Annotated in this window: 52 protein-coding genes, 1 tRNA gene, 1 rRNA gene and 1 other annotated feature; of the genes, 14 read left to right on the forward strand and 40 right to left on the reverse strand. The window is 44.0% G+C overall.

Features of this window, described 5'->3' with window-relative positions; genetic code table 11:
• The 3 genes from G541_RS0104770 to G541_RS0104780 form a co-directional block, all read right to left on the reverse strand.
• A 16S ribosomal RNA gene (locus tag G541_RS0104770) occupies nucleotides 1–190 on the reverse strand; the annotation flags it as partial.
• Between the two features lie 287 nt (nucleotides 191–477).
• A complete protein-coding gene (locus G541_RS0104775) occupies nucleotides 478–876 on the reverse strand; it encodes a CvfD/Ygs/GSP13 family RNA-binding post-transcriptional regulator (RefSeq protein ID WP_027826667.1) in 399 nt (132 codons plus the stop codon).
• Between the two features lies 1 nt (nucleotide 877).
• Complete coding sequence (locus tag G541_RS0104780) at nucleotides 878–1,471, reverse strand: peptidylprolyl isomerase (RefSeq protein ID WP_035162965.1); 594 nt, start codon at nucleotides 1,469–1,471, stop codon at nucleotides 878–880.
• A gap of 153 nt (nucleotides 1,472–1,624) precedes the next feature.
• Here G541_RS0104780 and G541_RS0104785 point away from each other — a divergent pair, with 153 nt between their 5' ends.
• Nucleotides 1,625–2,617 (forward strand): NAD(P)/FAD-dependent oxidoreductase, encoded by a 993-nt coding sequence (locus G541_RS0104785; RefSeq protein WP_035162967.1) that lies wholly within the window; start codon nucleotides 1,625–1,627, stop codon nucleotides 2,615–2,617.
• Between the two features lie 6 nt (nucleotides 2,618–2,623).
• Nucleotides 2,624–3,262, forward strand: coding sequence for a VTT domain-containing protein (locus tag G541_RS0104790; RefSeq protein ID WP_009552990.1), 639 nt, complete (start codon nucleotides 2,624–2,626; stop codon nucleotides 3,260–3,262).
• A gap of 48 nt (nucleotides 3,263–3,310) precedes the next feature.
• Here G541_RS0104790 and G541_RS0104795 read toward each other — a convergent pair whose 3' ends face one another.
• From G541_RS0104795 to ccpA, 16 genes are all read right to left on the reverse strand, one after another.
• The gene (locus G541_RS0104795; RefSeq protein WP_155824496.1) at nucleotides 3,311–3,940 is read right to left on the reverse strand and encodes a TIGR01906 family membrane protein; all 630 of its coding nucleotides are present in this window, start codon (nucleotides 3,938–3,940) and stop codon (nucleotides 3,311–3,313) included.
• A gap of 13 nt (nucleotides 3,941–3,953) precedes the next feature.
• Nucleotides 3,954–4,727 (reverse strand): TIGR01457 family HAD-type hydrolase, encoded by a 774-nt coding sequence (locus G541_RS0104800; RefSeq protein WP_027826671.1) that lies wholly within the window; start codon nucleotides 4,725–4,727, stop codon nucleotides 3,954–3,956.
• Nucleotides 4,728–4,738: 11 nt separating this feature from the next.
• The gene (locus G541_RS0104805) at nucleotides 4,739–5,293 is read right to left on the reverse strand and encodes a YutD family protein (RefSeq protein ID WP_027826672.1); all 555 of its coding nucleotides are present in this window, start codon (nucleotides 5,291–5,293) and stop codon (nucleotides 4,739–4,741) included.
• A 67-nt stretch (nucleotides 5,294–5,360) separates the two neighbouring features.
• Nucleotides 5,361–5,963, reverse strand: coding sequence for a metallophosphoesterase family protein (locus tag G541_RS0104810; RefSeq protein ID WP_027826673.1), 603 nt, complete (start codon nucleotides 5,961–5,963; stop codon nucleotides 5,361–5,363).
• Nucleotides 5,964–6,081: 118 nt separating this feature from the next.
• The gene (locus tag G541_RS0104815) at nucleotides 6,082–7,446 is read right to left on the reverse strand and encodes an amino acid permease (RefSeq protein ID WP_027826674.1); all 1,365 of its coding nucleotides are present in this window, start codon (nucleotides 7,444–7,446) and stop codon (nucleotides 6,082–6,084) included.
• 355 nt (nucleotides 7,447–7,801) lie between these two features.
• Nucleotides 7,802–8,809, reverse strand: a complete 1,008-nt coding sequence (locus G541_RS0104820) for a class I SAM-dependent methyltransferase (protein WP_027826675.1) — start codon at nucleotides 8,807–8,809, stop codon at nucleotides 7,802–7,804.
• A gap of 218 nt (nucleotides 8,810–9,027) precedes the next feature.
• A complete protein-coding gene (locus tag G541_RS0104825) occupies nucleotides 9,028–9,312 on the reverse strand; it encodes a hypothetical protein (RefSeq protein ID WP_009553004.1) in 285 nt (94 codons plus the stop codon).
• Nucleotides 9,299–9,778: a prepilin-type N-terminal cleavage/methylation domain-containing protein gene (locus tag G541_RS09405; protein ID WP_009553006.1), complete on the reverse strand. Its 480-nt coding sequence runs from the start codon at nucleotides 9,776–9,778 to the stop codon at nucleotides 9,299–9,301. The genes G541_RS0104825 and G541_RS09405 overlap by 14 nt, the downstream gene beginning before the upstream one ends.
• Entirely contained in the window at nucleotides 9,747–9,980 is a 234-nt protein-coding gene (locus G541_RS0104835; RefSeq protein ID WP_027826676.1) for a hypothetical protein, read from the reverse strand. Before G541_RS0104835 ends, G541_RS09405 begins: the two co-directional genes overlap by 32 nt.
• Complete coding sequence (locus tag G541_RS0104840) at nucleotides 9,961–10,389, reverse strand: prepilin-type N-terminal cleavage/methylation domain-containing protein (RefSeq protein ID WP_027826677.1); 429 nt, start codon at nucleotides 10,387–10,389, stop codon at nucleotides 9,961–9,963. Before G541_RS0104840 ends, G541_RS0104835 begins: the two co-directional genes overlap by 20 nt.
• A complete protein-coding gene (locus G541_RS0104845) occupies nucleotides 10,379–10,681 on the reverse strand; it encodes a prepilin-type N-terminal cleavage/methylation domain-containing protein (RefSeq protein WP_027826678.1) in 303 nt (100 codons plus the stop codon). The genes G541_RS0104840 and G541_RS0104845 overlap by 11 nt, the downstream gene beginning before the upstream one ends.
• A complete protein-coding gene (gene comGB, locus G541_RS0104850; RefSeq protein ID WP_051174563.1) occupies nucleotides 10,678–11,796 on the reverse strand; it encodes a competence type IV pilus assembly protein ComGB in 1,119 nt (372 codons plus the stop codon). Before comGB ends, G541_RS0104845 begins: the two co-directional genes overlap by 4 nt.
• Nucleotides 11,732–12,703 carry a competence type IV pilus ATPase ComGA gene (comGA, locus tag G541_RS0104855; RefSeq protein ID WP_027826680.1) on the reverse strand — a complete coding sequence of 324 codons (972 nt, stop codon included), beginning with the start codon at nucleotides 12,701–12,703 and terminating at the stop codon, nucleotides 11,732–11,734. Before comGA ends, comGB begins: the two co-directional genes overlap by 65 nt.
• A 125-nt stretch (nucleotides 12,704–12,828) precedes the next feature.
• Nucleotides 12,829–13,557: a YebC/PmpR family DNA-binding transcriptional regulator gene (locus G541_RS0104860; protein ID WP_009553016.1), complete on the reverse strand. Its 729-nt coding sequence runs from the start codon at nucleotides 13,555–13,557 to the stop codon at nucleotides 12,829–12,831.
• Nucleotides 13,558–13,651: 94 nt separating this feature from the next.
• The gene (locus G541_RS0104865; RefSeq protein WP_027826681.1) at nucleotides 13,652–14,158 is read right to left on the reverse strand and encodes a VanZ family protein; all 507 of its coding nucleotides are present in this window, start codon (nucleotides 14,156–14,158) and stop codon (nucleotides 13,652–13,654) included.
• A gap of 87 nt (nucleotides 14,159–14,245) precedes the next feature.
• The gene (gene ccpA / locus G541_RS0104870) at nucleotides 14,246–15,253 is read right to left on the reverse strand and encodes a catabolite control protein A (protein ID WP_027826682.1); all 1,008 of its coding nucleotides are present in this window, start codon (nucleotides 15,251–15,253) and stop codon (nucleotides 14,246–14,248) included.
• A gap of 182 nt (nucleotides 15,254–15,435) precedes the next feature.
• Here ccpA and G541_RS0104875 point away from each other — a divergent pair, with 182 nt between their 5' ends.
• On the forward strand, nucleotides 15,436–16,539 hold the full coding sequence (locus tag G541_RS0104875; protein ID WP_009553022.1) for a M24 family metallopeptidase: 1,104 nt from the start codon (nucleotides 15,436–15,438) through the stop codon (nucleotides 16,537–16,539).
• 176 nt (nucleotides 16,540–16,715) lie between these two features.
• Here the strand turns inward: G541_RS0104875 and G541_RS0104880 are convergent, their stop codons facing one another.
• Nucleotides 16,716–17,168 carry a hypothetical protein gene (locus tag G541_RS0104880; RefSeq protein WP_027826683.1) on the reverse strand — a complete coding sequence of 151 codons (453 nt, stop codon included), beginning with the start codon at nucleotides 17,166–17,168 and terminating at the stop codon, nucleotides 16,716–16,718.
• A gap of 5 nt (nucleotides 17,169–17,173) precedes the next feature.
• On the reverse strand, nucleotides 17,174–17,608 hold the full coding sequence (locus tag G541_RS0104885; protein ID WP_009553026.1) for a DUF948 domain-containing protein: 435 nt from the start codon (nucleotides 17,606–17,608) through the stop codon (nucleotides 17,174–17,176).
• A gap of 132 nt (nucleotides 17,609–17,740) precedes the next feature.
• Here G541_RS0104885 and G541_RS0104890 point away from each other — a divergent pair, with 132 nt between their 5' ends.
• Entirely contained in the window at nucleotides 17,741–18,622 is an 882-nt protein-coding gene (locus G541_RS0104890; protein WP_027826684.1) for a mechanosensitive ion channel family protein, read from the forward strand.
• A 187-nt stretch (nucleotides 18,623–18,809) separates the two neighbouring features.
• On the opposite strand, the gene G541_RS0104895 is transcribed toward G541_RS0104890, so the two are convergent.
• Nucleotides 18,810–19,967 (reverse strand): N-acetyldiaminopimelate deacetylase, encoded by a 1,158-nt coding sequence (locus G541_RS0104895; RefSeq protein ID WP_027826685.1) that lies wholly within the window; start codon nucleotides 19,965–19,967, stop codon nucleotides 18,810–18,812.
• Nucleotides 19,968–20,121: 154 nt separating this feature from the next.
• Nucleotides 20,122–20,354, forward strand: a binding site (T-box leader).
• Between the two features lie 49 nt (nucleotides 20,355–20,403).
• Here G541_RS0104895 and G541_RS0104900 point away from each other — a divergent pair.
• Genes G541_RS0104900 through G541_RS0104910 form a run of 3 tightly spaced genes read left to right on the forward strand, consistent with a single transcriptional unit; the run spans nucleotide 20,404 to nucleotide 22,560 of the window.
• A complete protein-coding gene (locus G541_RS0104900; RefSeq protein WP_009553033.1) occupies nucleotides 20,404–21,051 on the forward strand; it encodes an amino acid ABC transporter permease in 648 nt (215 codons plus the stop codon).
• A gap of 12 nt (nucleotides 21,052–21,063) precedes the next feature.
• The gene (locus G541_RS0104905) at nucleotides 21,064–21,699 is read left to right on the forward strand and encodes an amino acid ABC transporter ATP-binding protein (RefSeq protein WP_027826686.1); all 636 of its coding nucleotides are present in this window, start codon (nucleotides 21,064–21,066) and stop codon (nucleotides 21,697–21,699) included.
• A 12-nt stretch (nucleotides 21,700–21,711) separates the two neighbouring features.
• Nucleotides 21,712–22,560, forward strand: a complete 849-nt coding sequence (locus G541_RS0104910; protein ID WP_027826687.1) for an amino acid ABC transporter substrate-binding protein — start codon at nucleotides 21,712–21,714, stop codon at nucleotides 22,558–22,560.
• 311 nt (nucleotides 22,561–22,871) lie between these two features.
• On the opposite strand, the gene dapD is transcribed toward G541_RS0104910, so the two are convergent.
• The 3 genes from dapD to G541_RS0104925 all read right to left on the reverse strand — a co-directional run bounded on the left by dapD (nucleotide 22,872) and on the right by G541_RS0104925 (nucleotide 25,566).
• On the reverse strand, nucleotides 22,872–23,585 hold the full coding sequence (gene dapD / locus G541_RS0104915) for a 2,3,4,5-tetrahydropyridine-2,6-dicarboxylate N-acetyltransferase (RefSeq protein ID WP_009553038.1): 714 nt from the start codon (nucleotides 23,583–23,585) through the stop codon (nucleotides 22,872–22,874).
• A 13-nt stretch (nucleotides 23,586–23,598) separates the two neighbouring features.
• On the reverse strand, nucleotides 23,599–24,087 hold the full coding sequence (gene cbpB / locus G541_RS0104920; RefSeq protein ID WP_009553043.1) for a cyclic-di-AMP-binding protein CbpB: 489 nt from the start codon (nucleotides 24,085–24,087) through the stop codon (nucleotides 23,599–23,601).
• Between the two features lie 126 nt (nucleotides 24,088–24,213).
• On the reverse strand, nucleotides 24,214–25,566 hold the full coding sequence (locus tag G541_RS0104925) for a glucose-6-phosphate isomerase (RefSeq protein ID WP_009553045.1): 1,353 nt from the start codon (nucleotides 25,564–25,566) through the stop codon (nucleotides 24,214–24,216).
• A 258-nt stretch (nucleotides 25,567–25,824) separates the two neighbouring features.
• Here G541_RS0104925 and G541_RS0104930 point away from each other — a divergent pair, with 258 nt between their 5' ends.
• Nucleotides 25,825–27,993: an LTA synthase family protein gene (locus tag G541_RS0104930; protein WP_191976462.1), complete on the forward strand. Its 2,169-nt coding sequence runs from the start codon at nucleotides 25,825–25,827 to the stop codon at nucleotides 27,991–27,993.
• A 42-nt stretch (nucleotides 27,994–28,035) separates the two neighbouring features.
• On the opposite strand, the gene G541_RS0104935 is transcribed toward G541_RS0104930, so the two are convergent.
• The 3 genes from G541_RS0104935 to map form a co-directional block, all read right to left on the reverse strand.
• Nucleotides 28,036–29,547: a sensor histidine kinase gene (locus G541_RS0104935; RefSeq protein ID WP_009553050.1), complete on the reverse strand. Its 1,512-nt coding sequence runs from the start codon at nucleotides 29,545–29,547 to the stop codon at nucleotides 28,036–28,038.
• Nucleotides 29,548–29,550: 3 nt separating this feature from the next.
• A complete protein-coding gene (locus tag G541_RS0104940; protein ID WP_027826689.1) occupies nucleotides 29,551–30,273 on the reverse strand; it encodes a response regulator transcription factor in 723 nt (240 codons plus the stop codon).
• Between the two features lie 166 nt (nucleotides 30,274–30,439).
• A complete protein-coding gene (gene map, locus G541_RS0104945) occupies nucleotides 30,440–31,243 on the reverse strand; it encodes a type I methionyl aminopeptidase (RefSeq protein WP_027826690.1) in 804 nt (267 codons plus the stop codon).
• A gap of 161 nt (nucleotides 31,244–31,404) precedes the next feature.
• Here map and G541_RS0104950 point away from each other — a divergent pair, with 161 nt between their 5' ends.
• The 4 genes from G541_RS0104950 (at nucleotide 31,405) to G541_RS0104965 (ending at nucleotide 36,797) form a co-directional block, all read left to right on the forward strand.
• Complete coding sequence (locus G541_RS0104950) at nucleotides 31,405–31,854, forward strand: flavodoxin (RefSeq protein ID WP_027826691.1); 450 nt, start codon at nucleotides 31,405–31,407, stop codon at nucleotides 31,852–31,854.
• A 7-nt stretch (nucleotides 31,855–31,861) separates the two neighbouring features.
• Nucleotides 31,862–32,284, forward strand: a complete 423-nt coding sequence (locus tag G541_RS0104955) for a GtrA family protein (RefSeq protein ID WP_027826692.1) — start codon at nucleotides 31,862–31,864, stop codon at nucleotides 32,282–32,284.
• A gap of 70 nt (nucleotides 32,285–32,354) precedes the next feature.
• A complete protein-coding gene (locus tag G541_RS0104960; RefSeq protein ID WP_027826693.1) occupies nucleotides 32,355–35,273 on the forward strand; it encodes a YfhO family protein in 2,919 nt (972 codons plus the stop codon).
• Between the two features lie 291 nt (nucleotides 35,274–35,564).
• Nucleotides 35,565–36,797 (forward strand): aminopeptidase, encoded by a 1,233-nt coding sequence (locus G541_RS0104965; RefSeq protein WP_027826694.1) that lies wholly within the window; start codon nucleotides 35,565–35,567, stop codon nucleotides 36,795–36,797.
• 58 nt (nucleotides 36,798–36,855) lie between these two features.
• Here G541_RS0104965 and G541_RS0104970 read toward each other — a convergent pair whose 3' ends face one another.
• The 7 genes from G541_RS0104970 to ppsA form a co-directional block, all read right to left on the reverse strand.
• The gene (locus G541_RS0104970) at nucleotides 36,856–37,494 is read right to left on the reverse strand and encodes a class I SAM-dependent methyltransferase (protein WP_235806348.1); all 639 of its coding nucleotides are present in this window, start codon (nucleotides 37,492–37,494) and stop codon (nucleotides 36,856–36,858) included.
• 73 nt (nucleotides 37,495–37,567) lie between these two features.
• Nucleotides 37,568–37,641, reverse strand: a tRNA-Arg gene (locus G541_RS0104975).
• 72 nt (nucleotides 37,642–37,713) lie between these two features.
• Nucleotides 37,714–38,112 (reverse strand): DUF3284 domain-containing protein, encoded by a 399-nt coding sequence (locus G541_RS09410; protein WP_051174564.1) that lies wholly within the window; start codon nucleotides 38,110–38,112, stop codon nucleotides 37,714–37,716.
• A 76-nt stretch (nucleotides 38,113–38,188) separates the two neighbouring features.
• Nucleotides 38,189–39,424, reverse strand: coding sequence for a DEAD/DEAH box helicase (locus G541_RS0104985; RefSeq protein WP_027826696.1), 1,236 nt, complete (start codon nucleotides 39,422–39,424; stop codon nucleotides 38,189–38,191).
• Between the two features lie 11 nt (nucleotides 39,425–39,435).
• Nucleotides 39,436–40,443 (reverse strand): Gfo/Idh/MocA family protein, encoded by a 1,008-nt coding sequence (locus G541_RS0104990; protein ID WP_027826697.1) that lies wholly within the window; start codon nucleotides 40,441–40,443, stop codon nucleotides 39,436–39,438.
• 89 nt (nucleotides 40,444–40,532) lie between these two features.
• A complete protein-coding gene (locus G541_RS0104995) occupies nucleotides 40,533–41,066 on the reverse strand; it encodes a methylated-DNA--[protein]-cysteine S-methyltransferase (protein WP_027826698.1) in 534 nt (177 codons plus the stop codon).
• A gap of 128 nt (nucleotides 41,067–41,194) precedes the next feature.
• The gene (ppsA, locus tag G541_RS0105000; RefSeq protein WP_027826699.1) at nucleotides 41,195–43,585 is read right to left on the reverse strand and encodes a phosphoenolpyruvate synthase; all 2,391 of its coding nucleotides are present in this window, start codon (nucleotides 43,583–43,585) and stop codon (nucleotides 41,195–41,197) included.
• 350 nt (nucleotides 43,586–43,935) lie between these two features.
• Here ppsA and G541_RS0105005 point away from each other — a divergent pair, with 350 nt between their 5' ends.
• Both G541_RS0105005 and G541_RS0105010 read left to right on the forward strand, forming a co-directional pair.
• Complete coding sequence (locus G541_RS0105005) at nucleotides 43,936–45,888, forward strand: fructose-bisphosphatase class III (protein WP_051174565.1); 1,953 nt, start codon at nucleotides 43,936–43,938, stop codon at nucleotides 45,886–45,888.
• Nucleotides 45,889–45,949: 61 nt separating this feature from the next.
• Nucleotides 45,950–46,543 carry an ECF transporter S component gene (locus tag G541_RS0105010; protein WP_027826701.1) on the forward strand — a complete coding sequence of 198 codons (594 nt, stop codon included), beginning with the start codon at nucleotides 45,950–45,952 and terminating at the stop codon, nucleotides 46,541–46,543.
• Nucleotides 46,544–46,633: 90 nt separating this feature from the next.
• Here the strand turns inward: G541_RS0105010 and G541_RS0105015 are convergent, their stop codons facing one another.
• The 5 genes from G541_RS0105015 to G541_RS0105035 all read right to left on the reverse strand — a co-directional run.
• A complete protein-coding gene (locus G541_RS0105015; RefSeq protein WP_027826702.1) occupies nucleotides 46,634–47,125 on the reverse strand; it encodes a GNAT family N-acetyltransferase in 492 nt (163 codons plus the stop codon).
• A gap of 320 nt (nucleotides 47,126–47,445) precedes the next feature.
• On the reverse strand, nucleotides 47,446–47,802 hold the full coding sequence (locus G541_RS0105020) for a DUF1304 domain-containing protein (protein ID WP_027826703.1): 357 nt from the start codon (nucleotides 47,800–47,802) through the stop codon (nucleotides 47,446–47,448).
• A 125-nt stretch (nucleotides 47,803–47,927) separates the two neighbouring features.
• Nucleotides 47,928–48,212 carry a hypothetical protein gene (locus tag G541_RS0105025; protein ID WP_027826704.1) on the reverse strand — a complete coding sequence of 95 codons (285 nt, stop codon included), beginning with the start codon at nucleotides 48,210–48,212 and terminating at the stop codon, nucleotides 47,928–47,930.
• Entirely contained in the window at nucleotides 48,209–48,700 is a 492-nt protein-coding gene (locus tag G541_RS0105030; RefSeq protein WP_027826705.1) for a hypothetical protein, read from the reverse strand. Before G541_RS0105030 ends, G541_RS0105025 begins: the two co-directional genes overlap by 4 nt.
• An 83-nt stretch (nucleotides 48,701–48,783) precedes the next feature.
• A partial coding sequence (locus G541_RS0105035) for an IS30 family transposase (protein ID WP_027826706.1) occupies nucleotides 48,784–49,086 on the reverse strand: 303 nt, incomplete at its 5' end.

Genomic DNA, 49,086 nt, shown 5'->3' on the forward strand with positions numbered 1-49,086 from the left:
TCTGTTTCCAGGTGTTATCCCCCGCTTCTGGGCAGGTTACCTACGTGTTACTCACCCGTCCGCCGCTCATCGGTAAACCATCGTCAATCGGATGCAAGCATCTTCAATCAGTTGGGCCGATGCGCTCGACTTGCATGTATTAGGCACGCCGCCAGCGTTCATCCTGAGCCAGGATCAAACTCTCGATTTAAAATCTTAAGTCGATTAGACTCGTAAAAATTACTAGCGAATTGACATTCGCAAATGTTTCGCTCTTGCATCTAGCAAGAAGCCCCACACATTTGATTTGTCGAAACTTTGTTCAGTTTTCAAAGATCTACTTTATAAAAAGTTGTTTGCTTGAAACAACTCATTCATAATAGCATTTCAAGTTTCATGCGTCAAGCATAAAATTTAAAAAATCTCACTGCCGTAAGAAGTGATTTGATAACTCCTTATCAGCAACGAGATTTATAATATCAATTCCTACCCATAGGGTCAAGAACTTTTTTCACTTTTTTTATCGATATCCGCCAAAGCTTGCTCAACCCACTCATCAAGGCGGTCTGCAATCGGGGCAAACCCTTCCTCAACATGGCGGTTAGTCCAGTAATGTTTATACTGGTTGGGCGCAACGTTTGTGTGGTAAAAGTCAAACTTTTTCTCTAAGCACCGCAACGATAAACTGATCTTTTGCGTATACTCATCAATATCAATGATCATCACCCGAACCCGTTGTCCTACTTGGAGTAAGTCGTAGATATCACTAATATAACCATTGCGACACTCGGAGATGTGAATCAACCCCTGGGTATCATTATCAAGGGAAACAAATGCTCCATAGGGTTGAATCCCCGTCACTTTGCCCTCAATAACCATCCCAATTCTATATCGCATATTAATCCCGATCCTTCACCGCAATCTTTTCGATCACAATATCCCGACCAGGTTTGTCTCCTGGCATCGTTGGTTCTTTAGCGATCTTGTCTACAACTTCCATTCCAGCTACCACTTGACCGAAAACGGTATGACGGTGATCAAGCCACGGTGTGCCCCCCTTTTGATAAGCAGCTACGATTTCTTCAGGATAATGCGCCCGCTTCATTTCAGCTGCCATTGAATCAGGGAGGTTCTTGTTTTGGACGATAAAGAACTGACTTCCATTAGTGTTTGGACCAGCATTGGCCATTGACAATGCTCCGCGGAGGTTAAACAACTGGTCAGAAAATTCATCTTCAAATTCTTTTTCCCAGATACTGCTACCCCCCATACCGGTTCCGGTTGGGTCTCCCCCTTGAATCATGAAATCATAGATCACCCGGTGGAAAATTGTCCCATCATAGTAACCATTACGCGCTAAAGTCATGAAGTTTTCAACTGCTTTGGGCGCTAGTTCTGGAAAAAGGACACATGTAATATCCCCCAGGTTGGTCGTAATTGTTACCTGTGGCGTCGTATCTGTATTTACTGCTAATTGTGGATACATCAACATCACTTCCTAATATTTAGTTTTGGCAATCAAAAATATTTTAACACGAAACCTACTATGCTACTATTGTTTTCACTTTAGAGCGATACTTTGCTTTTAATTCATGTTCAGTGTATCGTTAGTAATGCTATTACTTCATTGTGGAGAAAACGAGAATTGAAAAACTACTATGATATAACTATTATCGGTGGCGGACCGGTGGGCTTGTTCGCTGCGACATACGCTCGGATGCACCTTGCCCAAACCCAAGTGATTGAAAGTCTCGATCAGAGTGGTGGGCAAGTCAGTGCCCTTTTCCCTGCTAAAGAAATCTACGATATCCCCGGCTTTACCCGTTTGACGGGGCAAGAATTGATTGACAATTTAACCCGCCAGGCCCAACACTATGGACCTGAAATCAAGCTCAATCAAACTGTCCAAGAAATCATCGCGACCGACCAGGGGTATGAAGTGGTTACGAACCAAGGTTCCAGCTTTACCAAGACAATCATCGTTGCTACCGGAGCAGGAGCTTTCCAACCCCGTAAACTCCGTTTACCAGAAGCAGGTCCCCTAGAAGGAACCAAAGTCTTTTATTTTGTTAAGGACCAGACACCTTTTATTGATCAAGACATTGCCATCGCTGGCGGCGGTGATTCCGCGGTTGATTGGGCCTTGCACTTGGCCGAAGTTGCGCACTCAGTAACCCTGATTCACCGGCGAGATCAGTTTCGGGCACTTGAAAGTTCAGTCGCAAAATTGGAACCTGCAGGCGTTAAGCTGGCCACTCCTTATACCATCCGTGCTTTGGCTGACCACAATGAAAAATTAAAATTAACTTTAAAAAAGGCTCGGAGCACTACAAGTGAGGAACTGGTTGTTGATAAACTACTAGTGAACTATGGATTTGTTTCCAACAACAATATGGTCCGCAGCTGGGGGCTTGATACTGACAAACGCGGTATCACCGTTGATCGGACGATGATGACTTCACGCCCTAATATCTTTGCCATTGGCGACGCAGCCTCTTATCCTGGCAAGACACCTTTGATTGCTACTGGCTGGGGCGAAGCACCTATTGCAATCAACGCCGCCCTCAATGCGATCTATCCAGACCGAAACCAAGCTCTCCATAGTACACAACTCATCAAAAATTTTGTAAAGGACTAGTGGATCATGAGTTACTTAATTGATTTTATCCTCCACATTGACGAACACTTAATCACGATTGTTAATATGTTTGGCGATTGGACATATTTAATCTTATTCGCCATCATCTTTGTTGAAACTGGGGTAGTCATCATGCCGTTCTTGCCGGGGGATTCCTTGCTCTTTGCGGCAGCTGCGATGGCGGCCAACCCTAAGTATCACCTTGATATTTGGATCTTTGTGGCTTGCTTCTTCATCGCATCCATGTTGGGAGATTCTTCTAACTATGCGATTGGCCATAAAGTCGGTCACTCCCTAACTAAGAATTCATTTTTGAGTCGCTTTATCCGCAAAGATGATTTAGTTAAAACTGAACTTTTCTTTGAAAAGCACGGAGGAAAGGCCATCATCATTGCCCGCTTCATGCCAATCATTCGGACGTTAGTTCCGTTTGTAGCTGCTAGCAGCGGTTTCCCCTACAAAACCTTCCTTCATTACAATCTTTTAGGGAACGTCCTGTGGGTAATCATCTGTTGTAGCGGGGGTTACTTCTTTGGTAACTTCACGATCGTTAAGGAACACTTCTCCCTAATTATTTTGGGCATCATTGTTGTTTCCTTAATTCCAGCAGTGGTTGGTGCGCTCAAGGCGCGCTTGAGTAAATAATTGATATAAAACAAAAGGATCGCGGTTTGAAGCCACGATCCTTTTTTCTTATTCACGTTGTCGTTGAGTAAATAACACCCAGATTCCCAGCAAGATTCCCCCAATAAAGAGCGCAAAGAATAATCCAAAGCATATAGCAAAATAATAGCTCGGCAATAAATTAATGATCTGATCTCGTCGTGGATCAAACAGCCAATCCTGATTACGGAACAATAGTTGATGAAAAATGACAAAGAAATCATTAAAATCAACTATTGCTAAACTTGCTAAACAAATGCTAATACCAGCAACACCACGCAATACCAGCCGGGCAAGCCACAGCGAGTATGCATCATGACTCCACCGCCATACTGGTTTAATGAGCGCTGTTATCCCGATAAAACCAATATACACTCCCCAAACCAGATATTTAACCTCCTTAAAATGAGCCTGCGCTGGTGCAGATAAAGCCAGGTGACCGCCGATTGTTGTCCGGGTAGGAAAGTTAAGAAATTGCCACACCCGCAAGTACTCTCGGAAAGCTGCTTGGTCATTAAGCCCCAAGCTTTGGCCCCAGTGATAGTGATGAACCAAACCCCAATATATGGGCAGGCAGTTTACCGTAATAATAATTGCCCCTAGTAATATCCAGCCACTAATAACTAGACCACAGATTATTCCCCGCTTTTTACTTGGCATGATTTGGTCATCCTTATTCAATCACCCAATCATCCAGCGTATCCAACTCAATCGTTGGTTGCTGTGGCTTTTGGGCTACCTGCTCTTTAGTAGAAACCCCGGTATAAACCAACATCGTGTCAATCCCAAAATTGATCCCTGCCGAAATATCCGTCATGTAGTTATCACCAACCATTACTACTTCGTCTTTGGTTAACCCTAACCGCTTCAATGCTTTTTCCATAATAATGGTCTCAGGTTTGCCAATATAAGTTGCTTTTTGTTGGGTAGCTCGTTCTACCAAGGCGATGATTGAACCTGCTCCTGGAACTAAGCCCCGTTCATTGGGCAAGTTAGTATCTGCATTGGTTCCGATAAACTTAGCCCCACGCTTGATTGCTAAAGTAGCTAGTTCAAACTTGTGGTAAGTCACATCATAATCCAAACCTACCACTGCATAATCTGGGGTAGTTTCTTCAAACTGAAAACCCTGGTCCAACAAAGCCTGTTTTAGGCCTAATTCACCAATTGCGTATACAGATCGTTTTTTAGGATCCAAGTCAGCCAGATAATCCGCTGTTGCTAATGCACTAGTATATACCTGGTCAGGGGTAACATGGATATCGAAGTTGTCCCCTAAGTTAGCAACCACCTTTTCTGGTGTCTTGGTACTATTATTAGTCACAAATAGGATCTGCTTACCTTTCTCTTGAAGTCGTTTAATAAACCGTTGGGCCGCCGGGATCTTTTCTTTTCCCCGATACATCGTCCCATCTAAGTCAATCATATATCCTTGATAACTCTTCACTATCTCTTACCTCACTTCTGCCTAATTGTAAAACCACGATTTGTCTTATTATCGCGTGAACGCTTTTTCTTATAATTTTTATGCTTAGGGTTCCGCTGCCGTGACCGGTACGTTTTTTCGCCAGTATTATTCCGCTTATCTGTAGAATGATACCCTCTTTTGTTATTACGCCGGGGGTTGCGCCCTGGTTTGGATTCTCCAAGGTTTTGGAGGATAAAGTACGCACAGCCAAAATTACAGTATTCGTCCAGGTAATCTTGAATATGGTCAATGTTTTGTCCTGAACTTCCCTGTTTGCTATTGCTGGCATAAAATCCCCGCAACCGTAATTGGTCGTAACCCCAATCACCTAAAATGTAGTCATATTTGGTTAAAATACTGCTGAATCGTTCTTCCAGTTTTTCAATATTAAACCCTTCACGGTAGTTACTGATTAACCGATACGGATGACCATCAATCGTTAGTTCCGTCGCATTTTTCATCTTAATATGACTAGCAAAAGCCTTGATCGTTTCGGCCTTTTTAGCCAATTGTTCCTGACGTCGCTCTTTTTTCTCGCTATTCACTAGCTCCCCTCCATCAAACAATATACTTCAATTATAAACAGAAATCTTATTTCAATGCTATTTTTCTTTATCGGCGCTTTTGATAATCAATTTTCTTTTCTGTCACCATCATCACAATATCATCCCGGCTAAAAGGTGTGCCAAAAGGGATGGAACGCTGCAGATAATCTTTCTCAGGGCTATCCACACCAACGTTGATATTTTCTGCCATGTTGACAGCACGGTTATGAATATGCCCGTGTAAATTGATCCGATTTTTGGCCGGGCCCACGATCATTGGGTAATGGGTCAAAAAGAACTGATACTTGGCAAATTTAAGACGAATCCCTACTTCATGAAAGGTAAACTTGGGCTTACCATTGACAGTTATATTATGCTTGGCAAGATACTTAAACAGTGTTTGGTTGTCATGGTTTCCCTTAATAAAGCAGATGTTACCATTGAGGCGCAATAACAAACTTAATAACCGGGCTAATTCCGCTGCCTTAGTACTAATGAGAGCAATATCGCCCAAATGATACACCTGATCAGTTGGTGCTACCGTAGCATTCCAGCTATTAACAATTTGCTCATTCATCTCGCCAATAGTCAAGAAATGGCGGTCAGCAAACCGGGCATTATGCACGATCCCTGGATGAAAGAAATGAGTATCCGCAGTAAAAAAGTCCATTTTTTCACTTCCTTGTTTATTTGACAAATAATAAAGAGGTGGGCCACACCAACTAGATTAGTTAGCACTTCCCACCTCAGATTAAACGACCAGGTTCTCCTATTCCCGGTCAATGATATTAATTATTTTCACGATGACGCATCCGGATGGCTACATAAAGGGCAATAAACCAAATGATCGCAGCAATCAGTGCGTATAAGGTGGTCTTTTCCAAGCATAATACTACCGCAATAAAGACCAAAAATGCCAATACCAAGTAGTTGGAAAGAGGATACAACGGCATTTTGAACGTTAATTTTTGTTCTGCTTGCGCTGAGAGTGACTTCCGGTACTTGATATGGGCAACAACAATTGCTCCCCAAATGAACAAGAAGCACGTCGTTGCGACACTCGAAACAAAGTTAAATAAGGATGTATTAGGAATGATGAAGTTAGCAATAACTGAAATTGCGATTACCATTGCAGAGAAGATCAAGCCGTTAGCTGGGACCTGGGTCCGTGAGAGCGTGCTCATCTTCCGGGCAAATTTTGATTTGCCATGGTAATTCAAAGAAAATAACATCCGTCCGGTTGTAAACAAGGAACTGTTAGTTGCTGAAGCAGCAGCCGTCAGGACAACAAAGTTGATGATTCCTGCAGCCATAGTCACCCCAATATTTTCAAACACCTGAACAAAGGGACTGGAAGAAGCAGTAATGTAATTCCATGGATAAATACACATTAATGCCAGCAACGATCCAACGTAAAACAAGATTACCCGCGTAGGAATCTCGTTGATTGCCTTAGGAATAACTGTTTCTGGGTCTTCAGCTTCAGAAGCAGTTACCCCAACCATTTCAATCCCAATGAAACCAAACGTTACCATCTGGAATGAAAGAACGAAGCCTTTCCATCCCTGGGGTAAAAAGCCCCCTTCGCTAAAGAGGTTACTCAAGCTGGCATGTCCCACTGGTGTTTGGTAGTTGACTGCAACTAAAACGATTCCCGCGATGATGAGCGCAACAATCGCAACAATCTTGATCAAAGCAAACCAAAACTCCATCTCCCCGAATAACCCGACCGTGATCAGGTTAATTAACAACAACAACCCGATCAATATCAGCCCGGGTAACCACTGGGGAATATGGGGGAACCAGTATTTGATATACATCCCACTCGCCGTAACATCAGCCATAGCGATGGTAATCCAGCACACCCAATAGGTCCAACCGGCAATAATACCGACATCTTTCCCGAGGTACTTGGCGATAAAATCAATAAACGAATGCGTATCCAGGTCAGAGAGTAGCAACTCCCCCATGGCCCGCATCAGTAAAAAGCAAATCGCACCAGTGATCAAATACGCTAGGACAATTGCCGGCCCCGCTGAGTGAATCGACTTACCAGACCCTAGGAATAACCCAGTTCCGATCGTGCCCCCCAGCGCAATCAACTGAACGTGACGACTTTTCAGACTTCGGGCATATTCTTTTTTCTCGGACATATCGTAACTCCTTCAATAATGTTTGACACTGTTTCTAATTATTACATAAATGTGTTTCAAATGTTACATTATTTTTAATTTATAGTAAATTCATCGTTCGCCCTTTAAAAAAACTTTAATAAGTGCACTTCTTTTTCATGAAAAAAGCAACTAAGCACTCCCCAGGACAAAGTTCGTTTTTATGAGCATAAAATGTGAATAATATGAATACGGACGGAAAAGAATGTTCAACTCATGCGGTCATTCTTTTCCGTCCGTATTCCTGCTAGCATCTTGGGAAGAAGAAATCCTTCCCAGGCACTATCAATCCTGCGGCAAGTTACCCCCCAGTAACTATACCGCCTAAAAAACCACACTATTTCACTACAACATTGGCTACCAGAAATACTTCCAATTCATGCACAAACTTAGCAAATTCGTCTTGATTCTTAATCTCAGGGAAGTCTCCCAACAAAACTTGGCTAGCTTGCTGGGCATCGCCCCCCTGCTTTTGTACTAGCAAAATAGCTTTGCGTGCTTGCGTATTTCCAAATAAGCCTTGAGGTAAATTTAGCAATGCTTGCAAATATCCGACCTGTTGGATGTACTTCACTAATGGGAGTCCTGCCGGTGTCTGGAATAAACCAGCTGGAACAATAAACACCCCCACACCACCGGGCTTGAGCGTATTCAAACTTTGTTCAATCAGTAAGTGGTGCGCAAACGAATGTCCCTCTTGGTTATGAGTTGCAAATTTTTCTGCTTTTTCATCAATTGGATAGTACCCAACCGGTAAATCACTGACGACTGCATCGACCGCTGGAACCAATAGTGGATCCAGCCCATCCTGGTGGAACAACTCCACTTTGACTTGCTGTAACTGGCTACTCAAGCTTGCCAACGTCAACAGCGTGTCATCGTTGTCAACCCCCATTCCCGTTACATCTTGGTCGGGCAGGTGGTTCAACAAGGTAAACAATAAATTGCCTGTTCCTACCCCCATATCCAGCAAGCTGAGCTGGTGATGATTACGGAAAATCACTGTTAGGATATTAGCCAGTAACAACCCGATTGTATCTGGCGTCATCTGGTGGTTAGGTTGAATTGCTTCTTGCTTATAACCTTTAAGAATCAATAATTGCACTAACAAACGAACATCATCCGCTGCTAAGGTAGTTAGATCGACTTGGTCATATAGATCCTGTAATTTAGCAACAGTCGCTGGCTTGGGATGCCCATCTTCAACCTGGATCTCCCCTGTCAGGAGGTTGTCCCCTGTTTCAATCAAGGCATCAAAATAATCGAGGTCCATATCTTCTTGCAGTAAAGCAATTGTTTGCCCTAGGACCTGCAAATTAGGTTCAACTTTGGGATTAAGTGCCATTTTCCTTCCTACTATAATAGTTGCTTGGCCCAGATGTGGCTTTAAATGAGCAACTATTTAGCTTTTCCTTTCTATATCTTCTTACCGCGGATACTACTTAGTCCAATAAACATCCTGCTTCAAGGCTGCTATTCCGGTAAGCTCAACTAAAACTAGTTCTTTTATGGATCACTTTTTCAATTCTATATAGATTTAAGCATGATTTCAAGCTACCCGCCTTATTTTTCAAAGCAATACTGCTGGTTATTGGACAAAGTTACAACATAATGTCCCCCTTGCCAGACAACCTTTCCTTCCGGATAAGTCCCTGCATGGCGCTGGTCGTAACGCAAGCGGTTCATTACCGTTTGTGCTTGGTTGGTATTGATCATTTCCTGATAACTCATGATTCGGGCGTAATAACACAAACTCTGTCCGACTGCCACCATTCCCAAAATTCCCAACAACAATAAGCATGTAACCATCGTATAAGCCTTAGTCCGCCGGCATCTAACTTTCAGCATATGGAGCCATCACCACCCTTCGTTGGTATTGCTTGCCACTGATGGTGGCTTTTATAGTCAAAATGTCCGCCTGGTATGTATAGTGAATTTGATCGACATGATATAACAACGGAATCCGTCCCTTAAAGTCACTTGGTCGGGCAGGCGTGAGGGCTTTTTTCATAATTAGTTCTTTTTTATCAGGTTTATGAAGTAAACAGTAATATGCTTTTTCTGGCGGCGAATAAAATACCATCAACGTATCTGATTCAGAACAAGGTTGTAGCTGCAGGCGGTCCATTGTCAGAACTGTAATCAGGTGTTCCCACATCACTCTGTCTTGTTGCTGCGTAGTCCGTTGCGGTGAATAGAGTATCTGGGCTAATCCATTAATCAAAAGAATAGTCACAGCTGTAATCCCTAGGGCAATGATCGTTTCAAGTAAAGTGAATGCTTTACTCTTGGGGGACTTTTGGCGGTAGTTCATCTTCTTTCACCTCATACAAGCGCTGACGACTCCAATTGAGCTGCTGGTAAGACTGGTTTAATTGAGCATATACTTGCCGTTCACGGCGGACTAAAACCTGTTGATTGCATGCAACAAGCATGATCCCTAAACTGATGAGAGTTAGGCCTAACAAAGCTTCAGCTAGCACAAAAGCTTTATGTTTAGGTTTGATAAATTGCATAACGTCCTCCTACTCCCAGCTGAAAAGCCACACGATAACCGGGTCCTGGTTGCCTAGCGTCCAAGTATACTGACTGAGGCATCACATTGCCGGTCGCGGTCAGCTTGATTTCATAGTAAGTCCGCGGGCGGAGACGGTGGGGGTAGGGCAAATGTCCCCAACTATTACGCTCCCCCCGCATAAAAACAACTTCATCGCGATAAAAACATAAGCGCGCACTTTTATTAGCAGTCATGTATTGGACAGTTCGATCCCACTCCGTATCGAAGCGGTGCCAAAATATTCGTTCCTGCGTACTTTGCCACGTCTGGCGTGCCGGCGGAAACCCCAAAAGTATTAATGCTGCTGTTATCGCCAACACGACGAGCATTTCGACCAAAGAAAAGGCCCTATAGCGTTTATTTTTCATGGCTAATCTCTAAATGTTCCCGCTTGATTGCTTCTACCTGACTAGCAGTAAGATACTTAGCTTGTTCTAAGTCAGCAACCGTCACACTATTCACGTTATGGTCATTCATATACAACTGCGCCTGCGTATTAAGCTCAGTTTGTAATGCATTACGGTTAATTTTACTGGCATTTTTTCGTTGGGCAGCCACATTGGGGAGAATGATCAACACCAGTAGCGAAATAATAAATAACACCACTGCCATCTCTAACAAGGTAAAAGCCGGTACCTTTTTAGCCAAATATTTCTTCATTTATATACATATACTCCTTCCAAACTATGATATAGGGGTAATAGAATCGCCAAGTAAGTGCCAATAATCAGGCAAGCAATAATAACAAAGAGGAGAGGTTGAATGTAGTTCATCATCCGTTCACTCTTTTGCAATAACTTCTTGTAGGCTAGCTTGGAATAAACTAAAAGTTCTGTCCCCAGTTGAGACAAAGTCTGCCCCTTACCGATGAAATAAGTCAACTCTGGCGGTAAAAAAGGATAATGCCGAATAAATGTTGATAAGCTCTGACCAGAATTGATATGCCGTTCTAACCGTTCCCCTAACTGATAAAACAATGATGCAGGGTCAAAAACCAAGAGATATTCCCTAATCTGCTTGAGGTCCATCCCACTTTTCAGCAGCATTCCGATATTAAAGGAAAGATAATAGTAACTATATTGTGAATACAGTTTACCGATAATTGGTAAACTCACATACCAGCTGCTCCGTACTACCGCTCCTTGTTTCCGCCACCACCAACCGACCCGCAATAAATACACCACTAAAACGCTTAGTAACACTACTCCTATATACTTGAGTACTAACCACCAACTGATAAAGTTGGTTTGGTCAAAATTGCTAAAATGAGTTAACTGCGGAAATAACCATATTTTGACCGCCACAATAATCCCACCAATCACAACAAACAAAGCCACTGGGTATGCTAATAGTGCTCGCAAACGGGCCTTTTGGCGTGTTCGGGTAGTCAGCAATTGTCCCAGCTGTTGTAAACTCTGGTCCAAAAAACCATGCTTTTCTGCAATCATGATCTGACTATAAGAATTAGTAGCAATCCTCCCTGCCAATGCCTGCCCTAAACTTTGTCCTGCTTGCAATTGTGTATTAATTTGCGTCAAAAATGATTTTAGTTCCGGTGCTAATCCCTGCATCATAGTAAGTGCTGTTTGCAATTGAAAACCTGCCTGTAATAAGTCGGCCAACAATGAGAAAAATAACACTTGCTGGCGCAACGGTAAGCGTGTTTTGGGTGGGCGTAAATACTTGGCAGCCTGGCGGTTAGTTTTAGGATTAGCCTTCTTGGAAAGCGGCCACTGTTTGTGGGGTGATCCACCCCGCTTGTTGACATCGCGCAAGGTTCTCCCTCCATTCCGTCGTCATTCCTGCCTGGGGCCTTCCCAGTGCTTCTTGGTCCCAACCAACCACTTGATCGAAAAGGACTCGCTGGTCACCTTGAATAGTTGGCAGTAACCGCTGGTATGAAATTAAATTCAATATCTGGCTTAACTCCTGCTCGTCGACCCCCAAATTTACTAAGCGCTGGTATACCCCATACACGTTACGGGCATGGACCGTGCTCAAGACTAAATGCCCACTCAGAGCTGCCCGGACAGCAATCTGAGCTGTGCCTGTATCCCGAATCTCACCAATTATGAAAACATCTGGATGGTGACGTAATGCTACCCGCAATAGCTGTTCATAGGTCATATCCGCCCGGTCATTAACCTGGATTTGGAGAAAACGCTCTTCTTGAATCTCGATTGGGTCCTCAATACACAGCACCATCTTACCCGTCAATTGGCGGGCAAAATGATACATCGCTGTCGTCTTACCACTCCCCATCGGCCCGGCAAATAAAACTAAGCCTCGTTGTTGGCACGCTTGGCTAATCCGCTGCCACTGGTCAGCAAAGAAATACCCCTGCTTGAGCTGGGTATGGGGATACAGCAGGCGGATTACCAGGGACTCCCGGTCACGGTAGTCCCCAACCGCCGACAAACGACAGTGAATAGTCTGGTCCGCATGTTTAAACTGCCACGCTCCCAACTGGGGGCGGCGCTTTTCCGTCAAGGACATATCACTATTAAACTTCAGGTAGTTGATCATCTTTTGCCCCTCTGTATGGGGAACACGTCGGTATTCATAGTGTAGCCCCTGACAGTCAAAGCAAATCAAATATTCCCCGTGGCGAGGAAGAAAATAGATATCCCCCGCTACCATCTCCGCAGCTGCTGTGAGTACCTTGTGCGCTGCTCTTTGCATAAAAAATCCCTCCTTTACAATCTAAATACGAAAGGAGGAGGAATTCTAACAAAAAAGACCCGGAAGAAAGTCCGGGTCTAATCTCGATTCTATGTTACTGGGTTGTCCCACTAACTGGTATTGAATTAGTCTTCAGGGTATTCAGCAGAAGTGAACACTTCGGAAACGTCGTCTTCATCTTCAAGCTTTTCAATCAGGCGGTTAAGCTGTTCAACCTTGTCTTCCGGTACAGGAACAGTGGTTGTTGGAATCATTGTTAATTCAGCAGTAGCTAAATCATACTTCTTTTCCAATTCAGCCTTAACATCAGTGAATGCCTTTGGATCAGTATAGATTTCAAAGACTTCATCTGCTGATTGTAAATCTTCTGCCCCAGCTTCGATAACGTCTTCAAACATTTGATCTTCATCAACGTCCAAACCTTCACGAGCAATTGCAATGTAGCCCTTACGGTTGAACATGAAACTAACGGAACCAGTTTCACCAAGACTACCACCATTACGGTTGAAGTCACCACGCACAGCAGATGCTGTCCGGTTACGGTTGTCAGTCAAAGCGTGAACTAAGATAGCAACACCTGCTGGGCCATAACCTTCGTAAGTGATTTCTTCGTAGTCTTCACCACCAGCACCAGAAGCCTTATCAAGGGCACGCTTGATGTTGTCCTTTGGCATGTTAGCGCTACGAGCTTTGTCGATCATTAACCGTAATTGCGGGTTAGAATCTGGGTCAGGACCGCCACTCTTTGCAGCCACATAGATCTCTCGTGATATTTTTTGGAAAATTTTTCCACGTTTAGCATCTTGAGCAGACTTTCTGCCTTGGATGTTATGCCATTTTGAATGTCCTGACATTTTTACTACCTCTTTCCAATCTTGATAACTGGCAATATATAGCCAAATTAAATATTACCAAAGAAATTTGAATTTTACAATCCTAACCGCCTAATCAATGCGACCGTTTTCTTTGCCGAATACCAAAGTAAATCACCAAGATCAAAATGGCAGTCAAGGCTCCGGTACCATCTAGCATAACGTCTTGAAAAAGCGGCGTCCGCCCACCCGTCAGCATCTGGTGAAACTCATCGCTGGCAGCATAACCTAGACAGGCCAGGTAGCAAACTACTCCGGTCAACCCGAGATTTCGGAGGCGGTCCTTGAGGCCAAGGACCATAAACCATCCCATTAAAAAATATGTCCCATAGTGGGCACACTTTCGGATGAAAAACTCTACCATTTTAGCATAGCCTAAAGCAGATAATGATACATGTTCTCCGGCATACGTAAAATCAATTCCTTGGAGGAGCTTCAATCCCGGCCGGCCTGACAAAAAGTGATGGAGCTGGGGCACAATCGTCTGCTGGTGGTAAGTCTGGGCCGAACTATAAAACAGCACTGCCATGATTACAGCCACGATTCCAAGGTAGATATTAGGATTAAGCTGACGTTTTTTCATTCTTTCCCCTCTTTACTAGTACTATAAGTCGAAGCTAGTTAATAAAAATAAGAAGAGCTGGTTATATGGCTCTCCTTATTCAATAACTTATTTAGTTGATGCACGTTTAACGTACCCGTAAGGTAAGAGAATTGTCTTGTCTTCTTCGACGTCTTCTTCTTTATTCATCATCTTCGTCAAGTACCGCATGGATACTGCCCCAATATCATATAGGGGTTGGGTAATTGAAGATAACTTTGGCCGTACCATCTGAGTAATCTCGGAGTTGTTGCTAGTAACTAATTCAAATTCTTCTGGGACTTTGACCCCAGCATCCAGGGCACTATTCAAAACTCCAGCCGCTAACCGATCATCACCCACATAAGCAGCAGTAACCCCCGCTGCAGCCAATGCTGGCCAGATTGTTTCCCCAGCATGGTAACTGTAATCTGTTTCAAAAATCAAATTCTCGTCAAATTCGATGTTGTTTTCAGCCAGAATTTCTTTATAACCCTTCAACCGGTATTCACCGTTAATTGGGTCAGATAGTGGACCAGAAATGAAAGCAATGCGGTCGTTACCATGAGAAATCAAATCACGCACAGCTTCCTTAACAGCAGCTACGTAGTCGATGTGGACACTTTCAACTTCGTTTTCAGGATCCACTGACCCTGCCAAAACGATTGGGGTCCGCGTCCGTTTGAATTCTTCCCGCAACTGGTCGTCCATGTGGTTTCCCATGAAAATGATACCATCAACTTGCTTAGCTAATAAGGTGTTTAAAACTTGAATTTCTTTATCTTTATTATCGTCAGAGTTGGCCAAGATGATGTTGTACTTGTACATCGTTGCCACATCATCAATACCCCGGGCTAATGTTGAAAAGTAAACATTAGTTACGTCAGGAATGATTACCCCAACAGTAGTTGTCTTTTTGCTAGCCAGGCCCCGAGCAACCGCGTTAGGACGGTAGTCTAAGCGGTCAATAACTTCCAGCACTTTTTTCCGGGTTGCTGGTTTAACGTTAGGATTACCATTAACCACCCGTGACACAGTCGCCATCGACACTGCAGCTTCACGCGCAACATCGTAGATTGTTACAGTTTGTTTTTCCATAATGTAGCCTCCCATTTTTTAGTTTTCATAACGATTTTCATCCGTAATGCTTAATCACTCTAGCAGATTTCATCTTTCATTGCAAGCGTTTCAATCTGTTTTTTCATTTGGTTTTCATAAAGGCTTGGAACCGTGTGCTATAATTAATATTGGTTTTAATTTTTATAAAGGAGTACATCATTATGTCACATATCACTACTGTTCAAAATTGGCTAGCAACCAATAATCTTGATATTGCATATGTCAGTGATTGGAAGAATATCGAATACTTCACTGGCTTTAGCAGTGACCCAGTTGAACGGGTCTTAGCCTTGTTTATCTTTCCCGATCAAGATCCATTTATCTTTGCGCCAGCCCTAGAAGTCGGCTCAGTCAAGCAAGCTGGCTGGCAATATCCTGTTTATGGTTATCTTGACCATGAAGATCCTTTTGCATTGATCAAGCAACACATCAATGACCGGAAAAACAACCCCACCCAGTGGGCAATCGAAAAGGGATCATTAACAGTGGAACGCTATGAAGCAGTGCGGCACCAATTCCCGCAAGCTGAATTTGCTGGCGACCTGACTCCTGTGATCCAACAAGAAAAGTTACTGAAAACACCAGATGAAATTCAAAAATTGATTGTGGCTGGTCAATACGCAGACAAGGCCTTTACTGTTGGTTTCAATGCACTAGCTCAAAATATGTCCGAACAAGATGTCGCAGCTGAAATTGATTACGCAATGCGGAAGCAAGGCATCATGCACATGAGTTTCGATACTATTGTCCAATCAGGTGCTAACGCTGCTGACCCACATGGCGCACCAAAGACGGACCTAATCCAACCAAACGCCCTTACCCTCTTTGACCTCGGGGTAGTTTACCAAGGTTATATCTCTGATGCTTCACGGACTGTGGCCTTTGGCGAAATCGACGATAAGCAAAAAGATATCTACAATGTTTGCTTGGAAGCCCAACTTACTGCACAAGCTAAGGCAAAGCCAGGGATGACCGCAGCTGAACTGGACCAAATCGCACGGGATGTGATCTCCAAGGCTGGTTATGGCGAATACTTCATCCACCGCTTGGGTCATGGGATGGGACAAAGTGAACACGAATTTCCATCTATCATGGAAGGAAACAATATGGAACTTCAACCAGGTATGTGCTTCTCCATTGAACCTGGAATCTACATTCCAGGCTTTGCTGGGGTCCGCATCGAAGATTGTGTTCACGTTACTGAAACTGGGGTGGAACCATTTACTCATACTTCCAAGGAATTGCGGGTTATCCCCCTGCGGTAATTAAGCTTGCGCATTTAGGTTAGTTGCTAACATTCGAATAAGATACTAAAGAAGAGCTCCACTTAATTGTGGGGCTCTTTTTTATGGCGGTATTTGGCAATAAAAAATACCTATTGCCTGTAAGGAGCACTCGTTCTCCCTAGTAGGTAATAGGCATCAGTCTTGTTTAACCCATCCTAGTCTTCAGTGTGGGGATAGAAGACTTGCACCCGTGGTTCATCTTCTTCGGTAAAGATCCCACTGTCAACAACGATGTCATCTTGGTAAGCTTCTTCTTCAGCAGGAGTTTGCATATCTTCTTTGACCTGGTTTAACCGGTCCTTGAGGTCAGCTGTACTCTGCTTCAGTGAGGCTAAAGTTGCTTGCATGTTGTCTTGTTGGTCTGCAAACTTCCCCTTCACTGTTCCCACTTGGTCCTTCATCCATTCAGAAAAAGTTTGTTCAGTAGTGGTTTCATCCATATATTCTGCAAAATACTTGTAGTATTTGAGCGCTGTTTGTTTGCCCTGGTCAACTGACTCGTCGAGTTGACGCTTGAGTTGCGCCCGTTTTTCAGTGCTCATCTTAGCAACATAAAAAGCTGTCCCAGCAGCTGCTGCACCCAATCCTAGTAACCACTTGTTTTTCATAATCACTACTTCCTTTCTGAATCTGTTGTTTGCTTGCGTGCTTTAAAGGCACGATAAACTTTAAAAGCTTTACGTCCAGTATTGTACGCCAACGACATCTTGGTCGTCTTTTGAACGGAATCTTTGAGATGCCCAGCTAGATCTTGCCCCGCAGTGTTAAGGTCTGAAACGCTCTTGGCCAAATCAGCGGCAGCGTCAAATACTGGGTCAATCTTGGCTGACTTCTGGTTGATGTCAGCCATTAACGTATTAGTCTTTTGTACCAAATCTTCTACTTCGTGGGCGATCCCATCAGCATCATCGGTAAGCGTCTTAATACTTTTATTCATTTCATTAATCGTCTGCGTTAGTTTACTCAAAGAAACACAGATGAAAACAACTAAAAGTAAAAAAGCAAAAGCTGCGATCAGCCCGGCAAGTTGACCAAAAGTTAAGTTCATCCTAGAGACCCTCCTTGTTAATCTAAGAATATCATCAATATTTATAAACTTCAAATGTAAATGGAAACTGTTCCAAGCCTGATTGTTTGGTATCATTGAGATAGTCAATCACTATGTAACGAGGAGTCAATTATGCTTTTAAGTCCAATCATTAACCACCAACTCAATAAAGATTCACACTTTATTACCAAGTACATCACTAATCTCAACTGGGATGAAATCTTTGCTAAGATTGTTAACACGATTATCATTATTCTTGCTTTAAGCTTACTCTTTTTCATCATCAATTCGGTCGGCAAAAAACTGATTAAAAATGCTTTTCATCGGGCTCGCAAGGGCAATGACTACACCAAAGGGCGAGCTGGTTCAATCTACACCTTGAGCTTAAATATCTTTCACTATACCGTCTTGTTCTTTTACTTCTATGCCGTCCTCTCGGTGATGGGAATCCCCGTTGGCACCCTGATCGCTGGGGCGGGGATCGTCAGTGTTGCGATCGGCTTGGGGGCCCAAGGTTTTGTTACCGACGTTGTCACTGGCCTTTTCATCCTAATGGAACAACAATTCGCTGTCGGTGATGCAGTCAAAATTGGTACTATCACCGGGACAATCCATGCTGTTGGTCTTCGAACTACCCAGGTCAAAGGTTATGATGGAACACTGACCTATATCCCTAACCGTAGTATTACTATTGTCAGCAACATGTCCCGCAATGATATGCAAGCACTAATCAATATTCCCATCACGCCCAATATGGACATTGAAAAAATGGAAGAGATCATCATGCGGGTTAATAAAGATCTGACGCCGCAGCTTGATGCAGTGACCCAAGCTCCGGCCTTGATCGGGGTTGTTGAACTCCCCAGTGGCCAGTTAGTCCTCCAAACATCGGTCTTTGCCCAAAATGGCCATCAAGCTAAGGTTAAACAACAGTTTTTAGCAGCCTACTTGGCAGCTTTACAGCAAGCAGGAATCGAATTGCCGGTAACTACCCAGCAAAAATTAAATAGTTAGCAAATGAAGAGAAAAGAACTCTTGTGTCAAGCCGTTCATCTCAAATCAAAGGATGGTTGGCGCAAAGTGCAGCCGTCATCGTTCGCACTTAGATACTAGACTGACTGTTTTTTCCACAATGCATAAAAAATAGGGGCTAAGAGAAAACAAAATTTTCTCCTAGCCCCTAGTCATATTAATCGTTCAACTATTCATACTGGGCTGTAAAAACTGCGTGTTGTCGGTGTTCCAAGAATCCCACCATTGCAGTAACTCCCTTCATGATAGCTTCTTCCTTAGGTGCTAAGTGTTCAGAATGAAGGGAATATGGACTCTCCACCCCCAACCAGAACATTGTCCCGGGGATCTTGGAGATCAAAAAGCCAAAGTCCTCCCCTGTCATGGCCGGAGCCGTCTCAATAAATTCGACTTCCGGCTTTTGTTGCATATAGGCGATAAAATCTGCCGTGGTTTGGGGATTATTTTCCACCGGCAAGTAGCCTCCCTGATGCAAATCTAAGTCCAATTTGCAAGCAAAGCTCTGGGCAACTCCTTCCGCAATCGCCCGCACCCGCTTTTGAATCAGCTGGTTATTAACCTGGGTCAAAGCCCGAATTGTCCCGTCAATTTGGCATTCCCCGGCGATAACATTCCCTGTCGTTCCGGCACTAAAATGCCCTAGGGTCACTACCCCTGACTGAATCGGATCAACGTTGCGGCTGACAATGGTCTGAATCTGGTTGACAAACTGTGCACCCGCTACCACCATATCATTGGCCTGGTGAGGATAAGCAGCATGCCCACTCTTGCCCGTAAAATGAGCGTGAATCTCACAGGTTCCGGCAAACAGCGTCCCCTGCCGACAGCCAATTGCTCCCGCTGGTAGTTGGGGATTGTCATGGAAGGCATAGATTTCATCAGGCATCCAAGCATCCAGTGCCCCACTTTCATAGAGTTGCTTGCCCCCACTAGCGTTTTCTTCGGCAGGTTGGAAGATGAAAATCAAATTGCAAGCCGGCTTAACTTCTGCAAAGTGACTCAAAATCCCCAAAGCTACTGTCATATGAATGTCATGCCCACACGCATGCATCCGCCCTGGGTGCTGGGAAGCATACGGCAGGCCCGTGGCTTCCGTTACTGGCAAACCGTCAATGTCAGTCCGATAACCAATCGTCTTGCTTCCATCTGTCCCTAAAACATGGACCATGATTGCTGTTTTCCAGGTTTTGACCTCGAGGTGGTCCTGAGGCATGGCCTGGATGATCTTTAATAATTCCTTTTGCGTTTCAAATTCTTCCATCCCGATTTCTGGGATCTGGTGTAATTTACGTCTAATCTGAATCAGTTCTGGCTCGCTTAATGCCATTTTATCCCGCTCCTCATCTCAATTTTAATCTCCCCCTTATGATACTCTAGTCACGATAGTTTGGGTACCCGGGGAAATTTTTCTGCAATGATAATGAAAATTCCTTGACATGGTCTTATGGTAATGATAAATTCTAAACTACATTAAAAACGAATTAAAGACAACGACCAGAAGATTAGGTTAGGTAGTTTGGGCAGAGATTTCTCGGCTGGTGGAAAGAGAAAGCAAACTTCCTAGCTGAACCACATCTGCCAGTTGCCCCGTTGAACCCTTAATAGTAGGCGGGGCCGGGTCTGCCCGTTAGCAGGAGAGTTTTTAACTCGCTGAGGTTAACTTTGTGAGAAGTTAACATATCTGAGGTGGGACCGCGTTATCAACGCCCTCTGAGCATAGTGCTCGGAGGGCTTTTTGTTTTGGATCAAAAAGGAGGGATTCCATGACTTATATCTTAGAAATACTTCCGTCACTTTTGGCGGGGGTCAAATTAACTCTAGCTGTTTTTGCTTGGACTCTAGTGGGGGCTTTACCCCTCGGTTTACTCGTCGCTTTAGGCTTGCTTTCCCGCTGGCACCCCTTACGTGCTAGTTTGCATTGTTATGTCTGGCTGATGCGGGGGACCCCTCTTCTCTTACAACTGATCTTTGTTTTTTATGGCCTCCCGATTCTAGCTAGCTGGCTGACCTTACCCCGCTACGAAGCGGCGCTAGTAGCATTTATTCTCAACTATACTGCTTATTTTGCTGAGATCTTCCGAGGTGGACTGCAGGCAATTGACCAGGGCCAATACGAAAGTGCCCGCGTTTTACGCCTTACTTACTGGCAAACAATTAGTCGGATCGTTGCACCTCAGGTCATTAAAATTGTCCTTCCCGCCGTGGGAAACGAAGTCATCAACCTCGTCAAAGATTCCAGCCTGGTCTACGTGATCGGGTTAGGTGACCTCCTGCGGGCAGGAAACATCGCAACAGCACGGGACGTGACGCTAGTTCCCTTGCTTTTAGTAGGGTTGATTTATCTGGTATTGACCGCCCTTTTAACTTTGATCTTGAACAAGGTTGAACAGCGGTTTAGCTACTGGCGTTAAGGAGGGATTACCATGTTAGAATTACGCAATATCAACAAGAGCTTTGGCAGTCGCCAAATCATCACCGACCTCAACCTTCAGGTGGAAGATGGCAGTATCCTATGTATTGTCGGTGAATCTGGGGGTGGGAAAACCACCCTTCTCCGCTGTATCAGTGGTCTGGAAACCATTGATAGTGGTCAACTTTTGGTTGATGGCCGCCCCTTTGATCCCCAAGCAACGACTAGTGAAGCCGTCATCGGGGTCGTCTTTCAAGACTACAATTTGTTTCCTCACCTAACAGTTTTAGAAAATATTACCTTAGCCCCACACTTGGTACTCAAGCAGGATATGCCGACTGCCCAAAAAGCAGCCCGAACTCTCTTAACTCAGCTTTCCCTAGCAGATAAGGCTGACCTTTACCCTTACCAGCTATCCGGGGGACAAAAGCAACGCGTCGCTATCGCTCGGGCTTTGGCGATGAAACCACAATTTTTGTGCTACGACGAACCAACCTCAGCCCTTGATCCCACCCTATCCCAGGCAGTTAAAGAGATCATTCTGTCCTTAAAAGCTCAGGGAATGACTCAAATTGTTGTCACCCACGATTGGGACTTTGCAGCTGCAATTGCTGATCAGACTCTGACTGTTACTCCGGTCCAAGCGTAAGGGGGTCTGGTTATGAAAAAGATCAAACTATGGGCTTGGGGCATGGTACTCATTGGGCTGTTGGTAGCGCCACTAGCTGGCTGCCAGCACCAAAGTGTAACTAGTCGGGCCAACCAAACCGATACTTGGAACAAAATTAGCCAACGAAAGACACTCGTCGTTGGTCTAGATGATAGCTTCGTCCCGATGGGCTTCCGCCAAAAAGACGGAACACTTGCTGGGTATGACATCGACTTAGCAAGAGCGGTGGGAAAACGCCTCGGTTTGCGGATTAGTTTCCAAACAATCGACTGGTCTATGAAAGAAACCGAACTGCGTAACGGGACAATCGACCTTATTTGGAATGGTTATACCAAGACCCCAGCTCGGGCTAAGACCGTCGCTTTCAGCCATACCTATCTCAAAAACAAGCAGATCCTCGTTAGCAAAAAAGCTACTAACATTACCAGCCCCGCCCAAATGCAAGGTAAAGTCGTTGGCTTGCAAAGCGGCTCATCTGGCTATACGGCCTACAACGACTACCCGCAGTATTTAAAGCGTTATCCCCGGCAAGCCATTCAGTATGACACCTTTACCAACGCTTTTTTGGATTTGAACGCTAACCGAATCCAGGGAATGGTAATTGATAGTGTTTATGCTAATTATTATATTGCTCACCAAAAAGATCCCCAAAGTTACCGCACTTTAACAGTTGGCTTTCCCAGTGAGGACTTTGCCGTTGGTATGCGCAAGGGGGACCGAACCTTACGGCGTAAAATCAATCAAGTGTTCACTCAGATGGCCCACGACGGAAGTCTAGACCGGATCAATCAAAAATGGTTTGGTAAACCAAACCAAATTTCCTTTGCGGCTAAAAAATAGGGAGGCAACTTATTTGGTCGTTAAGCCAAGAAATTTTTTAGGCTGCTGGTGTCTTTATTAATTACACCCGACCTATAAAAGAATATGTGCAGCATTGAAACCGCGTGACCACGCGGTTTTTTCTAATGTAAGCAGCGCATATTGTTCAATATGTCCTGTATCAGTTGTTCCAGGTGTGTTTTCTTGTCACCTAGCGTTTAAAATAAGCTATTCTTTCGTTTTAAAATGAACTTAAACAAATGATTAAAAAGACTGCAAACTAAAAATCTAGTTTGCAGTCTTGCTGTACTTAAATAATTATTTGCTTGTTGTTAGTCGTTATTGACGTTCCGCAAGTCTTCGACAATTTCCTTCTTGCCATCAGCTACTTGGGCCACGTCCTTGATCTTCTTGGCCGGCATCCCAACTACTACCGTATATGGGGCAACATCCTTGGTTACCACGGCACCAGCACCAACAATCGCACCTTTACCAACGCGAACACCCTCTAAGACAACGGCATTAGCGCCAATGATAACATCATCTTCGATCACAACTGGAGTTGCAGAAGGTGGTTCTACCACTCCGGCTAAGACTGAACCAGCCCCGATGTGGCAGTTCTTACCCACGATCGCACGGCCCCCAAGTACGGCCCCCATGTCGATCATTGTCTTGTCACCAATTTCAGCTCCGATATTGATCACAGCACCCATCATGATTACAGCATTATCCCCAATTTCAACTTGATCACGGATAATAGCACCTGGTTCGATCCGGGCGTTGAACTTCTTTTTGTCAACCATTGGCACACCAGTGTTGCGACCATCATTTTCAACGTGGTAGCCAGTCACATGCGCATCAGCCAAGACTGGTTCCACGTCTTTCCAATCACCAAATAATACTCCAAACTTATCGTTGATATATGCATCAACTGTGGCTGGAATCTCTAATCCAGCCAGGTCCCCTTTAACGTGAACCTTAACTGGGGTTTTCCCCTTTGACTCAGCAATTGTTCTGATAATATCGTTTGCATCTAATTTAGCCATTTAATATGACCTCCTATTTTTTATCATCTTGTTGTGCAGGGAGTGGCGTTACCATATACTGGCGCTCGAGATCATGCGCAATGTAGTTAACACATTTCATCACTTCCCGTCGCGTCACAATCCCCGTGAAGGTTTGGTGCTGGTCAACTACCACCAAAAATGGTTGGTCAACCAACAAGTGCAGGATCTTCTCCATATCGTATGGGAGGGTAATCGTTGGTACATCCGTTTCCATGACGTCTTTGACCACCATACTTCCCAAATGACCTGGGTCAATCCCGTTCAATCCCATCATCTTGTCCGTAATCATCGCCAATGATATTAGTCCTTTGAAGCGCTGCTCATTGTCCAAAACTGGGATCTTCGCATAGCGAACCTTGGTGAGCACCATAAAGGCATGGTCGAGATGATTATCTTCTTGCACATTAGCAACAATCGAAGCTGGAATCAAGAAGTGTGCTTGTCTTTCTTCCAACATAGCTGCCACTGCTTTTGCTAGCATTATTAGTCCCCCTCTAGTTCACTACTTCTATTTTAGGGTATTTATATAGAAATGCCAATACTTCCCCCAAAGCAAAAATAACGGACCAAACCACCCTGGTGGTCCGATCCGTTATTGGTACTATGCTTATTTGTTCAAGCGTTCGTTTAATTCCTTAGTTAATTCTTCAAAACCAGGCCGACCCAAGAGGGCAAACATATTCTTCTTGTATGCTTCTACCCCTGGTTGGTTGAATGGATTGATCCCGTTCAGGTAACCGGAGATTGCCACAGCAATTTCGAAGAAGTAAATTGTGTAGCCTAATGTGTAAGCTGTTTGGTCAGGAATGTTCACAATCATGTTTGGTACATTACCATCTGTGTGGGCCAAAACAACCCCTTGGAAGGCTTTAGTATTTACGAAGTCCATTTCCTTGTTGCCAACGTAGTTAAAGCCATCCAAGTTCTTTTCGTCCATTGGGATCACTACATCGTTAGTTGGCTTGCCAACCTTGATAACAGTTTCCATCAAGTTCCGGCGCCCTTCTTGGATGTATTGCCCTAATGAGTGCAAATCAGTAGAGAAGTTAGCAGATGAAGGATAAATTCCCTTTTGATCCTTACCTTCTGATTCACCCATTAATTGCTTCCACCATTCAGAGAAGTAAGTCAATGTTGGTTCGTAGTTTTCTAAGATTTCAGTAGTGTAACCCTTGCGGTACAAGATGTTCCGCAAAGCAGCATATTGGTATGCTTCGTTGACCTTCAAGTCAGGGTTGGAGTATGCAGTCCGTGCATCTGCAGCCCCTTGCATCAGGTCATCGATATTTGCGCCAGAAACGGCGATTGGTAACAAACCAACTGGTGTTAAAACAGAGAAACGACCACCGACATCATCAGGAATAACAAATGTTTCATAACCTTCTGCATCTGCTTCTGTCTTGAGGGCACCACGTGCACGGTCAGTAGTAGCATAGATCCGTTCCTTAGCAGCTTCTTCACCATACTTCTTGATCAAGACTTCCTTTAATACCCGGAAGGCGATTGAAGGTTCAGTAGTTGTCCCTGACTTAGAAATCACGTTGATCGAGAAGTCCTTGTCCCCGATCAAGTCGATCAAGTCGTGGAGGTAGTTCCCAGAGATTGAGTTCCCCGCAAAGAAAATTTGTGGTGCGTTGCGCTTTTCAGCTGGTAAGTAATTGTAGAAAGTGTGGTTCAAAAAGTCGATTGCGGCCCGTGCTCCTAAATAAGAACCCCCGATCCCAATCACAACTAAGATGTCGGAATCAGATTGGATCTTTTTAGCAGCTGCTTTAATGCGGGCGAATTCTTCCTTATCATAATCAACTGGCAGGTTCAAAAAGCCCCGGAAATCGTTACCAGCACCAGTACCTTCGCGTAATTCGCTATCTACGGCGTTAACGAGTGCTTGCATTTCGTTAAGTTCGTTATCGTTAACAAACTTAGTTAAGTTTGAGCTATCAAATGAAATATGAGCCATCGCTTGTATCTCTCCTTTAAAAACTTGAATTGTTATTATTGTAATCCTCTTCATTATACAATATTCCAGCCTAAAATGGGAAAATTTAACGACAAATTATTATGTTTGCTGAAAAATACTTACAAAAGTTGATTGTCTCCCAATCTTTCCGATAAATTATTTCTAAGTCTTTCCTAAAATTATGATAATCACATAGCCTTTTACCGCCATTCGGTTTATCATAAATTAGATAATTCATACTTGTACGAAAGGACGACTATGATCGTGGCTTGGCAAAAATTTAGAAACTTCATTAATACTAGGTGGGGGTTTTTCACTCTCATCTGTACATTATTTTGGATTAAGACTATTCTGGTATATCTGATCGACTTCAATCTGGGAGTGTCGTCGGCCTACCAGTTGCTTATCCTCTTGATCAATCCGATCGCCACCACTCTCCTGCTTAGCGGGATAAGTCTTTACACCAAACGGACACTTCCGTTTTATATCACGGCGGTTCTCATCTATATTGCCAATACCGCCCTTTTATTATTCAACGTCATTTATTATCGGGAATTTACCGACTTTATGACAATGAATGTTATCTTTGGCTATTCAGCAGTTTCTCAAGGGCTCAGCACTAGTTCCCTTTCCCTGTTAAAGCCGGCCGATATCATTATTGTAATTGATGTTATTTTGGTTTTACTCGGCTTAGTAACTCGGTTCATCAAACTTGATCCCCGGCCGTTGCGGACTAGGGAAGCCGCTGCTGTTTCTTCATTAGCAATTATGCTCTTCTTTTTTAACTTAACCTTAGGCGAAATCGACCGGCCCCAGCTTTTAGTTCGGACCTTTGACCGCAATTACCTGGTTAAGTATTTAGGGATCGATGCTTTTACGGTTTATGATGGTCTCAAAACTGCCCGAACTAATCAAGCTCGGAGTAAGGCCAGCAGCGCTAACCTCAATCAGGTCATTGATTTTACCCAGCAAAACTATGCCCAACCTGACGCCAAGAAGTTTGGGATTGCCAAGGGAAAAAATGTGATCATCATCCACCTAGAGAGCTTCCAGCAGTTCTTGATTAACTACAAGCTCAATGATAAGGAAGTAACGCCTTTCCTCAATAGTCTATACAACGACAAGTCAACGTATAGCTTTGCCAACTTCTTCAACCAAGTAGGTCAAGGAAAGACCTCTGACGCAGAAAATATGCTGGAAACCAGCACCTATGGGCTTCCCCAGGGGTCACTTTTCTCAGCTTTAGGGACAGACAATACGTTCGAAGGCGCCCCTGCCATCCTCAACCAAACCCAGGGGTATTCGACGGCTGTCTTCCATGGTAACAAGGGATCATTTTGGAACCGGGACAATGTTTATAAAAATCTTGGTTACCAATACTTCTTCGATGCGAGTTACTACAATACAGACGCCAATAACCTCACTGAATATGGGCTCAAAGATAAACTACTGTTCCATGATTCTGTCAAGTACCTGGAACGACTCCAACAGCCGTTCTACGCCAAGTTTATTACCGTCAGCAACCACTTCCCGTTCGAGCTGGATGAACAAAATACCAGCTTCGACAAGGCGGATACCAGTGATAACTCAGTCAATAATTACTTTGTCACCGCGCACTATCTTGACCAGGCAGTCGAAGAGTTTTTCAACTACCTCAAGAAGTCCGGACTCTATGATAACTCTGTGATTGTGCTCTATGGTGACCACTACGGGATCTCCGATTCACGTAATCTCAAACTTGCTCCCCTCCTAAACAAGTCAGCGGATACTTGGAATAGCTTTGATGACATGCAAATGCAACGGGTTCCGTTCATGATCCATATTCCAGGTATTACTGATGGTGGGGTGCAAACCCAATACGGGGGTGAAATCGACGTCTTGCCAACCTTGCTCCACCTGCTGGGAATTAATAGTCAGTCCTACCTGCAGTTTGGAACCGATCTGTTTTCACCACAGCACAAACAAGTCGTTGCCTTCCGCAATGGTGACTATACTTCACCGGATGTATCAGTTATTGGCAATAAGATTTATGATAACGGCTCTGGCCAAGAGATTACCCACCCTAGTGCCAAACTCCAAAAAGAAGTCAAAGCCAACCAGGAATATACCGACCATGCCTTGTCCTTGTCAGATTCACTGAATAACAAGAACCTATTGCGCTTCTACGTTCCTAACGGCTTTACGCCGGTTGATCCGAAGAATTACGACTACAAGAATGATTTTGCAGCCATTACCCAGATCCAAAGTATCTTGCAGCGCAAGTCAACTAGCTTGTGGTCCAAAAATGATAACCATACAACGATCGACGATTACAAGTCGGATGCCCCTGAGCTCAAGACTACCGATAAGAATGACAAGAGCGTTGCCCAGGCTGAAAGCAAGGCTAGCAGCACCCCGACTTCTACCGGCAACAAGACCCAACAATAGCTACTAAAAAACCTGATGGCGAAATTGACACCAGGTTTTTTCTTATTGCTCTACTGGTTTTTCATCCGGGAAGATGATCGTAAAAGTTGAGCCTTTACCAAGCTTGCTGGTTACTTCGACCTTACCGCCATGGAGCTGCATGAGCTCTTGAACGATAGCCAGGCCCAAGCCGGATTCCCCATACTTTGTGTTGGTTCGCGACAAGTCCGCCTTATAGTAACGCTCCCAAATATTTTTAACTTGATCTGGCGTCATCCCGATCCCTTCATCTGTAATCCTAAAAATTGATTGCTGGTAACCGCGTTCTGCCGAAACATAGATCTTACCGTTACTAGTAAACTGAACTGCATTTTGCATGATATTAAACATGACCTGGATGAAGCGGTCATAATCGGCATATACTGGCAATTCACTAGGTAAGTTCAACTCAAACTGATCCCCTGCTTCCTGGGCTTTCTGGTCCAATTGTTCGACAATATTTTTGAGGACTGCCACACTGTCGAAGGTTTTCTTGAACATAATGATCTGGCCAGCCCGAATTTTTTCATAGTCCAGGTTTTCGTTGACCAATCTGATCAAGCGCTTAGTTTCATTGCGCATCAGCTCTACACTTTGCCCCTTACTTTCCTCTGGGATCGCATCATAGGCCAAACCTTCTAACAAACCGTTGATCGTTGTCAATGGTGTCCGCATTTCATGGGCGACATCCGCCATAAAGCGTTTGCGCCGTTCTTCTTGGCGCGTAATCTCTTCTTGGGATGATTTAAGGGACTGGACCATCTTGTTAAAATCCTGGGTAAGATTATCCAATTCTGAGCCCCCAGTGGCATTTTTTACTGGGAGACGTACACTGAAGTCACCATTAGCCACCTTGCGGGCAGCAATTCGCATCTGGTCCAACCTTTTAGTCGTGAGGTAGGCCAGTACATACGAAACCGTCACGCTCAAGATCCCCATTACCAAGAGGATAAAGATCAGGTTTTGCTGGACCTGTTGAAAGTTGGCTTCCACATTGGAAACCATTGTCCCTACCCCGATCACAGCCAGCAAGCGACCATTGCGATCACGGTAAGGATAAAAAACATCTGTCATCTCGCCAGAAACATTTTGGGTCACTTTGTTAACCAAGTTATCCTCCAAGGCTGGCTTCTTAACCACCCGCGTATTAAGCTTAACCCGCTGACCGTTGTCCCGTTTCCGGCGGATTATTTCTCCTTTTTTCAACCGTTGCCAGTCTGCTTGACCGATCGGAAAGCGGTAACTCCGCACAGGAAAGATCACTGTCTTAGGACTCTGGTAGATCGTAATGTTGGTGTGCTGGTCGCGTAAAAAACGGTCTGTAGTCACCAAACTGGTGGGATCAATTTCCAAGTCACCATCAGGATCAACCCGTAATGACTGGGTAGCAATGCTTTTAGCGTAGTTTTCGAGCCGGTTCCAGGCTTCCTGATAAACTACTTGCCGCGAAACATGGAAAAAGGCGAAGAGCACTATTGACAGAATCGCAAAGATTACCGCAAAAAAGATTAGCATGTTTCGATAAAGGATTTTCATAGTTTATTCCTCAGTATCATCAAACTTGTACCCCACACCCCAGACGGTCTTGATAACTTGGGGGCCAACGTTTTCAATCTTCCGTCGCAACTTCTTGATATGGGCATCTACCGTCCGCTCATCCCCATAATATTCATAGCCCCATACCAGTTGCAGGAGTTGTTCCCGTGAAAAAACCTGTTTAGGTTTTTGGGCCATCGTCTTGAGTAAGTCAAACTCTTTGGGGGTTAGGTCGGGGATTTCATGCCCGTTCAAGTAGGCTTCCCGTGTTTTGCTGTTGAGCTGGAAGTTGGCGGTAGTAACATCAAAGGCAACACTTGCCTCCGCACTGCTGCCTCCCCCCTCGCTAGTTCGCGGTAATTCAGCCCGGCGGTGGAGCGCCTTAATTCGGGCAATTAAAGTAATTGGCGAAAATGGCTTGACCACATAGTCATCTGCCCCCATCTCCAAGCCCAGCACCTGATCACTATCAGTATCGCGGGCTGTGATGATAATCAAAGGAACTGTCTGCGACACCTTGCGGATCTCGGCTGCAACTTCCATCCCATCTTTGCCCGGTAAGTTAAGGTCCAGGGTAATAATATCCCATCCCTGCGGATCTTTATTGAATTCTTCAACAGCAGTGATCCCATCATAAACATAGGTTACTTCCCACTGTTCTTTCTTGAAGAAGATTGCCATCATCTCAACAACGGACTTATTGTCTTCAATCATTAATAATTTCATAGCCAGCCTCCATTGTTCCGCTATTTTCCTAGTTCGATTATAGCAGAGATCTCCCAGATTTTTAGGGGAAGTCTGCCCCAAACAATATAAATTACAGAGACAAACAGTACGCACAAAAAAAGGAAGATGCTAACAATTCATCTTCCATTCTGTATTACCTATCTTTTTAGCCCAACTGATCAAAATCCATTAGGTACTTGGCATCTTTAACCTTGTCGCGTGAAGTCAAGATCTTAGGACCATCCTTGGTAATCACAATCGTATGTTCAAACTGGGCTGACAAGCTGCCATCCATCGTTTTGACGGTCCATCCATCCGGAGCACTGGAGTCAGCCCGCCAATCGCCAGCATTAACCATGGGTTCAATAGTGATCGTCATGCCCTCACGGAGCCGGACCCCATGCCCAGCTTCACCAAAGTGAGGCACATCTGGGGCTTCGTGCATTGTTGGTCCAATCCCGTGGCCGATGTATTCCCGCACATCACCAAAACCGTTCTCATCTTCAACATAGTGCTGGATAGCTGCTCCAATATCACCGATTCGGTTCCCAATCACTGCTTGGTCAATCCCGATATAGAGTGCTTTTTCGGTCACTTCTACTAATTTATCGATCTCAGGCGTTGATTCCCCGACAACATAGGTCATGCAAGAATCACTCATTGCTCCGTGGTAGTCCACCACTGTATCTACTTTAACCACATCGTGGTTTTTAAGGAGCAAATTTTTCCGTGGGAAACCATGGCAGATTTCATCATTGACACTGACACAGGTTGCATATTTATAGCCTTCAAACCCCATCTCAGCTGGGATCGCATCGTGTTCTTTAAAATATTTCCGAGCAAATTTTTCAATTTCCCAACTAGAAATCCCCGGCTTAATAATGTCTTTCAATCCATTTAACATTCCCGCCAGGATTGCCCCTGACTCAGCCATCGCTTTAATTTCACGCGGTGATTTCAAAGTAATCATTAAATCGTTGCCTCCATTTATCCAATATATAACACGCCCTATTATATCCTAATTCGCACCAAATAGTTAGTTTTACACATTAGTTACTGAAAATTAACCAGAAAACTATTCTAAACTATGCTACTATAATAGCAGCATAAATACTGGAAGGAAGGGATACAATGGCTCAAGCCAAAGTCCTCTTTGCATCAATTACTGGTAATAATGAAGATATTGCTGATATTGTTGCAGAAGCACTAGAAAATAACGGGATTGCCACTGAGGTCGATGATATTTCAATGGTCGAAGTGAGTGAGATCTTAGATTATGATATCTGCGTCATCTGTCCATATACTTATGATGAAGGTTCACTTCCTGATGAAGGATTAGACTTTTATGAAGAACTAGCCGATACTGACCTCAACGGATTAGTTTTCGGGGTAGCTGGATCAGGCGACACTTTCTATGGCGACGACTACTGCAAAGCAGTCATTGATTTTGACCAACAACTCGCCCAAGCCAACGGGACCCGAGGCGCAGCCCCAGTCATGATCAACCTCGCACCTGATGAAGACGCGGATATTCAAAAACTCGATGCTTTTGCTGCTGAATTGGCTGCCAAGGTACAATAATTAATCCATGGATAAAATCTTAACCTTAGTTCATAAGTATCGGGCTATCCTCGCCTACCTCTTTTTTGGCGGAGCCACGACCCTAGTCAACTTCGGAGTGTATGCCTTGTTTACAACTTGGATTCCGCTCCATTACCAAGTCGCCAACTTCTTAGCCTGGCTTTTGTCCGTGCTCTTTGCCTTTTTTACCAATAAAGTCTGGGTTTTTGGGTCACACTACACCACGGTCAGCAATTTTTTTACTGAATTGGGGGCGTTTTTCTTTTACCGAGCTCTCTCCTATGTGCTCGACGCGGGGATTATGTTTGTGGGGATCTCTTTACTTCATGCCAACGGACTACTCACGAAGCTGGTTGACCAAGTAGTGATCGTTTTGCTTAACTACCTATTTAGCAAATATCTTATTTTCAATAATAAATTAAAGAAGTAATACAAATACCGCTTTATCCTATCCAATGACTATTGATCATTGTATAATTGCTGGGTAGGGGGGTTTTTTTGTGTCTATTTCTTTTGATAAGCAGACTAAATCCAGGATAAAAAAGATTCTTTTTTACTATACTTTATTCTTTATCTGCACTGTGATCGCGTACTACGGTGTCTTTTTTATCACTGGTCACACGCTTATTCGTTCGACAGATGCCGCTACCCAGCATCTTCCGCTTCTTCAAAGTTTTAGATCATCTGTCTTAGATTTTTTCAAACATCCACTATCAGCTGATCAGTGGTCATGGAAGTTTGGATTGGGGGCTGATGTGCTTTCAATCTATGCTTATTACAATATTGGTGATATTTTTTCTTATCTGATCTTATTATTTCCTGCAGCTAAAGTTGCTGTTGGGTACCAAGTTATTTTAGGCATCCGCCTTTATTGTGCGGGGTTAGCTTTTTGTTATTTTGCTGCTCACCTCACCTGGAAAAATCGTCCTTTCGGGGTGGCATCAATCACAGCTGGGAGTCTAGTTTACCTCTTTAACTCCTATCTCGAGTACGCCTCACTCGCCCAACCGATGTTTACAACGGCGTTTATTCTCTTCCCATTGCTGGTTTTAGAAATTGAACGTACACTTCAAACACGGACTTACCGGCGGTTGACTTTCGTTTTTACTTGGATGTTGATTAATAACTTCTATTTTGCCTATATGCTTGGAATTGGGGCAATTGTGTTCTTAGTTCTTCGTTACTGGTTATACTACCGGAAACAACGTCCCCTCCTGGCAACAATCTGGCAGTTTGCCAAGGCAACCCTGATTTCCTTGTTACTATCAGCCGTTGTGTTACTGCCGGAAATCTATGATGTCTTACACTCAACCAGAAGTGAGTCAAGCTTCGCTAACGGGTTAAAAGTCTACCCGATATATTATTACTTACTCTTGCCAAGTAAGCTGATCGAAGGAACAACCAATAACCAACTGTATTGGACTAGTTTGGGGTTCGCAGCGATCGCTTTCTTTGGTTTTGCCTACGTCCTCCTCAACTACAAGCAACTCAAGCTCCTCACAATCAGCATTATTGGTAGCCTGATCGCCCTCCTCTTCCCGGCGGTAGCAGCTGTCTTGAATGGGATGATGTCCCCGTCTAACCGGTGGACTTTTGTTTTGTACCTCATTGGGGCGGTCGCTACGATGCTTTTAGTCCATAACGTTCGGGCACTGGATAGCCAGACCCTGCACCGGCTAACCCTGATCACCAGTGGTTATACCGTCATTTTGGTGGTCCTATTCTTTATTCAAAACGCTGATGAACTGTTTGTACCGATCATCTTCCTTTGGGGGACCCTGTTTATCCTATACTGGGTTAACTTCCACCAAGTGGTTCATGGACGCCGGTTATTGGTGGGAACAGTTCTTGCTAACGTTATTTTAAACTGTGTTTATTTTGCTGCTCCGTTTAACAATAACTTTGCTGCTAGCTTCCTCCCGATTGGAGGCTACGAAGCTTTGACAACTGATTTTTACAAGGGCTTGACGACTGATCTGGATCAAAAGAGTTTTTACCGGTCATCAACGATCAGTGATAACTACTTGCTAGGGGGACCTTCCAGTAGTACTCCCCAAAACTTAGCCATTGCTAATCCCATCTATACGGGAATCAATAGCATCAATTCTTTTTATTCGCTCCAGAATAAATACATTGGGCAGTTGATGCAAGAATTGCAAAACCGGCAAACTTTGGGAAATATTCCAGTAGGACAGGCAGACGACCGTACTATCCTCACCAATCTTTTAGGGACTAAATACATCTTTGGCAAAACAAATAATCCTAACAGTAGTAAGATTCCATATGGGTTCTCAGCAACCGCGCAAACACCGCTATACACTGATCTTTATGGGAACCAATTACCAGGGCAAGTTGTCCGCTACGACAGTACCAACAACTTTCCGCTGGTCTACTGGCAAGGAAAGGTAGTCACCCCTAAAACTTACCACCAGCTGAATGCAACTGCTAAGGAAGCCCAACTTACGACTGGGGTAGTCATGCCTTCCACCAAGTCTGCCCAGGGATTACCGCGGGCCAAAAAAGCCCCCGTGGCAGATGTGCCTTATAGCCTGTACACGACGATCCCTACTGATCCACAAAGTGATGACCCAGGAAACATCACTGGTCAGGCAATCGTCAAGCAAAATACGGATGAACAATACTACATCACTATCCCCGACTACAAGAAATACAAGAACATGGAAGTGCACCTTGAGCTAACGGACATCAAATTTGAACCCCTGACCCGGAGTGAAACGATTCAAGCTAACAATGATTACCATGCTCAAGAAAACTTAACCAATACCATTCCGTTCAATACACTCAATGATGAGATCAAGGGCACACGGAATTACATCACTAAAATGAAGTCCGACCACAACTTCACGTTGACGGCTACTGCTAAAAAGAATACTGTCGCAGTCCGCCAGCTTCCAACTAGCGACACGTCGTTTTACTACCCACTAACAAAAACAACCCTCAACCTGGGGTATTTCACGACGATGCCCAACAAAATCATGCTCAACCTATCCCGAATCGGGCGGTACAACTTCAAGCTCAAGGTGTATGCTGAACCCCTGGGTAAGACTTACCAAAAGCATGTTCAAACCATCCAAAAGAATCAGCTATCCCACCTCAAGGTCGGACGGGATACAGTCACAGGAATTAGTAACCACTCCCAAGCCGGTGTGCTTACTTCCTCCATCCCATATTCTGATGGCTGGACCACTTATATTGATGGTCACAAAGTTTCAACCTTACGGACTAATCGGGCCTTTGTCGGGGTCAAAGTTCCCCAAGGCAAACACAAAGTTCGGTTTGTTTACCACACTCCATGGCTCAAACTAGGCACATGGATCTCATTGGGAACTACATTGGTCCTCCTCAGCTGGGGCTTGATCCGATGGGGCTTTTGGATATTCCGTAGACGTAATGCCTAACTTGATTACTTTTTAGCTATTCCAATGATGCAGGGAGAAAACAATGTTTTCTCCCTGCATCGCTCTTTATTGACTAATATTTCTCAGATAACGTAAAAAATAGCTGTGAGTCTAATATCTAAGCATGAACGAAAGTCATCGCATTTAGGCTAACCTTCGCCCAAGTTTAGCGTAACAACTTGCTGTAAAGGTTGTCTCCCATTCACATTTTTTCTTGCAAACTTTTATCCTCCCGCAAAAAAGACGAATGTGATATACTGCAATCAATCATAATGTAAAGGAGCGTTTGCAATGGCTGAAGATTTGCATACTAAATTAGAAAAATACGCCAACTTGATCGTCACAACCGGGGTTAACGTGCAACCTGGACAGACCGTGGTATTAACCATTGGCATTGAACAACAGGAACTGGCTCACCTTATTGTCGCTGCTGCCTACCAAGCTGGGGCTGCTGATGTGATTGTTAAATGGCAAGATGACTTCTTAATGCGTCAATTTATCGCGCATGCGAGCGCAGACCGGCTAACCAACATTCCCGCTTATATTAAAAGTGAAGCCCAGTATATTGCTGACAAGCGAGCAGCACGAATCTCAGTTATTTCTTCTGACCCCGAAGCCTTAGTCGGGTTAGATAACCAACGAATTGCTGCTCATCAAAAGGCCATGAGTTTAGCTAAACGTCCAATGATGAAAGCTACTACCGACAATGATTTAACTTGGACCGTTGTAGCAGCTGCGAGTGCTCCTTGGGCAACTAAGGTCTTCCCTGACCTCGATGAAGCAGCAGCTGTTGCCAAGCTTTGGGAAGAAATCTTTACTACTACCCGGATCAACACGCCTGATCCAGTTGCCGCTTGGGACCAGCATGACCAAGTCTTGCATGAGAAAGCTGCCTGGCTCAACCGCGAACAATTCACTGCCCTCCATTACACTTCACCGGTTACGGATTTGACTATTGGTCTTCCTGAAAACCACAACTGGGAAGGGGCAAGTAGTTTAGATGCTGCGGGAACCCGTTTCTTTGCCAATATGCCAACTGAAGAAGTATTTACCGCACCTGATTTCCGCCGTGTTAATGGCTATGTCAGTGCGACTAAACCCCTCAACTACGGAGGAACGGTACTGCGCGATTTGCGTTTTGAATTCAAGGATGGTCAAGTAGTCAAGGCTACTGCTAGCAGCGGTCAGGAAGTGATCGACCACCTTCTTGCCAGTGATGATAGTGCTCGCTTCTTGGGAGAAGTTGCTTTAGTTCCTGACCCTTCGCCAATTTCCCAATCTAAGATTACTTTCTTGGAAACACTTTTCGATGAAAATGCCAGCAACCACTTAGCCCTCGGTGAGGCATACTCCTTCTCGATTCAAGGGGGAACTAAGATGTCCGAAGAAGAACTTCGGGCCCATGGTATCAATACTAGCCACACCCATGTCGATTTCATGGTTGGCTCAGCTGACATGAATATTGATGGGATCAAAGCTGACGGAACTGTGGTTCCAGTCTTTAGAAATGGTGATTGGGCCTAAATTGCCCACACAAAAAGCTGTGCTTATTAGCTTTCACAAAGCTAGTAAGCACAGCTTTTTATTTGTTCCGCCCTAAGTAATAAAAACCGTTGGATTGATGTCCATTCATCGTGGTAAAAGTTAAGGGGTGGTACTCAAGTTGGGTAAACAAATGCAATAAATGCTTTATCCACTGCGGATCATGGTGACGACAAACAGCTCCTTCCGGCAACTCAAAAACCCCATAAGGCCCACCATGTTGGCTTTTATACTGCTGGTAACGTTGCTGGTTACGGGCATCAGAATTCAGCAAAAAGTCATTGACGTACAAGATACCCCCAGGCTTGAGAACCCGCTGAATCTCTGCTATGAGTTGTTCTTGCTCCTGATCATTTGCGATGCAAGTCAAGACAGCAAACAAGATCACTGCATCACAACTAGCAGTTGCTAACGGCAACACACCTGGCGCCATAACTCGCAAGTCAAGGTCTGGATACTGGTTCTGGCCCCGTTGGATCATCTCCTCGGCAAAGTCCACTCCGAGCAGGTTAGTAAAACCAGCGGTTGCTAGTTGGTGTAACGTTCGTCCGTATCCACAACCAACGTCTAAAATTTGGGCGGATGGCTCAACGTACTGGGCAAAAACATCTGCTTGAAAGGGAGTTGTAAACCGTTTTGTCGCTGCTACCTGGTTCCAATAATCATGTTGCTTCATCATGAGTCCCTCTTTTCTCTTGTAAAAAACCCGCTAGCTCAGACCAAACCTGTGCTAACGGGAATCATTGTACTAATGTGCTCGATCGGAATTGAACCGATGACCTACTGCTTAGGAGGCAGTTGCTCTATCCTGCTGAGCTACGAGCACAAAACAACTATTTAAGTATAGATGCCCCTTTTTTGTTTGTCAAACTGGTCATCTTCCTTAAACAGTCGCTATTTAGTAACCATATTCAAATGTTCGTAACATCTTTTTAAGATTGTGGCGGTACAGGAGTTCTTGCCCCCACCGTACCGGGTTATACCAGGTAGTAGGAGTAGCTTTGCACAACTGAACTTCGACTTGGTCTGGGCGTAAGGCCCGCAGTTTCAACCGTTCGATGAATTTGACTTGCCCTTGACTATCCCGCATGTCGATACGATAACCCCTGCCGGGTTGCACGTTACTGATCCGGGTAACAACACGTTCAGTCCCATAATCAGTTTGATATTCAAAGCCTTCCAAGTCATTCAGAGTTAATGCACGGTTAGTTTGTCGCAAAATATCATACAAAAGAACATCGACCAACCGCGTAAATAAATAGTCAGCTGAAACATTTATTCTTGTAGTTAATTTCATCCTAACCGCCTCTTTTCAATAGGTTAATTTAACTATAACCTCTGCGTTCATTTTCTGCCAAGCAATCCTGAACTCTTTACTTTTTCTTTCTCTTTCCCTTATTCTTTTGATCACGTAAACGGCGTTTCTTTTTAGGTTTTTTAGCGCCATTATTGTTAAGTCTAGAGCGGTAACCTTGGCGTGGTGTCCGTTTTTTTACGGGTGTTTCTGGTTTGGTCGTCACAATTTGATTTTCAAAGATATATGCTGTAACTGGTTGCACAGCAGCTGGCCTCATTAACTGTTTGAACTGCCGCAGGTCATGTTCATTCCCTAAGTTAACTACCATCCCGGAAGCTCCCATTCGACCTGTTCGCCCTACCCGGTGAATATAAGTATTCATATCCTTAGGCAAATCAAAGTTGATAACTGCCGGCAGGTCTGGAATATCCAATCCCCGTGCTGCCACGTCAGTCGTCAAAAGAAACGTAATCTTGCCCTGGCGAAGTTGCTTTAAGGCCTGCACCCGTTGGGCTTTATGTTCATCCCCAGACAATAATGCCACCTTGACATGGCTGTGCAATAATTTTTGTGTTACTTCATTAGCCACCGCTGCTTGGTTGAAGAAGACTAGCCCCCGCATTTTTTTGACGTGAGCTAAGCGCCGTAACATGTCAGCCCGCTTGCGCGTCGGTGTTTCAATCAGATAGTGATCAACATGCCCTTGTGAATCATCACTAGTACGCACATCAATAATCTGGGGTTCGATCCCAAACCACTGGTGGATCTTATGCAAAATCGGTGCATCAGTGGCTGAGAAGAATGCTAGTTGGACATCGGCCACAGTGTGCCCGATAATCTCCCGGCAAATCGGCATTTTTTCTGAATCTAACATCTCATCGGCTTCATCGATCACGACCGCTTGTACCTTGTGCATCTTCAACTTGCGTTGGTTAATTAAATTCAAAATCCGCCCTGGCGTCCCAACAACCACTTCGGGATGTTTTTTGAGTTTTTCGATCTGCCGTTTAAGGTTTGCTCCCCCGATCAATGGTGTAACCTGCAGATCAACCAATTTTACCCACTCCCGCAAGACATCCGTGATCTGCATTGCCAACTCTTGTGAAGGCGCCATAATAACTAATTGGACACCATCATGTGGCAGCAAATTTTCCAGCAAGGGCCAAGCATAGGCCAGGGTTTTACCTGAACCGGTTGGTGCCAAGCCTAGAACACTACGTCCTGCTGCCAAAGGCTGATAAACTGCCTCTTGGATGGCAGTTAACTGGGTAAAACCTTGACGTTCAAATTCTCTTTCAAAATTACTATTCATTGTTTCTTCCTTTACTTATTATCTGTTGGAAATTCAATTTGGGCACTTTGCCGCAAATCATACATTACTCGGTTAACCTGAACAGCTAGTTGCAGCCATGCTTGTTCCTTTTGCTGGTTAACCGAAGCAGTTGGATTTTCTAACACATCCACAAAATCATTGATTTCTGCTGTCATCGGATTATTAGGACGGTTATTAGCCAAAACATGTACTTGTCCCTGGGCATCAACCAAGCTGATCTTTTCCATATCAGCTGCATTATTAGCTAAAATCAATGTCTGTTTGCCCGCATAAATTTCACCCGGGAGGTACGAATTATTCATCTTCCCCATATTGAGCACTACCTTAAAGTCCCCATAATCAAGGATTGCAGTTCCTTTTCCATCCACGCCACTTTCCAGTTTTTGGGCAGCATACGTGCTAGCCTGGGGCATTCCAAATAAAGCTACTGCATCATAAACCAAATAGACACCTAAATCTTGCAGGGCGCCGCCAGCAAACTCTAGGGTAAAGACGTTAGGGTTATTACCTGCCAAGTAACTATCAAACTTAGATGAATACTTCTCATAAGTCAGGTTGGCACCTTGAATCTGGTCAAACTTTGCTACTTGTTCTTGGACAACCTTAAAGTTTGGTTCATGAATGTGCCGGGCCGCTTCAAAAAAGTGCACTTGTGGATGAGCTTGAAGTAAGTCCTGAATGACTTGCATTTGGGCAGGTGAAGTTGTCGCTGGTTTTTCCAAAATAACATTTTTTCTCGCAGTAATTGCCTGGCAGGTCTGGTCAAAGTGCAAACTATTCGGTGAAGCAATATAAACCGTTGAAAAGCTGTCATCGGCAAAAAAATCTGCCAAGTCATCATGGGTCGCCGTTACATACCGGTAAGCAGAAGCAAATGCCTGCGCCTTAGCTTGGGTCCGTGAATATACAGCGGTTAACCGCATCCGCCCCGTATTTTCTGCCGCCGCAATGAATTGCTTAGTAATGAAATTAGTTCCAATAATTCCAAAGTTAATCATAGAAGTGCCACCTTTCTGTCTTCGTGTTACTTTAATTTTACCAGAGTTGGTCTAGCTAGACTGCTTTTATCTTTATAGCCGGTAAGTTCCTATTCAGCTTCGTCCTCTGCTTTTGCCCATACAGTAGCTTCCCATTCCAATAAAGCCCGCTTTTTATCCGGTCCAGCTGCATATAAAAAGCGTTTGGCACCTGCCTTTTGCCCGATAACCCGGTGACAGGGTACGAATAAGCTCACATGGTTCCGCCCCACTGCCGTTCCCACAGCCTGTGCTGACATTGGTTTCTTTCGTCTTTGCTCCAAAACATGAGCGATCATACCATAGGTCATAGTTTGCCCATAAGGAATCGTCAACAACACCTGCCAAACTTCCCTTTGAAACGGTGTCCCTACCAGGTGGAGCGGGGGAAGTTCACCAGGAATTTCCCCTGCAAAATATTCTGTCAACCACACTTGCGCGTGCCTGAGAAAAGCATTGGATTGAGGTGAAACTTGGCGCGCATTAGCTTCCAGTATATCACCATAATAACGATCTGTATCCCACCAAGTACCTACTATTCCCTGGTCATCCGCTACAACTGTTAAGGGACCAAAGGGACTGGTGTAGTACATCAATTCTTGCATTGCTTTACCACCTCATACCTAGTTTACCTTACTGACTAGAGAACAACAAAGGTCCAGACCCTGGCATTGCCAGCTTCTGGACCTTTATTATTTGGTAGCATTAACTGCCACCAGTATTTAATTATTGATTACCATTCTAAGTCTTCTGCTTCTTGTTTACCCAGACCTGTTGCCTTGTCTAACATGATCCGTTGTTCGAAGTGAGCGACATTCCGCTTAGTCAACTTCACCATATCTGGGTTAACTGAAACATAATCAATCCCACTTCTAATCAAGAATTCAGTAAACTCTGGATATTCAGATGGGGCCTGCCCACAGATTGAAACCGTCTTGCCATCCTTATGTGCTGTCTGGATTAAATGCCGGATAGCCCGCTTAACTACTAAATTCCGCTCATCAAAGAGGCTAGCCACTGTATCATTGTTCCGGTCACAACCCAATAATAGCATAGTTAAATCATTGGAGCCGATTGAATACCCATCAATGTACTTGTTGAACTGGTCAGCCAAGATAATGTTAGCTGGAATTTCAGCCATCATGTATACCTTAAAGTCAGCAGAACGAACCAAGCCTGCATCACGCATAATAGCCGTAACTTTTTCTGCTTCAGCAACTGTCCGGACAAATGGGATCATAACGTGCAAGTTCTTTAAGGAGAAGTCTTCACGAACCCGCCGAACTGCAGCCAATTCTAACTTGAAGGCTTCAATATACTTCGGATCATAGTACCGAGATGCTCCCCGCCAACCAAGCAGATCTGATGGTTCGTGCGGTTCATACTTGTCCCCACCCTTCAAGTTCCGGTATTCGCTGGATTTGAAGTCAGAGAACCGCAGTACCACTGGCCGCGGAGCCATTGCCCGGGCCACTTTACTGATCCCGTTAGCTAACATATCTACTACTTTTTCTGGTTGTCCTTTTTCTAAAAGGTACAATGGGTGTTCGTGAATGTATGTTGTCCAAATGAACTCTTCACGCATCAACCCGATCCCATCAGCAGGTAGGGAAGCATACTTGTTTACCAAATCAGGATCCCCCAAGTTCATCATTACCCGGGTAGCAGTTGGAGCAAAGTATTCTGCTACTGCAGTTTGTTGTTCTTTTTCTTCTGTATGTGGAGCAACAATAGCTTCAACATGACCCGAATAAACAACCCCGTTCTTGGCATCAACTGTTACTTGATCGCCGGTCTTGAGAACGTCCATGGCAGCTACACCGCGACTATTAGTCCCTACGATACATGGAATCTGCATTTCCCGCGAAACGATTGCTGCGTGGCAAGTCATCCCCCCATTGTTGGTAATGATAGCTTTAGCTTTCTTCATGGCTGGAACCCAATCAGGTGAAGTCATCATAGTAACCAAGATTTCCCCTTCATTAAATTGGTCGATGTCATCAGGACTAGCAATTACGTGCACCGTCCCGGAAGCCACGCCTGGGCTAGCTGGCAAACCTTTTACCAGTACCTTAGCGTCACTGACATCACCTACTTGTACGGCGGAATCTTCCCGTTTAACTTCCTTATTCTTGATGGACCATACAGTCTCTGGTCGCGCCTGAACTAACCATAACTTTTGAGTATTCTTGTCTAAAGCAAATTCCATATCCATGTAGCAACCGTAGTGCTCTTCAATTTGTTTTGCATAGCCAGCCAGTTCGATGATTTGTTCATCAGTTAATACTTGTTTACTTACCAATTCCTTTGGTACGGGAGCTTCTACTACCCCACCATCTTCTTTCCGTAGCAATTGTACTTGCTTGTCGGTAACAGACTTGGAAGTAATCTCCATTGTTTCTTTATCTACTAGATAATGGTCAGGGGTTACTTTCCCTAAAACAATATATTCACCCAAGCCCCAGATAGCATCAATGGTGATCTTACTGTCATCCCCATTGGCAACGTTAACTGAGAACATAATCCCGGATGCTTCAGAGAAGACCATCATTTGGACAGCAGCTGACAAAGCGACCTTTTCGTGGGGGAAGCCTTGCTTTTGCCGATAGTATGTTGCCCGGTCAGTAAACAGAGAAGAATAGCATTCTTGTACCTTCTTGACCACATCATCACGTCCAACAACATTTAAGTATGATTCTTGTTGCCCTGCAAACGAAGCATCTGGCAAGTCTTCAGCAGTGGCACTAGAACGAACCGCTACGAATGGGTTCTTTTGCCCCATCTTTTTACCCAACTTATCATAGGCATGCTTGATATCATCCGCTAAATCTTTTGGCATTTCAGCTTCTACGATCATCCGCCGAATTTCCACACAAGTTTTATGTAATTCATCAGAATTTTCGTAATCCTTGATGCTAGCAAGGAGTTCATTAACCTTGTCGTTGATCCCTGTCTTTTCCATAAAGTAACGGTAGCCACGTGCGGTGGTTGCAAACCCATATGGAACTGGGATATTGGTTGATGAGGTCATTTCTCCTAAGGAAGATGACTTCCCACCAACAAGATCAACATCAGTACGATGTAAATCATCAAACCAAAGAACATTAGCTTTTTCTTTATTCATGTTAAATTAACTCCTCTTTCTGAGTAGACTTTCTTTCATTTGAAAGCGGTTACTTTCAACACCCCTATCATTAATCAAACTGAATAAATAGTCAACCTTTTAATTTTATGATTAGTTTTTTCTGATAAAAAAACGATGAGAATTATTTTCATTGATATTTCGTCAATGAGAAAGCTTAATTTTTGCTGGCAATGTGCATCTGCTTGGCACAATTCTGCATAGAAATGCATACTAATGCACTTTTCATTACCCGTTTTTGACATTTCATTATTTCTATGATAAAAATCGCTTATAAGCTGTATTTTATAAGAATTTTATTTAAGCATTTGTAAGTATCAAGGTGAAAGAATATGGAACAACCAAGTATTAATTCGCACATTGACGCATTTTCAGCCCGTTTGATCAGACAAAAATTCCCGACTAAACAGGCAGTCATCACTGAAATCATGAACCTGAAGGCTATCCTCCATTTACCTAAAGCAACTGAACATTTTGTTAGCGATTTGCACGGTGAATTCGATGCCTTCGACTATGTTTTGCGAAACGGTTCTGGCAGTATTAAACAAAAGATTCATGCACACATGGATGGTTTTTTAACTCCACGCCACATCGAAGATCTCGCAATTCTCGTCTATTATCCCGAAGATGAAATTGACCATCAAAAAAAGCATCTCCATGGCGATGCCCTTGATCAATGGTATCTGGATGTCGTTTCCCGACTCCTGACCCTACTCCAGGCAGCTGCTAGCAAATATACGCGATCTAAGGTGCGCAAGGCCCTCGATCCTAACTTTGCCTATATTACCGAGGAGTTCCTCTACAATGATGCCCGTGATTTTAACAAGCATGAATATTCAAGCCAACTCTTAACCGATATGCTGTCTTTGCACCAGGCAGAACCATTTATCATCGCTACTTGTTATAGCATCCAACGCTTAGTCGTTGACCACCTCCACGTCGTGGGTGATGTTTACGACCGTGGTGATCAGCCCGATAAGATCATGGAACGCTTGATTGCTTATCCATCAGTAGATATCCAATGGGGAAATCATGACATCTTGTGGCTAGGAGCAATGGCGGGCTCCAAACTATGCATGTTAACTTTGTTGCGGATCTGCGCCCGCTACAATAATTTGAATATCGTTGAAGATGCTTATGGAATCAACCTCCGCCATCTGGTAGCATTTGCCGAACAGCACTATGGTGAAAATCCTAGTTTTTGCCCTAAACTTGTTCCCGGTGACAGTTATTCCTTTACTGGAGAAAAAGAGCAGCTAACGCGGATTCACCAGGCAATTGCCATCATGCAGTTTAAGCTGGAGGGACAAACGATTGAACGCCGGCCGGAGTTTAAAATGGACGCCCGCAATCTACTCCGGCAGATCGACTACAAGCAACAGACATTAGCCATCGACGGCAAGACTTACCCTTTGGAAAATACTTGTTTCCAGATGATTGATCCGAAGAACCCTAACAAGCTAACACCGGAAGAAAATGAGATCATCAATTCATTACTACTTTCATTTCAAAATTCAACTAAGCTTAAACGCCACCTTGATTTTATGCTCCACAAGGGAAGTTTATATAAATGTTATAATGGCAACCTTCTAGTCCATGGTTGCCTCCCCGTCACTGCGGACGGCGAATGGCAGAAAGTAGTTTTTAACGGTCACACCTATGCCGGTAAACAGTTGCTTGATTTTTGCCAAGAACAAATTGAAACGGCCTATGCCCATCCAGATCAAACTGACGATTTTGCTACTGACCTACTCTGGTATCTCTGGGAAGGTGAGCATTCACCCCTATTCGGCAAAAAGAAGATGACCACCTTTGAGCGTTATTTCATCAAAGATAAAAAAACGCACCACGAAGAAAAAAATGCCTACTTTGACCTGCGCAAAGATGAAAAATTCTGTCAAAACATTCTGGTTGAGTTCGGTCTTGATCCGCACAGTGGTCATATTATCAATGGTCATACCCCGATTAAAAAAGGGCAGAGTGGGATCATGGCCCACACCAAGATGCTTGTTATCGATGGCGGTTACTCTAAGGCCTATCACCATACAACCGGAATTGGTGGCTGTACCTTGCTTTATAACTCATATGGCTTGCAATTGGTAACCCACCATCCATTTACCTCAAAACAAGAAATCATTGAAAAACGGCACGATAATCTTTCTAAGATCAAAACCGTTAACCAGGTCGAACGGCGTAAAAAAGTTGCCGATACTGATACCGGGAAGGCCTTGCAACACCGGATTGAGGTCCTGCGAGTTCTCCTAAATGAGGACGATGCTATTTAATTCGCATTTCCTATAATTTTATGGTATCGTACCTAAAAAAGATAAAGGTACGATACTACTAATGAAACATCAATTACGCATTAAACGCTTAACCCAGCGAGGATTACTAGTAGCTTTGGTCCTCCTTCAGGACTTTCTCCCCCTGCTAGGGAACATCCCTCTTGGGCCCCTATCAATCACAACCTTACCAATTACCGTAACCGTTGTTGCGATCATCCTTGGCCCTGGGGAGGGCGCTTTCTTAGGAGGATTCTGGGGTGTTTTGACTTGGGTCCGGGCTTTTACCTATCCCTCTAGTCCCCTCGCACCCCTGGTCTTTACTAACCCTCTAATTGCAATTTTACCTCGGATTTTAGTTGGGGTAGTTGCCGGCTATACCTTCCTGTTTTTAAAGAACCGTTTTCCTCGGTGGGGAGCGATGTTAGCCGGTGGCCTAGGGGCTTTAACTAATACGGTTTTAGTCTTGGGCGGGATTTACATTTTTGCCCGGACTAGCTCAGTTGCTAGTTTCTACCATACCGATGTAACTGCTCTTGGAACCGTATTAATGACAATTGCTGGTTCCAATGGCTTGATTGAAATGATAACTACAGCTATATTGGCACCTTTGATCGCTTTACCTGTCCGTCAGATCGTTATCAAAGGTCAACATTAGACAAAGCTAAAAAATAATTTCTAGCCCAAGAGGCGGGGAGAACAATAAGATTCTCCCCGCCTCTTTAGCGTTCAATTAACTTAATCTGGGTTAAACAAAACGATAACCCAAAATATCGAGATCCCGTTCTTGACCATCCAAAACCGCCACACCTGGTAAGTGCCCCCATGGTTTGAACCCAAAATGAGCAAATAGTTTTTGACTAGGCAGGTTATGTCCAAAAACATATGCTACTAAAGCCGTCAAACCTGGGCGTGGCGCTTGTTCTAATGCAAAAGCCACTGCCTTTTTTCCTAGACCATGGTGGTGGTAATAACTATCAATATATATCGCTACTTCTGCTGTATGTTCATAAGCAGGACGCCCGTAAAAGGGTTCCAACCCGATCCATCCCGCAATCTTTGCCTCCTGCTTTATCACCCACAATGGATGGGTGGCTGTAAATGAAGCAAACCAATCCTTTTTCTGGTCAACCGTCACTGGTGTAAGGTCTGCAGTGGCCAACCGGGTTGGAATACTTTGATTATAGATCTCCACAATACGGGCTAAATCTGGGGCTTGCGCTAAATAAAATTCAACCATGATCATCATCCCTGAAATATTTTAAAAATTCTGTCTTATCATTTAGTAATATACTCACTTTTCTCCCTATTTTAGACCTAAATTTTGGTTAATTTAAGCACATCCGTAAGGCATATTGCAAGCCATTTGCGGGATTAAAAAAGTTATTTTTTGTCCCTTTATGAGGAAAAAATACCGCACTAGGGGACATTTTTTCGTTATTCTCTCATCTATTTTTTATTTCATTTTATCTTGGTCAGGGAATATTTTCTCCTAACAAAAAAGAAGATACCACAAGTCACATCACACTTTCTGGTACCTTCTTTTCCAATGTAAATATCTTATATAAGGCCGGCAATCAAAGTGAGGATTGCTAAGCCTCCTTGCATCACAATGATTTTGGGATTGCTAGTAACACTGCCATATAGCGCCACTAGGATGATATATCCCATAAGAATCATTACGGCCACCTTGCTTACAAAGACATATAAGGCTAGTAAGATCAATACTGCTAATAAACCATTGTAAATCCCCTGGTTTTTGAACAACGTATTTACCGTTGGGCGCTGCAGTTCACTGACTTCCATCTGAAAAACTTGCGCCGTTTTGGCTGAAGTGGTCGCAAACGTCTCCAAGTACATGATGTAAAAGAATTCCAGTGCAACCAATGTCCCGAGGATTTTCACTAAAATCGTCATCGTTTTCCTCCCCATATCCATTAATCTTCATCTGCAATTATTTTACCACTCTGCATATTTCAGTTTAACGATCATGCTTCTTTTGGCTTTGCTTCTAATTAAGCGATCTAACATTGATTCTAAAGTTAGATTATTTCTTCATTAATGTTGTGCGCATAATATTGCAAAACCTGCGCCATATAAGTCACATCGTTTTGTGCTTGATGAAATGGCAATTCGCGGTTGATCCCCAATAGTCCCACTAAACTTTGTAACGAAATTCCTGTTTTTCCTGCTAATGCGTCCTGACGTAAGATCGCTTCTAGGTCTAGGTCTTGAGGCTTCTTCCAAAAACACTGGTCAGGCGTCCAATGATAGCGTTTGGCTTCTTCATTCAAGATGCGCCAGTCCAGATGATTGTCGTAACTCAAAATATAATCAGCATAAACTGGTTAACCCGTTCTGTGACCGCTGTAAGATCTAACTTAGTCGCATCTAAGTACGGTAAGTTGGTCTCTTTCAAAAATTTTAATTGTTGCGCATCTGTCATGGCTTCCGGAGCAAACACTAAGTAGTTGAATCTTTCATGACTTCCGTAGACCTGCCCAGCCAACTGAGCAACGCGAGTTCCCTTTCCCCCATAAAATTCCAGGTCAAGAATCAAAATTTGGGCTGTGCTATTAAGTACTTGGCGGAGTTCAACTAGCGAAGTAACCTCTGGTTGGGGCGCAGGTACCGGTTGTGATAAGATCTTGGCGGCGGTTTGTTCGCTCATCACTGTTTGCGCCTGGTGTCGTTTTTGAGTTCGCAATTGATACAGGAGCTGATTAAGTTTAGCATTGTTAACTTCTCCCAGTCCGGTTTGTTCTACTTCCGCCAAGCCTATCCCCTGTTCACGTTTCATTTGTGCATGACTCATTGGAACCCCTCCTATCATTACGCAATTCATTACTCTATATCTTGTTTACTAATGGTAGATTGCAATAAATAACTTGAACAAATTTAATGACGCAGATTAAGCAAAAAGATCTCAATTGGAGTTCGCCAGTTCAAACATTTGAGTGGCCGTGAATTCAGATACCAGTTAATCTGAATCAATTCATCATCACTAATCTCTTCAATTGGCTGACCCTTAGGAATAAATCGCCGTAACACTCGATTACGATTCTCATTACTACCACGTTCATGCGGAGAATAAGCATGGGCAAAGTACAACGGCACGCCGGTATTTTTCTCAATTGATTGGTAGTTGGCGAACTCTTTCCCGTGATCAACCGTCAGTGTCTTGAGATTAGTTCCTAATTG

It is taken from the genome of Ligilactobacillus saerimneri DSM 16049 (assembly GCF_000423265.1).
In the GTDB taxonomy this organism is placed as follows: Bacteria; Bacillota; Bacilli; order Lactobacillales; family Lactobacillaceae; genus Ligilactobacillus; species Ligilactobacillus saerimneri.

Excerpts from the sequence above, each read along its gene's own strand:
- G541_RS0104775 (WP_027826667.1), bottom strand. The coding sequence starts at position 876 with ATGCGATATAGAATTGGGATGGTTATTGAGGGCAAAGTGACGGGGATT.
- G541_RS0104780 (WP_035162965.1), bottom strand. The coding sequence starts at position 1,471 with ATGTTGATGTATCCACAATTAGCAGTAAATACAGATACGACGCCACAG.
- G541_RS0104790 (WP_009552990.1), top strand. The coding sequence starts at position 2,624 with ATGAGTTACTTAATTGATTTTATCCTCCACATTGACGAACACTTAATC.
- G541_RS0104795 (WP_155824496.1), bottom strand. The coding sequence starts at position 3,940 with ATGCCAAGTAAAAAGCGGGGAATAATCTGTGGTCTAGTTATTAGTGGC.
- G541_RS0104810 (WP_027826673.1), bottom strand. The coding sequence starts at position 5,963 with ATGGACTTTTTTACTGCGGATACTCATTTCTTTCATCCAGGGATCGTG.
- G541_RS0104815 (WP_027826674.1), bottom strand. The coding sequence starts at position 7,446 with ATGTCCGAGAAAAAAGAATATGCCCGAAGTCTGAAAAGTCGTCACGTT.
- G541_RS0104820 (WP_027826675.1), bottom strand. The coding sequence starts at position 8,809 with ATGGCACTTAATCCCAAAGTTGAACCTAATTTGCAGGTCCTAGGGCAA.
- G541_RS0104825 (WP_009553004.1), bottom strand. The coding sequence starts at position 9,312 with ATGCTGAAAGTTAGATGCCGGCGGACTAAGGCTTATACGATGGTTACA.
- G541_RS09405 (WP_009553006.1), bottom strand. The coding sequence starts at position 9,778 with ATGAACTACCGCCAAAAGTCCCCCAAGAGTAAAGCATTCACTTTACTT.
- G541_RS0104835 (WP_027826676.1), bottom strand. The coding sequence starts at position 9,980 with ATGCAATTTATCAAACCTAAACATAAAGCTTTTGTGCTAGCTGAAGCT.
- G541_RS0104840 (WP_027826677.1), bottom strand. The coding sequence starts at position 10,389 with ATGAAAAATAAACGCTATAGGGCCTTTTCTTTGGTCGAAATGCTCGTC.
- G541_RS0104845 (WP_027826678.1), bottom strand. The coding sequence starts at position 10,681 with ATGAAGAAATATTTGGCTAAAAAGGTACCGGCTTTTACCTTGTTAGAG.
- comGA (WP_027826680.1), bottom strand. The coding sequence starts at position 12,703 with ATGCAAAGAGCAGCGCACAAGGTACTCACAGCAGCTGCGGAGATGGTA.
- G541_RS0104860 (WP_009553016.1), bottom strand. The coding sequence starts at position 13,557 with ATGTCAGGACATTCAAAATGGCATAACATCCAAGGCAGAAAGTCTGCT.
- G541_RS0104865 (WP_027826681.1), bottom strand. The coding sequence starts at position 14,158 with ATGAAAAAACGTCAGCTTAATCCTAATATCTACCTTGGAATCGTGGCT.
- ccpA (WP_027826682.1), bottom strand. The coding sequence starts at position 15,253 with ATGGAAAAACAAACTGTAACAATCTACGATGTTGCGCGTGAAGCTGCA.
- G541_RS0104875 (WP_009553022.1), top strand. The coding sequence starts at position 15,436 with ATGTCACATATCACTACTGTTCAAAATTGGCTAGCAACCAATAATCTT.
- G541_RS0104880 (WP_027826683.1), bottom strand. The coding sequence starts at position 17,168 with ATGAAAAACAAGTGGTTACTAGGATTGGGTGCAGCAGCTGCTGGGACA.
- G541_RS0104885 (WP_009553026.1), bottom strand. The coding sequence starts at position 17,608 with ATGAACTTAACTTTTGGTCAACTTGCCGGGCTGATCGCAGCTTTTGCT.
- G541_RS0104890 (WP_027826684.1), top strand. The coding sequence starts at position 17,741 with ATGCTTTTAAGTCCAATCATTAACCACCAACTCAATAAAGATTCACAC.
- G541_RS0104895 (WP_027826685.1), bottom strand. The coding sequence starts at position 19,967 with ATGGCATTAAGCGAGCCAGAACTGATTCAGATTAGACGTAAATTACAC.
- G541_RS0104900 (WP_009553033.1), top strand. The coding sequence starts at position 20,404 with ATGACTTATATCTTAGAAATACTTCCGTCACTTTTGGCGGGGGTCAAA.
- G541_RS0104905 (WP_027826686.1), top strand. The coding sequence starts at position 21,064 with ATGTTAGAATTACGCAATATCAACAAGAGCTTTGGCAGTCGCCAAATC.
- G541_RS0104910 (WP_027826687.1), top strand. The coding sequence starts at position 21,712 with ATGAAAAAGATCAAACTATGGGCTTGGGGCATGGTACTCATTGGGCTG.
- dapD (WP_009553038.1), bottom strand. The coding sequence starts at position 23,585 with ATGGCTAAATTAGATGCAAACGATATTATCAGAACAATTGCTGAGTCA.
- cbpB (WP_009553043.1), bottom strand. The coding sequence starts at position 24,087 with ATGCTAGCAAAAGCAGTGGCAGCTATGTTGGAAGAAAGACAAGCACAC.
- G541_RS0104925 (WP_009553045.1), bottom strand. The coding sequence starts at position 25,566 with ATGGCTCATATTTCATTTGATAGCTCAAACTTAACTAAGTTTGTTAAC.
- G541_RS0104930 (WP_191976462.1), top strand. The coding sequence starts at position 25,825 with ATGATCGTGGCTTGGCAAAAATTTAGAAACTTCATTAATACTAGGTGG.
- G541_RS0104935 (WP_009553050.1), bottom strand. The coding sequence starts at position 29,547 with ATGAAAATCCTTTATCGAAACATGCTAATCTTTTTTGCGGTAATCTTT.
- G541_RS0104940 (WP_027826689.1), bottom strand. The coding sequence starts at position 30,273 with ATGAAATTATTAATGATTGAAGACAATAAGTCCGTTGTTGAGATGATG.
- map (WP_027826690.1), bottom strand. The coding sequence starts at position 31,243 with ATGATTACTTTGAAATCACCGCGTGAAATTAAAGCGATGGCTGAGTCA.
- G541_RS0104950 (WP_027826691.1), top strand. The coding sequence starts at position 31,405 with ATGGCTCAAGCCAAAGTCCTCTTTGCATCAATTACTGGTAATAATGAA.
- G541_RS0104955 (WP_027826692.1), top strand. The coding sequence starts at position 31,862 with ATGGATAAAATCTTAACCTTAGTTCATAAGTATCGGGCTATCCTCGCC.
- G541_RS0104965 (WP_027826694.1), top strand. The coding sequence starts at position 35,565 with ATGGCTGAAGATTTGCATACTAAATTAGAAAAATACGCCAACTTGATC.
- G541_RS0104970 (WP_235806348.1), bottom strand. The coding sequence starts at position 37,494 with ATGATGAAGCAACATGATTATTGGAACCAGGTAGCAGCGACAAAACGG.
- G541_RS09410 (WP_051174564.1), bottom strand. The coding sequence starts at position 38,112 with ATGAAATTAACTACAAGAATAAATGTTTCAGCTGACTATTTATTTACG.
- G541_RS0104985 (WP_027826696.1), bottom strand. The coding sequence starts at position 39,424 with ATGAATAGTAATTTTGAAAGAGAATTTGAACGTCAAGGTTTTACCCAG.
- G541_RS0104990 (WP_027826697.1), bottom strand. The coding sequence starts at position 40,443 with ATGATTAACTTTGGAATTATTGGAACTAATTTCATTACTAAGCAATTC.
- G541_RS0104995 (WP_027826698.1), bottom strand. The coding sequence starts at position 41,066 with ATGCAAGAATTGATGTACTACACCAGTCCCTTTGGTCCCTTAACAGTT.
- ppsA (WP_027826699.1), bottom strand. The coding sequence starts at position 43,585 with ATGAATAAAGAAAAAGCTAATGTTCTTTGGTTTGATGATTTACATCGT.
- G541_RS0105005 (WP_051174565.1), top strand. The coding sequence starts at position 43,936 with ATGGAACAACCAAGTATTAATTCGCACATTGACGCATTTTCAGCCCGT.
- G541_RS0105010 (WP_027826701.1), top strand. The coding sequence starts at position 45,950 with ATGAAACATCAATTACGCATTAAACGCTTAACCCAGCGAGGATTACTA.
- G541_RS0105015 (WP_027826702.1), bottom strand. The coding sequence starts at position 47,125 with ATGGTTGAATTTTATTTAGCGCAAGCCCCAGATTTAGCCCGTATTGTG.
- G541_RS0105020 (WP_027826703.1), bottom strand. The coding sequence starts at position 47,802 with ATGACGATTTTAGTGAAAATCCTCGGGACATTGGTTGCACTGGAATTC.
- G541_RS0105030 (WP_027826705.1), bottom strand. The coding sequence starts at position 48,700 with ATGAGTCATGCACAAATGAAACGTGAACAGGGGATAGGCTTGGCGGAA.